Source organism: Robinsoniella sp. RHS (assembly GCF_001029355.1).
Taxonomy (GTDB): Bacteria; Bacillota; Clostridia; order Lachnospirales; family Lachnospiraceae; genus Robinsoniella; species Robinsoniella peoriensis.
Map to the genome: position 1 here is coordinate 1 of NZ_JNGB01000016.1, position 57,671 is coordinate 57,671.

Genomic DNA, 57,671 nt, shown 5'->3' on the forward strand with positions numbered 1-57,671 from the left:
TTATCAGTATATTTATAATACCTGTCAGAAAAGCTATGTTCTTAACATATGATCCATTTACATTTGCCACAGCTATCTCACTTGCAAATGCTGTATCAGTAGCTTTCTTACGAACTTCATACGAACCTGCTGCTAAACCTGTAGCTTTACCAGCCGTCATACCAGCCCAAGCACCACCCGTAATATGATACTCGTATACTGCACTTCCCGGGTTTGTTACTGTCAAAGTACCATCCTTCTTATCTTTAGCTGACGCATTTGTCGCTGTTACATTCGGTGCATCATCTTTTTTAGGAATTTTAAATTCTTTCCCGTCAGCTTCAGTTTTCAGTTTAATCCAAACAGATTTATTCAACATTTCATCCGTAATCTTCATACCCTGACCATCTGCCACACAATTTTTCCAGCTTACTTTATTATCAACACTGTACTCCATATCTGATGTAACATTCGTCAGCGTCTCATTGGCATAATCAATTTTAATATTATCAACTGCCGATGCTTTATGCGATCCATTCGTATCAGTCGTTTCTGATTCACCCGGTGTCGTCTTATTGCTGTCTGTCTGACCCGTTGTTTCAGTTGCTTTCTGGCTCTCTGTAGTAGGTGCTTCCGTATCCGGTACTTTGCTATCTTCTGTAGCCTTCGTATCCGTTACCGGCTCAGTTTCCGGGGACTTCTTTTCTGTTGATTCAGTAGGCTCTGTAGCAGCCTCTGTTCCCTTCGCTGTTTCTGTCTCAGAACTTGCAGTTGTTTTTTCAGTAGCCTTTTCGGTAGCCTTTTCGGTAGCTTTTTCTGTTGCTTTTTCTGTAGTCTTCTCAGATTCTGTCTTTGCCGGAGGTGCTGCAAATGCATTGTCATCATTCGCGTTTACGGTTCCGGAAAAACTAACGTCATTTACTGTAATAGATGTTGTCTGGCCCTTGGCATTTGCAGGAAGCTTTAAATAAAGGACTCCTTTATCATCCGTCTTCAAATCTTTGTAATCATATGTATAATCTTTTCCATTTTGTTTAACAGATAATGATTTTACACTTGTTGCCGCTGTGATACCAGGTAATGTAAGTTTTACTTTGTAAAGCGTTGATGTACTGCTTGTAGTTTTTTCTGTTGTTGCTTCGGTAGTAACTGTAGTCTGTGGCGTATTCTCTGTACCCGCTGCTGTAACCGGTAATCCCGTTCCAGCTATCATACTTATTGATAAGCAGATCGCCAACAGTTTATTTACGATCTTTCTCTTCATAACGACACCTTCTCTCCTTTATATTTTATTTTTCGATGACATTCGTCATAAAGCCTGAAAACAAATTGATGCAGCCGAATTATATCTATGAATCATATCTATATTGCCGGCCGGCTCATGATTTTAGAATTAGAGTCTTAACAAGTATCTGTCTGCATACCTATCCCTCATCACAATTGTTTCTATATTCTTATAATACCCGTTAGAATCCTGTTTGTCAACAATTCCCAGACATTATAGGAAAAATTAAGAAAAGGCTTCCCATAATTATAAAAAATTAAGAAAAGAGGGTCTGCATAGTCTGACAAAACATATTAATGTCTCAACAGACCACGCAGTACCCTCCTGCTATTAATCTTCAAAAGTTTCTTTTAATTTATCCATAAAGCCCTTTTTCTTCGGCTTTTCCGCACCCGCATTCTTCTGGTTTAAGGAATTTCCGGTTGCTGCATCAAAGCTGCGAAGCGCTTCTTTTGCATCTTCATTCAGCTTGGTTGGTACCTGTACCACCAAGGTTACATAGTGGTCTCCGCGAACAGATTTATTGCGCAGTGAAGGCACGCCTTTTCCTTTTAAACGCACTTTGGTATCTGTCTGGGTACCTGGTTTTACATCATACAGAATATCACCGTCTACGGTACTGATCCGTACTTCACCACCCAGAGCTGCCTGTGCAAAAGAGATCGGTGCTGTTGAGAAAATATTCATATCCTGTCTCTGGAAAATAGGATGTCTTGCAACTCTTACTTCCACCAGAAGGTCTCCTCTTGGACCGCCGTTTGTGCCAGGCTCACCTTTATCACGAATACGGATGCTCTGACCGTCATCAATACCTGCCGGTACACTGACAGCAATTTTCTTTCTGCTGGATGTATAGCCGCTTCCATGACAATCGGTACATTTTTCTTTTACTATCTTACCTGTTCCGCTACAGTCCGGACAGGTCTGCACATTACGAACTGTGCCAAATAAGGACTGCTGTGTAAATACAACCTGGCCTTTACCACCGCATTTCGGACAAGTCTCAGGACTTGTTCCCGGTTTTGCACCGGTTCCGTGGCAGGTTTTACACTCATCCTTTAAATTTAAATCCAATTCCTTCTCGCAGCCAAACACAGCCTCTTCGAAGGTTATACGTACACTGGCGCGAAGATTGGCCCCTTTCATAGGACCGCTGTTCGCACTTCTTCTTCCGCCGCCAAATAAATCGCCAAAGATATCTCCGAAAATATCTCCCATATCGGCGCCATTGAAATCAAATCCACCGAAGCCGCCAGCTCCGCCGCCTCCCTGGTCAAAAGCTGCATGACCAAACTGGTCGTACTGCCTCTTTTTATCAGCATCACTCAGAACTGCATATGCTTCTGAAGCCTCTTTAAATTTCTTTTCCGCCTCTTTATCTCCGGGATTCATGTCAGGATGATACTTTTTGGCTAACTGTCTGTATGCTTTTTTAATCGTAGCATCATCAGCGCCTCTGTCTACGCCGAGGACCTCGTAATAATCACGTTTGCTCTCTGCCATTTTGTTCACCTTTCCTAATACAGATTCTGCCTGATGTAGCCATCAAACAGTTTCCCTGTTAATTCCATTCATATCAATGACTTCAGCAGCCAGATGCTGCTGAAGTCATTGTTTCAAGTATCTATTCTACACTTCTTTGTAATCGCCGTCAACTACATCATCTGCCTGGTAAGCTTCGCCGCCTTCCGGAGCCGGGCCTGCACCTTCTGCTCCTGCCGCTCCCTGAGCCTGCTCATATACTTTTGCAAATAATTTCTGAGCGCTTTCCATTAATTTTTCTTTTCCAGCCTTGATTTCAGCAACCTGAGCTTCAGTCATTTCTTCCGGATTGGATTTTTCAATTAATTCTTTTAATGCTGCAAGATCAGCTTCCACAGCGGTCTTGTCATTAGCATCAATCTTATCGCCTACTTCTTCTAATGCTTTTTCTGTCTGGAATACCATAGAATCTGCATCATTGCGGGCATCAATTGCTTCTTTACGTTTTTTGTCCTGTGCTTCGTATTCAGCAGCTTCTTTTACTGCCTTATCGATTTCATTGTCAGACATATTGGAACCGGAAGTAATTGTAATATGCTGTTCTTTGCCTGTTCCAAGATCTTTTGCAGATACATTAACAATACCGTTTGCATCAATATCGAAAGTAACTTCGATCTGAGGAACACCTCTTCTTGCTGGTGGGATTCCGTCCAGTCTGAACTGTCCAAGAGATTTGTTATCTTTGGCAAACTGTCTTTCACCCTGTACTACATGGATATCAACTGCTGTCTGGTTATCTGCTGCAGTTGAGAAGATCTGGCTCTTCTTTGTAGGAATTGTTGTATTTCTCTCGATCAATCTGGTAGCAACGCCGCCCATTGTTTCGATAGAAAGTGACAATGGTGTAACATCCAATAATAAGATATCGCCTGCGCCTGCATCGCCTGCTAATTTACCACCCTGTACGGATGCACCTAATGCAACACATTCATCCGGGTTTAAAGTTTTGCTTGGCTCTTTACCTGTCAGGGATTTTACTTTGTCCTGTACAGCCGGGATACGTGTTGATCCACCAACCAATAATACTTTAGATATTTCGCTTGCTGTTAATCCTGCGTCTTTTAACGCTGTTGTAACAGGTGTAGCTGTTCTTTCTACTAAATCATGTGTCAGCTCATCAAATTTAGCTCTTGTCAGGTTCATATCAAAATGTTTTGGACCTTCTGCTGTAGCTGTGATGAATGGCAGGTTGATATTTGTTGTAGTTGCGCTGGAAAGTTCTTTCTTAGCTTTTTCAGCTGCTTCTTTTAATCTCTGAAGAGCCATCTTGTCGTTAGATAAGTCCACACCTTCATTTTTCTTGAATTCTGCTAACATATAATCTGTGATCTTCTGGTCGAAGTCATCTCCACCAAGTCTGTTATCACCTGCAGTAGATAATACTTCGATAACACCTTCACCGATTTCAATAACGGATACGTCGAATGTACCGCCACCTAAGTCATATACCATGATTTTCTGTTCTTTTTCGTTGTCAAGACCATAAGCCAGAGCTGCTGCTGTTGGCTCGTTGATAATACGTTTTACATCTAATCCTGCAATTTTACCTGCATCTTTTGTTGCCTGACGCTGAGCATCATTGAAGTAAGCAGGAACGGTAACAACTGCTTCCGTAACTTTTTCACCAAGGTATGCTTCCGCATCTGCTTTCATTTTCTGAAGGATCATAGCAGAAATTTCCTGTGGTGAATATTTTTTATCATCAATAGCTACTCTGTAATCTGTACCAATATGCCTTTTAATAGAAGAAATTGTTTTGTCTGCGTTTGTTACTGCCTGACGTTTAGCAGGTTCACCTACCAGTCTTTCTCCTGTTTTTGTGAATGCCACTACGGATGGTGTAGTTCTGGCACCTTCTGTATTGGCGATAACTACTGGTTTACCACCTTCCATAACTGCTACACAGCTATTTGTTGTTCCTAAGTCGATACCGATAATTTTTCCCATTGTTGTTTCCTCCTAATTTAATATATTATGATTTGAGATTGTTATTTACTATTTAAAAGAGGTGACTGTTACATCACACAATTTGCTTAATTTGCCACCTTAACCATGCTGTGTCTTACTACATTTTCACGGTAGGTGTAACCTTTTTGGAATTCCTCGGCAACTATATTATCACCAAGTTCTTCATCTTCAATATGCATTACCGCATTGTGGAAATTCGGATCAAATTCCTGTCCCACAGCCTCAATTGCCTTTACTTCTAATTCTTCTAAAGTTCCTATAAGCTGTTTGTAGATTTTTTCCATTCCTTCAGCAAAAGGATCATCTTTTTTATCTTCCGGAACTGCTGCCAATCCTCGTTCGAAATTATCTACAACCGGAAGCATTTTTTCAATTACACTTTTTGCTCCCACTTCAAACATTGCGCTCTTTTCTTTTTCCGTTCTCTTACGGAAGTTATCAAATTCTGCCATCTGGCGTTTCAGCCTGTCTGTCAGTTCTTCAATTTGAACGTCTTTCTTATCTTTCTTGTCTTTTTTCTTGCCAAAGAAACCTTTTTTTACTTCTTTGCCGTCTCCTGATTCTTTTTCAGCTTCTTCTTTTTCTGTATCTTCGTCAGCTTCTTCACTTTCAGGAGTTTCGTTTAAAGTTTCTGCGGCTTCCTCTTCCGCATTTTCTTCTACTGCTTCCTCTGTGGCCTCATCTACCTTGTCTTCCACAGATTCTTCCATTTCTTTTTTTAAATTTTCGTCTGCCAATTTTGTTACCGCCTTTCCCTAGCTTTTATCAAATAATTCATCCAGCTGCACCATTAATGTTTTCAATGTATTCACAACCTTCTCGTAATCCATTCGCTTTGGGCCGATAATACCTATCGTACCCTGCATTCCTTCACCTAATTCATAGGTAGCTGTTACTACACTGCAGTCTTTCATATTCTTCACCGGTGTTTCATCACCGATATAGACTTGTATGCCATTGTGCTCCCCCTCGGACATGGTTTCATGTACAAGGCTTACCAGCTGCTGCTTCTCTTCCAATGCACTGATCAGCTCGCTGGCCCTTTCACTGTCGCTAAGCTCCGGATATTTAAAAATATTAGTTGCGCCGCTGGTATAAATCTCCAGATCGTCGTCATCCAGTCTTATTGCTTCTGCTACAGCGTCCAGAACACTGTTTACTACCTGGCTGTGAATGCCTGCCTGTTCTTTTAATTTCGCAATCATCCCAAGATTGATCTGTTCTATAGTCAATCCGTTTAAGCTTGTGTTTAGTAAAATATTCAGCTTCAGGATGGTCTCATTATCCAGGCAGTGTTCTATATGAAGCATCTTATTCTTGACTACATTACCTTCTGTCACAACTACGGCCAGTATCTGGTCTTCGCTTACCATAGACAGTTGAATGAACTTAAGCTTCGTCCGGTGATACTGAGGTGCCGTTATCATGGTAGCATAGTTGGTATTTAACGCCAGAACCTTTGCCACCTGTTTTAACACCAGATCCATCTTATCCTGCTTCTGAATCATCAGTTCTTTCATTTCGGTAACTTCCCGCTCTTTTTCCTCCATCATCCGGTCAACATATAATCGGTAACCTTTATCAGAAGGAATCCTGCCAGCTGAAGTGTGTGGTTGAATGATATACCCCAATTCCTCCAGATCTGACATTTCATTGCGAATTGTTGCGGAACTCAGATTCAAATCAGCATACTTAGATATCGTTCTGGATCCTACCGGTTCTCCGGTTTCCAGATACGTTTTTATAATGGCATGAAGAATTTTCGTCTTTCTTTCATCTAGCTGCATCCTTAAATCCTCCTTCCTTTTTAGTTGTTGTTAGCACTCGTCTGAGTGGAGTGCTAACATCTATGTACATAAAATAGCACTCTGCCTTTTTTTTGTCAATAGTATTTATACTTTTTTTAGAAATTATTTTAATTTTTATATTTAACAAAGTATATCATGGATTTAAAAAAGCTTGAACTATTTGACATTTATAGGTAAAATAGTATAGTGAATTTTATCGTTCATGCAATTTCAAACTGCTTTGGTACTAAATACAACAGGATAAGACTAGGAAAGGATACTGCCCACCCGGCAGCATGAATATTATGAAAAAAGGAAATACGCTGATTGTGATCTTTGCATCATTATCAATAGCAGCTTTACTGGCGCTGTCCGCCATTCTGATGCTCTATATGATGGAAGATACAAACCCACTCAAGAAATACCTCCCTTTTTATGAAAATGCCCAAAATGGAGGAAATAATGCCTTTAAAAGTGAAAATGAACAAATGTCTGCTGATCATTTATCCAACCAGGCAAACGGCAATTCTGCAGCAGATGCGGATTCTTCTTTCGTTCTGGTAGGGGATTCCCGAACTGTCGCTATGAAAGAGGCCATGAAATCTGATTCTTCAGATTCTACTGTATATATTGCAAAAGAGGGCGAAGGATATGAATGGTTCAAGCAGACAGGCCTGACGGAGTTAAAAGGTGTCCTGGCTGAATCACCTGACGAGACAGTCGTCTTCAATCTGGGCGTCAATGATGTAGAAAATATCAGTCTTTATCTGACACTATTTAAGGAATTGATTCAGAGCTATCCCGATGCATCTTTCTATTTTATGTCTGTGAATCCTGTAAATGAAGAAAAGTGCAAGGGAATCACAAATGCTGAAATCCAAAATTTTAATGGATCTCTTCAGGAGATATTCAGTAACCGATACCTGGACTGCTACAATTATCTCATAAAGAATGGATTCGATACAGTGGACGGTCTTCATTATACTCAGGATACTTCAAAAGCCATCCATCAATATCTGACTGATCAAATATTCCACTCATAATAAAATGCCTTAGCAAAGACTATCTCGTCTCTGCTAAGGCATTCTTTTTCACTGGACTCTGTCCTAAAACTGGTACAGGCTTTCCAACTCATCCTATATTAAATATATGTATCCTAAAATTCTTCTTCCAGCACCCCACTCATACATATTTCCATAGTGGAAAGATATATTCGAAGCAGTTGGTTTTACACTAGTCATGCTGTATCCGGATTCGGAAACGTATGGCACACCATTGATAATCGCCTCAACCATTGCAATATGTGCATCTCCTGAAGAGTTGTAATCAAAGATTACTAATGAACCAACCTTTGGAGTAGAACCATATGCATAGACCTTGTCTTTCTTATTTGCGTTCCAGATACCTACCGGATCCGGTCCGAAGATAGACATATTTGGAGACTTTCCTGCCTGCAGCATAACTTCTCTTGCTCTTCCGCATGCATACCAGGTACAATTGCCTCTGTTATAGCCGCCGCTGGTCTTCTTACCCGTTGGTGCCAGATAATCAAAGTTGAAGTAAATATTATAGAGTCCTGAATAGTAACTTCCATTATTCAGATCCGGCGGAACCGTTCGCTGAACAAAATTAGCTGTCGATCCACTGGAATTTCCTCCTGAATTACTGCCTCCTGAAGAACCTCCGTTTGAACCGTTATCCGGATTGGAAGGTGTATTGCTTTTTACGGTCAGGGTTCTTTTTACCAATGTTTTGGATTTCCCTGATTTATCCTTTGCAGTTACAATATACTTATAGGTACCTGCCGGGAGTGTATTAAATGACATCGCACTGTCAATTTCAAAACCTATTTTAAAAGTCTTGGTATTTGGCTTCACTGATCTGGAGAACTTGGTTGCCCCGCCTGCATCAGTAACCTTCGCCGTTACATTCGTAATCTTATAATTGGATTTTACCGTTCCGCCTACCGTATAGAGCCCACCTGCATTTATTGCAAAATCGGAACTTGGTACCGGACTTGTAATCTTTAGGTTCGAAGTTTTAGTGACAACATTGAATGTTCTTTTCACCAAAGTTCTTGATTTCCCAGACGCATCTTTCGCCGTAACCTTGTATAAATACTTACCTTTTTTTAATCTGTCAAACTGTAAAGCATAATCAGCCGGTGAATATGCCAGATTGTATTTCTTCGTATTCGGATAAATATTACTCTTATAATACGATTTCTTACCAGAAGAATTGTATATTCCTGCGGTTATCCTTTTGATCTTATAATTTGATGAGATCCTTCCCTTTAGTGAAAAGCTGGTTCCTAACTTATGAGATACCGGATAACTATGTCCGCTAATCTTTAGTCTGGAGGCTGCCGCTGCTTCCGGCTTCATTGGTATAATCATGCCAACTACTAGACAACACATCAAAATTAAAACTTTAACCTTTTTGTTCATATAAATTCCCTTGTTTTCTTCATACTCCATTTCAAAGTTACGAGCTAATTATACACAATATATTACGACTTTTCAACCACTATTTAACATTTCTTTAAAATTTAATTAATTTCCTTCAGAAATTTGGTTATATTTTGCAGTTAAAAAACCGGATTTATTACACTTTTTATAGCTATAGCAAAAACTGCGCCAGTGTATAATTGCTTAAATCAAATCCTTTTTCTGTTAAGAAGACTCTTTCATCCTCAGTCTGCACCAGCCCTTCATTTTTCAAGCCAAGCACTGTCTTTCCATAGACAGCAGAAAATGGAGTATGGAAAGCCGTTTCGAATTCTACTGTTGAAATTCCCCCTTTCATACGCAGCCCCAGGAACATAGTTTCTTCCATTTGTTCCTGTAACGACAGCACCTCCCTTTCTTCTTTCTTGAAAATTCCCTGGTTGTACTGTGCTAAATCTACTGTATTGCGTAAACGCACATTGTCTATGAGCGATGAGGCACCTAAGCCAAATCCCAGATAATCCTGCCTCAGCCAGTAAGCCTGATTATGCCTGCATTCGTATCCCGGTTTTGCATAATTAGAAATTTCATACTGTTCCAGTCCATATTCCCCAGTCAGGCGCCGTGTCTCATAGTACATCCCGCGATCCTCTTCTTCCGAAGGAAGTATGTGACAGTCTTCACCCATATCCCGAAGTTTTGCATCATCGGCATACTTCTCATAGAACGGTGTTCCCTCTTCTATGATCAGGCTGTAAGCGGAGATATGCTCTACCTTCAGCCGCAATATCTTTAACAGGCTTTCTTTCCAGGAATCTGCTGTCTGCCCCGGGAGAGCTGACATTAAATCCACATTAATATTAGAAAATCCTGCTTCTCTTGCCAGGTGAAAGCCTTTTAGAAAATCATCATATGTGTGAATTCTTCCAAGAAGCTTTAACTCCTTGTCGTGAACAGACTGAAGCCCCAGACTGAGACGGTTAATGCCCTGTCTCCGGTAAGTGTAAAGCTTATCTTTCGTAAGCGTTCCAGGATTTGCTTCTGTCGTAATCTCTGCATCCTCGTCCATATTGAATTTATTCTGAATTGCCTCCAGAATCCTGCCGGTCTCCTCTTCCTTTAGCACGGACGGCGTACCTCCTCCAATAAATATAGAAGTAACGTGCCATCTTTTCACGTCTTCAAACTGTTGGATTTCAGATATCAGGGATTCTGCATATTTTTTTCTTGCCTCCTCTTCAGAAGTAAAAGACAGGAAATCACAATATGCGCATTTACGAATACAAAATGGTATATGAATGTAGATGCCTAAATTTTTCGTCTGTTCCATTTTATTCATCCTCTCCGGAACAGCAATGTTGACGGGTGAACCGGCAGCACTGCTGTTCCTTATTTGGCTGTTCTTTATTTGGCTGTTCTTTATTTTACTTTAATTGAATTTATTTTTGATATGGTTCCATCGCTTGTTCTGGTATGGTAAGCGCGGACTTTATAATAATATACTTTCTTAGATTTTATTTTCTTAGTATCTTTATAACTTGTTTTTGCAGTTACTGCAACCTTTTTATATTTTCCTTTCTCTTTATCTGAACGGTAAACCACATATTTTTTCGCTCCGGAAATCTTATCCCAGGATATTTTGACCTGTTTCTTTTTCACGGATTTCAGCTTTATATTGGGGACAGTAAGCGCTTTTGTTTTCAGCTTTGTAACCGCTGAATATTTGCCGGAGTTTTTATTAACCGCCTGAACCTTATAATAGTATGTTTTTTTCGGAACTACTTTTGTATCTTTGTAGCTGGTCTTCTTCGTTTCAGCCTGCAGTTCATATTTCCCATTTTTCTTCACTGCACGGTAAACTTTATAGGAAACAGCATTAGCTGCCTTTTTCCATGTCAGCTTCAGGCTGGATGCCTTAATAGATGCTGCTTTTAGCTGAACCGGTTTTGCCACTGCCGGCTCCGGCTTTGGCGCTGGTTCCGGTTTGGGTTCCGGTTTCGGTTCTGGTTTCGGTTCTGGTTTCGGTTCTGGTTTCGGTTCCGGTTTCGGCTCTGGTTTGGGCTCCGGTTTCGGTTCCGGATCGGGTTCAGGCTGTACTTGCATCTTTTGGAATTCAGCCAATAATTTCCGGTCTGCTGATGCCGTAAAATTATAAGCTGCCTCTGAAGATACTTTATTTTCGTCACTTACTTTATCTTCATACCATCCTCGAAACTCATAGCCTTCATCTGCAGCTGCCATTACCGCAACTGTACTTCCCTCCTGAACTTCAATTCCAGAAAGTTCCCCTTCTTCTGATTCGATATAAGCCCTGCCGCCTTCTGATGCCGTTACCGAGATCTGATAGCTGGGAATCACGGGTTGGGATTCCTTCGTAAAGGACTGATATTGATAGTATGTCTGGTTATTCCTATCTTTTCCACAATAAACAGCAATATTCTCTGCATTGCCGCCAATCTTCACAAAGGTATCATCAAAGCTGACCGTAACCTTGCCGTCTTTTACCTTCCCGACACCTGCATAAATTCCATTTACGGTCAGTGCTATTTCCGTGATCTCCTTTGGCACTGTAACTGTCGCTGTATTTATGTTATTTTGGGATACGTCTAATTCTCCTGTTATGCCGTCGTCCAGTCTGTTTGTATTCCAGGAATCCATCAGAGATTCTACGGTAGCGAACTGATTATCCAGCCAGAAAATTCTTGTTGTCAGAAAATTTTTCAGTTCATTAACTTGATAATCAAATCCCCCATACGGAAACCCTCCACTTCCATTCCATCTCTCTGTATTTGCCTGGGCTGCAGGGCCTAAATAACTTCTGTTTGTCTCTATGATGCCATTCGTACTGATCAGATCCCGGAGATAAGTCCCGCGTATTTCCTGATACAGTTCTCTTGCTTTTATGGCAAAGTAAGGATCCTGTATCATATATTTATACCATTGATATTTCTGCTTATCATCATTAAAATGAAGGGTTTGCCACTCTAATGGAAAATTTGTTGCACTGATATCTGATGCTGATGACCAGTCCATATCCCAGATTGGTCCCATGCTGAAAATACCATTAATGTCTTTATACATGTACGTGCTTTTCTTCATTGCATCCTCGTTCATAAATAATTCATTTACCATCCAGAATTTCACAAGGGAATCCATATCAAATAACTGCGGGTAGCTTACTTGATTCTGGCTCCAGCTACTCGAAAAGTCATAGGACTGTATCGCCCTTTCAAAAGCATTTAAATAATCACTGGCATACTGCATTAACTCTCTATTAGAATAAACATATTCTGGACTTTTGAACTTTATCAGATGCCCCAATGATGTATTGAAAGACGATTTTTCATCGTTATAAGAATCTAATTCTATTAAAAAACCACCTGACAGTTTTGGTATCTTAATTTTGTTGTAATTATCCAGATTGTAATTTTGTCCATTAAAATAAACTTGATGAGTAGTCGCCCATGTCATATCCTTAAGCATTGTATTTTCTAAATCCCCAACAAGATTTTCATCAAAATCCGACGTCTTGTCTTCTGCTATAATACCGGCAAAGTCCTCGGAAGCCTTCTCCCAATCATAAATATCCACACGGTTTCCATCCGATTTATAATCCACACGGATCTGCTCACAAAACTGATAGATTCCGTCATATCTGCCATTCATGATCAATACCACATCCGTCGACTGCATATAGGGCATACCCAGGAATCCGGACAATTCATATGCCAGTTTATTGCGCATCAGGGCACCATCCAGGTGATTAGCAAGAAGAACCCAGTGTTTGTTCTTACCAAATCCAAACATATCTGTCTTTTTATCCAGCTTGATTTTATATGGTTTTTTATCATATCCCATCGTACTGTTGCCGCGGTATCTTATTTCGATATTACCATTATAAACAGTTGCATCCTGATTCATATATTCTTCATTCCGCTTTGTGGTCAGGGTTCCCGCAACGTAATCCTCTTTGTTTTGGATCTCCGCCTCTGTAGTTACATACATAACCGGAAGCTGGCTGCAATATAAACTGCAGGAATAACTATTTTTTCCACCCTCCGTATAGACCGTCACTTCAATAAAAGATTCCAGATCTTCTTCCGATGGAATGTAGGAGTTTGTGTCATTATCGATTGCATTACCATTCACGGACCACTTATATTGGTAGTCCCCGGCTAAAGAATCCCCATACAGCTCCACTTCCAGCGCCATACCCGGCTTCGCATATTCTGTTGTAAATTCTGCATAAACTGCAGCATTCTCAGCCTTAGCTGTCAATACAGGGACCATCATCCCCAGCAGACAAACCCCCGCTGCCATAAATATGTAAACATAAACGGCGGCAGCAAACTTCCCCAATAAATACTTCCTTAATAAATACGTTTCTTCTAAACGTCTTCTTTCTAAATTCCCTCTTTCTAAATACCTTCTCTCTCCCATCTCTTTTTCTCCTCTCACATTATTTTTTTCTCATTGCTTACCCCTTTTCCCCTGCATATCCAACACTCAATTTCTGCTTGGAGTATAACATTTTTCCCTATATTTTACAACGGAATCCGGCTCTATATCAGGGAAGTATAACAATGCATAAAATATAAACCAATATTTCTAAAATTCATTTAAAATGTCTTGACTTTCAAACTATTTAGAGTTATCATAGTGATATCAATTTAATATCATTTTAATCATCTGAAGGAGGATGGGATTATGGAGATCAACAAACAGAAGATAACAGAAGAGAAAAATTTAAAAGCGGCAAACGGCATGGGGATGTTATTTCTGTGCATTATCGGTCTTTTAGGAAGTGTTGCCCTATTCATTGCAGGCATGTCAGTATTTGAAGGTGCTTTACAAGGAATTTTAGCTGTATTGTCAATTATCATTTTCATTGCTGCATGTATTGGATTCGGAGGTTTGAAAGTCATTAATCCAAATGAAGCTCTGGTTCTTGCCCTTTTTGGTAACTACTACGGAACCTTAAAAAACGATGGATTTTTCTGGGTGAACCCATTTTGCTCCGCAATTAACCCAACTGTCAAAAAGTATGTAAGCGCCTCAGCCGGAAACGGTGCAGCCGTTAACATTGGAGGCGAAGGAAGCAAAAAAATATCTCTTAAGACATTGACTTTAAACAATGAAAAGCAAAAGGTGAATGACGAACTTGGTAATCCGATCGAAATCGGAACTGTAGTAATCTGGAAAGTAGAAAATGCCACAAAAGCTGTATTAAATGTAGAAAACTACAAAAAATACCTTTCTATCCAGTGTGACGCGATCACACGAAATGCAGCCAGAAGATATCCTTATGATACCAGTGAAGGCGGGGATGAAAGATCACTTCGCGGCAGCAGCCAGGAAGTCGCTGATATTATGAAAGGCGAGCTGCAGGAAAAAGTAGAGGATGCGGGAATCAGCATTATTGAAGTTCGTATTACCCATCTCTCCTACGCTCCTGAGATCGCATCTGCAATGCTTCAGAGGCAGCAGGCAGCCGCTATTATCGATGCCCGTCAGAAAATCGTAGAAGGTGCTGTCAGCATGGTGGAAATGGCTTTACAGAAATTAAGCGAAAACGAGATCGTGGAATTAGACGAAGAAAGAAAAGCTGCTATGGTAAGCAATCTTCTGGTTGTACTCTGCGGTAACAAAGATGCCCAGCCCATTGTAAACAGCGGCTCACTTTATTAACACAAATACCATTATTTCTATAAAAAAGGGAGGATGGCAGCGTTGGAGAATAAACCAAAAGATAAAAGTAAAAAACAGGTTCCCTTAAGGCTGTCTGCCAGCCTCTGGAATGACCTGGCCCAATGGGCGGAAGATGACTTCCGCTCCATTAATGGGCAAATCGAGTATTTATTGACAGAATGTGTAAAACATCACAAAAACAAGGATTCCTGAGCCGGAATCCTTGTTTTATTTCAAATATAACATTCATTTTAAAAATTTTAATACTCAGCGAACTAACCTGAGAAGTTCTGTATATGACTGAACAAAAATTTTACTTATCATCCAGCTTCAGTACGCTCATAAAAGCTTTCTGCGGAATCTCAACATTACCAATCTGCCTCATACGTTTCTTACCTTCCTTCTGTTTCTCAAGAAGTTTTCTCTTACGGCTGATATCTCCGCCGTAACATTTTGCAAGAACGTCTTTACGCATAGCTTTTACAGTCTCCCGGGCAATGATCTTACTTCCGATTGCTGCCTGAATCGGGATTTCAAATAACTGCCTTGGAATCTCTTCTTTCAGCTTTTCACACATTTTACGCCCTCTTTCGTAAGCGGTTGCCGCATGTACGATAAAAGACAGAGCATCTACATCTTCCCGGTTAACCAGGATGTCCAGTTTCACCAGTTCCGAACGCTCATAGCCTTTCATTTCATAGTCAAATGAAGCATAGCCTCTGGAACGGGACTTCAGCGCATCGAAAAAGTCGTAGATGATTTCATTTAATGGCAGTTCATATTTTAATAATGCCCTGGTCTCTTCCATATATTCCATCCCTAAGTATACACCTCTGCGTTCCTGGCAGAGTTCCATAATCGAACCGATGAATTCCGTTGTTACCATGATCTCGGCGCTTACTACCGGTTCTTCCATATATTCGATTTCGGAAGGATCAGGAAGGTTTGACGGGTTGGTGAGTTCAATCACATCGCCATTCGTTTTATATACCTTATAGATAACACCCGGCGCCGTTGTTACCAGATCCAGGTTGTATTCCCGTTCTAAACGTTCCTGAATGATTTCCAGGTGTAATAGTCCCAAAAATCCACAGCGGAAACCAAAACCGAGAGCTATGGATGTCTCCGCTTCAAACTGCAGGGAAGCGTCATTTAACTGTAATTTCTCTAATGCATCCCGCAAATCGGGATATTTTGCTCCATCCGCAGGATACATACCGCAATATACCATAGGATTTACTTTTTTATAACCCGGAAGCGGTGCTGCACAGGGATTCTGCGCGTTGGTGATGGTATCTCCCACACGGGTGTCTTTTACATTTTTCAAGCTGGCTGTAATATAGCCAACCATTCCGGCACTTAATTCTTCACATGGTATGAATTGCCCCGCACCGAAATAACCGACCTCTACTACTTCCGCAGTTGCCTTTGTAGCCATCATAAGCATCTGGGTACCACGTTTTACCGAGCCTTCCTTGATTCTGCAAAATACGATAACTCCTTTGTAAGAATCGTAGATAGAATCAAATATCAATGCCTGCAATGATGCTTCAGGATCACCCTTAGGCGCTGGTATTTTATTTACGATCTGCTCTAAGACCTCCTCCACATTCAGCCCTGTCTTGGCTGATATCCGGGGTGCATCCTGGGCTTCAATCCCAATTACATCCTCTATCTCATTGATTACACGTTCCGGATCGGCACTTGGAAGGTCGATTTTATTGATAACCGGCATGACATCCAGGTCGTGATCCATTGCCAGATATACATTGGCAAGTGTCTGTGCCTCTATTCCCTGTGCGGCATCTACAACTAAGATTGCCCCGTCACAGGCAGCCAGGCTCCTGGAAACCTCATAGTTAAAATCCACATGCCCCGGCGTATCAATCAGGTTGAAAACATACTCTTCCCCGTCTTTCGCCTTGTAGACGGTTCTTATAGCCTGTGCTTTAATGGTAATGCCCCGTTCTCTTTCTAAATCCATATTATCCAATACCTGAGCCTGCATTTCACGGCTGGTTAACAGACCCGTTTTCTCTATAATACGGTCTGCCAATGTTGATTTACCATGGTCAATATGAGCGATAATACAAAAATTCCTTATTTTGCTCTGATCTATCCCTGCCACGTCTGTTCCTCCTCAGTGGGTCGAATCGCTATCCGTCGACTTTATTTCTGCGGGCAACGAGCCTGGCGGACATGCTCGCATGTCCATCCGGCGACTGCCGCGAGGGTCAAATACTCCGCAACTTGCGGCGGAGTATTTGACTTTCCAAGACAGTGTATCACATTTATTCCCCTCTTGTCTACTCCCCACTGAGCACCTGATGTAAAATATCTGCAAGCGGCAGCATGGCATTGCGCTCTTCCTCTACTGTGCTTAACTGGGTACCGGATTCCACAAGCAGGGTCTTGGGACGCAGATGCATGTTAAACCGGTATGCCATCAGATAATTACTTCTTGTAAAATCAGGATAATACTCCATGGCCTTTAATTTCATCTGAAATGCAAATGCCAGATTATCCGGAATATACGGATTGGGCAGATAGGTGATATCTCCATTCTGGGTTGTTCTGCTAAGTCCGTTGATAAACATGATCTGGGCAGTTTGCTTTCCGTCAATCTCGGTTACCATTTTCTTACCGTCCACTCCATCTCTATGTAAATCAATTACCACTTCGATCGACGGGTTATCCGCCAATACCTGAGATACTTCTTCAAAAGCCAGATCATATGCTTTATTCCGGTCCAGTTCTCCATCTATCAAATCATAAACCCCTGTATTATGGATAACATTATATCCATATTTATTCCGCAGGATATTGGACAGATACTCTCCAATTCCTACAATTGTGGTACTCACATCCCCCGGTATACTGTCTGCGAAAGCTTCCTGGGAATGGGTATGGTAGATTAAAATCTGTGGCTTGGAATTATCCTGTTCCAGAGTCATTTTTTCATTGATCAGATTATTTACATCCAAATGCTCCCTGTCAATCGTCGTCGTCATATCAATCGCATAGAAATTGTTTAGAACATAGTCATAATCCAGAAGTTTATCCATAGGAATCTCTGCGACGGGTGCACGCTTTATTACACCTGCATCTGCGGCAACGCTGTCGGATCCATCCTGGTTGGATTCTCCTGTCTGGCTTTGCGTCTCTCCCTGTGCACTTGCCACCTCAGACTCCATGCTGGCATTTGTTTCATTGGTATCCTCCGGTATTTCTTCTTTGGGCCTTGGCACCATATTGTCCTCTGCCGCAGCTTCCGCAGCCAGAATCATTTCGTATTCGCTTTTACTTTCAATATTCTGCTCGTATCCTTCCTGCATGTTAACATATTCATACAAAGGAAAACTTTCACTAAACAAATCAGACAACCAATGCTCCCCATTGCTTGTCTGATTTGCCGAGTAGGAAAGTCCTGGCATAAAAGTGCCCACTGACATTTCCTCAATTCCTTTGTAGATATTGGAAACTACGGATGACTTCTCAAACCATCCGTTTTCCGATGCAATCCCGATTCCTCTATATATAATGTAACCCCCCAAAACAAAAAACAGCAGCCACAATATGATTCGTATCCATTTCTCCGCATGCTTCATATTCTCACCCCATATTCTTAAATATATGAGGTGAAACTAATTTTTATGCCAACTGCAATGCAATATTTAATGCTTCTGATATGGTATATCCGATTCGTTTCACTGTTTCGTCAATATCCTTTGGTGTTACAAACATGGTATTGAGGTGGGGTGAAATCAGCTCACTGATCATCTGATGCTTCTCCATCTGATTCATTGTTCCCAGTACGCCTCCCAAATCCTGCATCTGGGGAGTGGCATCCATGGTCGCAACCAGGTTTTCCATGGTGTCATTTACAATTGTGGCCGCATCCACAACTGTTGGGACTCCAATTGCAATTACGGGAATGCCAAGAGATTCTTCGTTAATACCGCTGCGATGGTTCCCCACTCCGGAACCCGGATTAATTCCCGTATTCGTTAACTGAATTGTTCGGCTGAGCCTTTTGGTGCTCCTGGCAGCCAGGGCATCAACTACAATGGCAAGATCCGGTTTGGTTTCATCCACAACACCCCGGATAATTTCTAATGTCTCCATACCGGTCTGCGCCATAACGCCCGGAACAAGACCGCTGACCTGATTTGCTTTCTCCATATCCATAGAAGCTTTACCATATTCTTTTATTACATGGCGGGTAATTTTCACATTGTTTACAACATTAGGGCCTATTGCATCGGGTGTTACTTCCCGGTTTCCAAGGCCTACGATCAGGACAGACTTTTCCTCTTCTCCCATCAGCTCTTTTAAATGTTTGGCAAGTTCTTTGCTGATCTCCCGATGATAATCCTCATCCGGCACTGACATATTAGGCGCTTCCAGCGTAATATACGTACCTACCGGTTTACCCATGGATTTTGCACCATTTTCTGTCTCAATTACCACTGTAGTCGTTTTGATCTCCAGTTTCTCGTCTTCCTCCTCCTCAATCCTGACACCTCTGATTTTGACGTCATCCTCTTCAAAACTCTCTTTTGCCTCTAACGCAAGGTCTGTTCGGATATTAAATTTACCCAGCATATGTTCCTCCTTCTATAGGGTGCGCTGTTATAATAGAAAAAAATCCATCGACAGACACACCGTCTCTTGTTTTTACTATTTTTTACATAATTTTGCGAATTATGTATTGACAAGTAAGATATCTTAGACTAGAATATATGAGTATGTTTACATTAGATCGTCCGTGTCCGGCTTTAATGTAACAATAGAAAATAATCATTTCAAATTAAAATATTTTGGAGGTGTACGGATTGGCTAACATTAAATCTGCAAAAAAAAGAATTTTAGTAAACAGGACAAAGGCTGAGCGCAACAAAGCAATCAAGTCTGGCGTTAAAACAGCTATTAAAAAAGTAGATGCTGCTGTTGTAGCACAGGATAAAGAAGCTGCTAAAGCTGCTTTATTATCAGCTACTGCTATCATTGATAAAGCTACTTCAAAGGGTGTTTATCATAAGAATACTTCTGCTAGAAAAGTTTCTCGTTTAGCAAAAGCAGTTAACAGTATCGCATAATTTTATACATGTTATAAGAACCTTCGGCACCGTCAACCGAAGGTTCTTTTTTTATTCTTTTTTCTTTTCACTTTACAGCCAAGTATCACCGCATATGTCATAATTTATACGCTGTGTGGCATGATCATGTCTGAAAATGATTATGTTCTTGATTTTCAAACACGTTCAAACACTACTTCAATCTACAAAGCGTCCCCCTTACTCAGCAAAACCCCAATTTAAACTAAACTAGTGCACAGCAGTTCTAATGGCTGTATTTCACAATCAGCAGTTCTACACTCATAACATCATTCATCTGCCCTGTCTTAACCGCCTCTTCCGCCTCCACACAATCATTTACTGCCTCTTTCAGCCGATCCAGTGTAAAGGATTCAGCCTGCCGCACATAATTTCTGGCAATAAAACTCTGAAGCCCTATCTTAGGTGCTAATGCCTGGGTATCAAATCCCTGATTTCGCAGTTCTTTCACCTGCATCAGCAAATTAAACTGTCTTGTAATCAGAAATAATATTCTCATAGGCGGCTCTTTTAAAGCCAACAGGTCATAATATAAATCCAGAGCCTTTTTCTGTCTCTTTTCCGCAATGGCATTAATCATGTCAAATATCTTGTTAACCGTCCTTGTAGTACATATCGTCTCAACATCCTCTGCCGTAATCACATCACGCCCCATGGTATAACAGACCAGCTTTTCCAGTTCCCTTTGAATATTCTCCATGTCTGTCCCGGTTTTCTCCATAAACAAATGCATGGTAGCCTCTGTAATATTTCTATGCTCTTTTTTCAGTGCACCAAGGATCCATCTGGTCAATGTCTTCTCGTCCTGTCTTCCAAGCTCTACTACTCTTCCTGCACTCTTAACAGCCTTATAGACCTTTCCCCGCTTATCAACCTCATTTTCCACAAATACCATACAGGTAGACTCCGGAATCTGAGGAATATACTCCGCCATCTGAACATTTGCATTTTTAAAGAAACCGCTGTTTTCAATTAATATAAACCGCTTGTCTGCAAAAAAAGGCATGGTCTCAGCCTGATCTATCACTGACCGCACATCAATGCTCTTTCCTTCATAAGAAGTAACATTCATCGTATCCCCTTCCGGTATCAGGGCATCCTTCAGTTTATTCTTATAGAGATTCTTTAAGTATGACTCTTCACCAAAGAGAAGGTAAGCCTTCTTAAATTCTCCTTTATTTAAATCTTCCAGTAAACTTTTCATAGATATGTAACCATCCTAACTTTCATCATTTTCTTATTATAAAAGAAATGAAGATAGAATTCAACTATTCTTTCTGTTCTGACAACAGGGAATGTCTTTCCCTTACAGCTCATAGATTGCTTCCCGAATATAAATCTCATGATCTGAATAGTCACTACAATTCTGTTTCTCTTCTCCTTAAAAGCTCCGCACGGCACGTATCCATCGTTGCATCATCTAATTTATATTTTTTCAATAATACGATACAAATCAGTAATGGAATAACCGGAAACGCAAATCGCATAATATTGATTCCCATTAGTGTTGCTGCTGACTGTGTTTCCGCCTGTGGCACATAGCCGATACATGATAAGAATAACCCGGCAAATCCACTGGCGATTGCCATACCCAGTTTTGTTACAAAAGAATTCAACGAGAAAATGACACCATCAATTCTCACATTCGTCTTCCATTCTGTATAATCACCGGCATCTGCAATCATGCTTGTCAATGTTACAGTTGGTATACTGATTACAATACCGTAAACAACCAATAAAATCATTAAAATAATTAAATTTTTTCCTAATAACAGCATTAAGACGCTTGCTACAACACCAATAATAATACTAGCAACTGTTGCTTTCATTCTGCCAAAATGTTTTGCAAATCCAACTGCGAAGAACATACCTACAACCGTTGCTCCCATCGATACGAACATCAATACTGAAATTAGATTCGGTTTTCCCAGATAATACGTCAAATAATATACATTTACAGAACTGATGATGTATGTTGTTAAGTAAGTGCAGAAACTTGCTACGAGCAATAATTGTACATGCTTATTAGCCTTCAGTATTTGAAACATTTCTTTGATTGAAGTCTTTTCCTTTGAAATATTTGTCGTTTCTTTATTTGTTGCAAATGTAATCCAAGCAAATATAATTCCTATTATCCCAAAAATTAAAGCAAGTCTTGAATATCCTAATCTTGTATTTGCAAGTTCAACACCACCACCAAGTTTTGCCACTAACGGATAGGTAAATGTACCTACCAGCAGATAAGCGATAAATGTAAATGTTCTCTGTGATGTTATCAATTTGTTTCGTTCGTTTGGATCATTCGAAATAGCAGGAATCATTCCCCATAAAGGAACATCATATGCCGTGAATGCCATCCCTGCCAATGTATATGTAACAGTGGCCCATACAATCTTCCCAGTCATACTGTCAAATGACGGGGTTGTAAATGTAAGCCAATAAAAAATGCACATAAAAACTGGAACAATCAACAGATAAGGTCTATAACGACCCAATTTCGTATTGGTCCGATCAACGATTGTTCCCATCATCGGATCATTTACTGCATCCCAAACTCGTGTCAACATCAATATCGTTCCGGCAACGCCTGCTGAAATTCCAAACACATCCGTGAAGAACACAAGTAGAAATGTTGAAATCAATCCTCCTGCCAAATCTTTTCCCAAACTGCCCATACCATAAGTTAAAACCTGATACTTTTTTATCTTATTGTTCATTGTCTTTTCCTTCCTTAATATAACTTATTTACTTTTACCTTTTTCTTTATTTCAATGGGTGTGAGATAAATTTTCCAAGGTCTAGTATTCTTTATTTCTTTACTTTATGAGCTTTTTGGATTACTATAACTATAACATGTTCCCAAAATATAATTATCGAAAATGCTTCATTTTATATAACATTTGTGCTATGGAGGATATTATGTACGATTATTCATCTTTAGAATCTCATCAAACACAGACTGTCTATCGCTGTGCCAAAGATTTTTATACCGCATCAAACACAGCAGAAGATTCCGGCACGCTGTATTTAGAAGACTTCTGTAGTGCCGATTTTGCTATTTCCGGTTCATTTCATGTTCATCCACCTTTTTTATGTAGCCAGAATGCACGGACAAATTTATTTTACCCTGAATTCTTTGCCATTTTTGACATGGATGAAAACTATTACACCAAAAGAAAAAATGTAAATTCATACGAAATCTGCTACACGTTAGATGGCGAAGGATTTCTCGAATATAAAAACAGAAAATACATATTAAAAAAGGGGGAGGGATTTTTTATAGACTGTACTCTTCCACATCATTACAAAACACATGGGAAAATCTGGAAAACTACTGTATTTCATTTTAACGGACCACAGGCAAATAACTTCTTTGAACACTTTATACAGAACGATAATGTGAAGTTTTCATCTGTCTCCTGTCCAAACTTTGAATTGTATCAGTCAAATATTTTAAAATCTATAAATAAAATTGTACCCTACGCTGAATATCAGACCTCCTGTCTTTTTACACTTTTGCTCACGGATCTTTTGAATTCAGATCTGTCTTTTATGGAACAGAAAAAGGTGCAGTCTGATATTATGAAAAATATTGTAGAATATATTAAAGAAAACTATGACGAAAATATTCAATTTGAACAGCTTAGTTCTGATTTTGGTTTCAGTCGATCGCATTTTTCCAGAGAATTCAAAAGATATATGGGATTTTCACCAAAAGAATATCTGCTGCAATATAGAATTCATCAGGCAAAAATTCTATTAAACGGAACGAATCTGGCAATCAGTGAAATCGGTTATCGTGTTGGTTTTCATGACGAATCACATTTTATTCAGATTTTCAAACAAAAAGAGGGGATAACCCCTCTTAAATTCAGAAATAACTATTTGATATAAAAACTAATTGATATAATAACTATTGGTATGAGCAGGAAAAATCATGCTTTCCTGCTGACACTCCACAAACGCTGCCATCCGGCATATAAATCTGCGCAGTTTCCGGTACTTCTACATGAAGAAGAAATCTATCCGATTCAATTTTCCATGAAGATACCACTTTTCCCTTGCATGTCTGGATACTGGCATTTGCAAACTGCAGACTGCCTCCCGGAAGTGGCTTAATTTTAATTAGTTCAAATCCCGGCTTTAATGGTCTAATTCCTGCTACTGTATTAAATAACCACGCTACGACACTACCCGGTGCATAATGATTCATGGAATCTCTCGGTACATTTTTTTCATCTTTTCCGATCCAGTTTTCCCATATCGTTGTTGCGCCTTTTGTAACTGCGTACAGCCAACCCGGTTGTTTTGTATTTTCCAGCATTTTGTATGCAGTCTCTATATACCCGTATTCTGTCAAAATAGGAAGTATGCTTGCCGTCGTCAGAAAGCCTGTTCCGATTTTGTATTCATTTGCAATTATTTTTTTATTTAGATCTTTTACGATGGTTCTTTTTTCACTTTCTGTCACAAGATCCAATGCAACCGGTCTTACAAAACGGCACTGTCTATCAGAAACTACATGCCCATTCTTCAGAAATTCTTTTTGATAAGCCTCACATATATTTCTATATAGCTCATCATATTTTCTCTCGTCATCTTCTTTATGAATTATGCCTGCAATCTTCGACAATATTTTCGCTGAATATCCAAAATATGCCGTTGCAACCTCTTCATTCGGATGTTCAATTGCAGTCTTCACATCCTCAATCATAACACTTCCCGGTTCAAGCCATTCTCCAAAATGAAATCCTGTGTCGATGATAAATTTGCGATGTCTTTCGGTTCTATTTTTATTAGCATCATGAATTTCAAGCGCTCTCTTTTGGTTAAAGTCCACTAAGCATCTGATGGAATCATAATACTTTTCCAAAATCTCTTTTTCACCATAAAACTGATATAAAGTCCAAGGTAATGTGTAGATGACATCCTGCCAGCCTGCTGAGCCATACGCCTCATCCATTAATCCAAAGTCCGGAACCATATATGAGACAGCGCCATCTTCTCTTTGCTCCAGCCTCACGTCTTCTAGCCATTTCAGTATAAATTTCTTCGGATCAGATAAATAACACGCACTTTCTCCAAATATAGAAATGTCTCCGGTCCATCCGGTTCTCTCTCTCGTAGGACAATCTGTTGGAATATCAACAAAATTGCTCCTTTGACTCCATTTTACATTTTCTACCAGTCTATTAATCCATTCATTTGAACATTCAAATTCACCATTCACACGAATATCTGAATAAACTGCAATCGCTTCAAAATTTTCGGCCTTTACTTCTTCCGGCCAATTTTCAAGCTTTACGTATTGAAAACCACAATGTGCAAATGTAGGCTTATATTCCTGATATCCTTCTTTTAATTTATAATCAATCATTTGTCCAAAAGGCTGGTCCATTTCATCTGACCCTTCCGGCTCAAGATTTTTTAATGTGAAATTGCCATTTTCATCAAGCGTCTCTCCATGAACCAAACGTACCTTATGATTTTCAGGTCCTTTCACCTTGAATTTTACATATCCTGAAAGATTTTGTCCAAAGTCCAAAATCGTATTTCCATCCGGTGTCTGAATAACTGTCGGCCAAAAATGTTCCTGTTCCAACACAGGTTCACCTTCGGACGGAACTAATTCTCCGGTGTATTCTCCACAACAGACTCCATGCCATAAGCTGTCATCATAATCTATATCTTTCCAATTATGCATTTCCCGTGTTGCATCATATTCCTCACCTGTTTTCAGATCGTTTTTACGAATCGGACCATCCTGCGTTGCTTTCCAACTACAGTCTGACTTTATTTCCTGTTTTGTTCCATCCTTATACTCAATCTGCAGAAAACAGAAAAATTTAATTTTTTTGCCATAATAGTAGATCTTCTCTGCCAAACCCACGCGACCTCGATACCAGCCATCTCCTATTTCTGCACAAATCACATTTTTACCTAATTGTAGCTGCTCCGTCACATCATACTTTTGATATTGCAATCTTTTTGAGTAATCTGTCAGTCCGGGCAGCAATATCTGATCGTCTACTTCTTTTCCGTTCAAGAATGCCTTATACACTCCACAAGCGGTTGTATACAGCACTGCTTTTTGCACACTCTTCTCTAACATAAAACATTTTCGTACATAAGAAGCATTTTGCCGCTCTTCTGTAGAAATCAACAGTTCTGGTTCCAGAAACATCTTATTCCATGATTTCATAAATATTTTCCCTTCATTTTTATTTCAATCCTGAAGGCTCATTTTGTAAATTTATCCACCCATTTGATTGCATTATACAATATATTCACGGAGCATACTGTTTCATTTTCGCCTATTTTTATAACTTTTGTGCTTTTATTTTGGACCATTCCCTCCTTATCTGCCTGTTCCTTTCTGGCAGGGATGTCGTCCTGCGCATGGTTTTCACACTTAACATGTCCGAAAGCTTTACTACTGGCTATATTTGCGTCCTCCATACCTTTGGGCGGGATTTGGAACGTGAAAAAGAGCAGGGGAATTTCCCCTACCCTTGCAATGCTTCCTTTTTCAGTTCCCTTTTCCGCTTCGTCATTAATCCTCCGATGCGTCCGGTTTCTTTTGCTGATAAGGTCTTCCACCCGGATTCTAATACCTTATCCAATAATCCAAGTTCCTCTGCAATTTCATATTTTAATTCTTCCTCTGGCGTCAAGTTATCTAACTCAATTGGTTTTTCTTTTTTCTTTGACATAAATTAAGCCATACCCCTTTCTGTTTTATCAGGAGTATGGCCTGTTTCATTACTTTTATTCAATTCTTTTCATTAACTTTTTAATATTCATCCGGTATAATAATGGCTGCAACAATGTAAATTATAATTCCTGTAGTTGTACATCCAAGCAATACCATCAGCAAACGGATGATTGTAGGATCTACTTTAAAATATTCTCCGATTCCGCCACATACGCCGCAAATCCAACGATTACCTTTTGATTTATATAATTTTCTGGGTTCCATACTGAATTCCTCCTTATATTAACAATATTTATTATTATGCGCTAATCTGTTCTTTCATATATTAATAATTAACCTCTATGCTTCCAACACCACATTCAATCTTCATTTCTTTATCTGCGCCATTGTCAATCTTTTTATCATTGTCTAATGTGGAATAGCTTTCACCATCTATATTGACATTACCAATGCCACAGTCAATATCATAATCAAAATCTTCTGCTTTTCCGGTCAGGTTCATACTGATTCTGCCTACACCGCAATTCAGATCGGCATCACCTGTTATTGTCCCGTCTAATGACATACTGCCAACTCCACAGTCAATGGAAACTTTTTTACCTTCAAAATCAGATACCTCTAAACGTCCAACTCCCACTTCAAAATCCGCTTCCTTGAATACACTCTTATTGGGAATCCGAAGCGTCACTTCTGCCGTCTCGAAATTTGCCCCTATGTTAAAGGAATGATTACTTTCTTCCTTAATTACCAGCGTGCTTCCTTCTTTTTTACACTGAAACCCTTCCGGCACGTTTCTGGCTTCTAACTGGAATTCATCTCCATCATATGATTCTACTACCATATCCACAACGCCGATGTCAATCTTAAGTTTATCGATATCCCGAAAAGTTTCGTCCATATCCTTTACTTTCTGATTGCCTTTATCGCCCCAGAAAAAGTTATGATTTGAAGAATTCCATCCCCATCCGTATTTAGAAGGAAAAGATACATTGCTCAGATCACTGAAACTTACTCCCAGGCTTACTGCCACAATGCAAAATGCCAGGCCCAGTGCTGCTAATACTCCGCTGATAATTAAGCAGACCTTTGTAAATGTTTTCATAATTATCCTCTCCTCCTTCTAAATAATCTGCCGCAGAGACTTGTTATCCCACGAAGCATCCAGGGTACCACTCTTCCAACTACCCAGAAAGCCAGCAGCAGTAAAAGCAATCCAACTGCCAGAGCAAGTAATCCGAGTCCGCCAAGCAGAAAACCGATAGGCGGCGCTACAAACATTTTTGCAATACCAACTCCCACTAATACCACACCGGTTACAAAACATGCGAAAGTTCCAGCAATTACTGCTACACCTACACCAAACAGAACTCCTAAAATTCCCATTACCAGTCCAAAACCTGCTGCCAGAATTGGTATCCCAACCGGCACTGCAAATATACAAAGCAGCACAATCAATATAATCTTACCTGTACCAAATCCTTTTTGCTCTTTTCCCCGTTCATCCTCATATCCGTAGCCCTGTGTACTTCCACCATAGGACTGGCGGTCATAACTCTGTCTGTTATATCCTGTTCCATTCTGAGAATTGCTGCTCTGATATCCGCCGCTGTTCTGATAACTGCTGCCACTCTGATATCCGTTACTGCTCTGATATCCGCTATCTCCGGACTGGGTTTCCTGCTCATCTTTTTGATATCCGCCTCTGGGTTCCGGCACCTTATTATTTTCACGAAAACGGTCATCCTGATAGCCGCTTTCCGTGTATTCACCTGCTTCATCATCTGATCCGTTTAACCCGTCTTTAATCATTGCCGCTACCTTTTCCGGACTGCCCAGAGTAGCAATTACATTTACTTCTTCCGACTCTCCTGCATCCTCAAAATAATCCTGGTAATACGCAAGAGCCTCTTCTCTCTCACTGTCAGGTACATCCTGCAGCAAGTATTCTAATTGTTTCATATACTCTTCGCGATTCATTCCTATGCCCTCCCTGTAAATATCTTCGTAATATTTGAAGAATATTGCTTCCATTCTGTCTTATACAGATTCAGCTGTACGGTACCTTTTTCTGTGATTTTGTAATACCGTCTGTTTCTTCCTCCGCATTCCATATCATATACTTCCAGACAATCATCTTTTTGCAGTCGTCTAAGTACCGGGTATAAAGTTGATTCCGAAACATCCAGAGCACTTCGCACATCCTGGGTAATTCGGTATCCATATGTTCCTTCCGGTTCCTTTGATACAACAGCAAGTACGATTGCATCCAGCAGGGCCGCGCCTGTGTTAAATACCATGCCATCAACTCCTTCGTTGTTATTTGATAAACAATACTATTTAAGTTCTTATATTATTTTTATCTCAATACTATATGGTGTATAGTATTGCTTTGTGACTATATTATATGACATATAATATTGGTTTGTCAATAACTATTTTTAAAAAAATAAAAAAATCCACAAATGCCCAAAACGCGGTACATTCGTGGATATTTTACCTCTATTTACTTGTAATACTCCCAATATTCTTAATCAAAACCGAAATACTCCCATCCTGATTTGTAATAAACTCAACAGCATTTTTATTATTATACTCTTCCATTGGAATCTTAATTTCAATCCCGGTATCGGTCATGAGATGCTGCTTTCCAAATTTTTTAGTAGTATTTGGATTTTGGGGAGCAACCGGTTCGCTGGTTAGATTATACTTCTCCATCTTTTCCTGCACTTCTTCTTTTAATTCGGCTTTCTCCTTAAAAATCTTATCCATTACCACCGGAATATCCAGGCTGCCTTTTTCCGCCAGTTCCTGGTTGATGATACTCTTTGTCTCCATCTGGACTTCAAATTGTTCGGATTCATTGTAATATTTCTTCTGAACATCCTCAACCACCCTTGCCACTATCGCCAGCTTAGTTTTGGAAGATAATGTTCCTTTACACCCCAGAAACAAAGAAGAAAAATAATTGGTTTTCACTCCATTAACGTCGTATTTCTTTTCAATTAAAGAAATAGCAAAGTCCTCCATATTGATGACTGCTGCTTCTGTGAGCTTTTGTGTTTCGCCCGGAAGAATTGCCTTTTGTTTGATAATATCATTATTATTACCCCAGGGATCTTCGTTTGTCATATGGGTATAAGAGGTTTTATAATTCATTTTCAACAGCGCCAGATATGGGTGCTGCTCTATTGTATATGTAACCACCATCAAGTCTGCTGGTGGAATTTCAATATTCTGATTCATAATCGTATATAAAAGCTTTCCGATCTCCTGGGAGATTAAGACGAATTTCTCGTCGTCCCATTCTTTTAAAAGTTCATATACTTTTGATTCATCTTTCATAAAACTACAGTTTTTAATTTCATCTCCGGTTATAATACGATGGATATGGCTTCTCAAAAAATCACCCAGATCGGATCCATGATCCAGTACTGCATCTGATAAAACCGGCATTCCAATGGTAGAATCCATAATATGAACAATCGCATTCGTTATCCGGATATCTTCTTTTTCCATAATACACTCCTGTTTTTTATTTCGATAATAGCTTTATGACTTACGGGATTTACGATAGCAGAAAGCGCTGATTAAGGCACCAAGTACCACACCCCCGAGAATCATAACTGCACAATGAAGGAAAAAAGTATCCGGTAAAATTGTAATTACCGGATCTTTAACCGGATCGAATATCCAATAGTCATTGTTAAAAAAGATGTGGTGAAACGTCACAAATGCCTTATCCCAATTTGCTGCAATAAATATTCCAAGTACAGCCGGCACCGCAACTGTAAGGATTCCGGCAATTTTCAGGAAACCGAATTCTTTTCTTTTACGTTTCCATATAGTGCCGGCAATTCCCAAAATCAGGGCTACGATCCCGATAACTTCAAAAGCTACGAAGATTCGTTTTACTTCTACAAAATGAATCCTTCCGGGTTCAGACATTGCCAGGGTTGGGAAATTCAGCTCACTTTTTCCAGGCAGGACATTATAATCGATCAATGCATCGTAATTTTCCTTTATTTCCTCTTTTGGTAAGCCTGACATCTCGCTGATATTCAGATGGTCAATGTCAAAATAATACAATGGCCTGAAATTCAATGTCAGTATTACCGAACAAGAGATAATAAATAACATATAAATCAATGCCAGCACCCAGTTGCTTACGGTTTTTTTCATATTATCTTCTTTCCTCCAGCACGCGTTTTTCTATATCAAATCGCGTCTGAAAATGCAGCACTATCCTGCAAAATAAGCTTTGATAATCTCCAGTGTCTGTTCTAACTCAGGCTTTGTATGAGCCGCTGATAAAAACATTGCTTCAAACTGTGAAGGTGCAAGATAAATCCCATGCCCCATCATATATTTACAATAACGGGCAAATTCTGCCGTATCCGATGTTTTAGCAGAAGCATAATTATCTACCGGATTCTCTGTAAAAAATACACATCCAAGCGAACCTACGTGATTGATCGTACAGTTTGCATTGGTTTCTTTTAATATATTGTCAATTTCTGCATAGAACCAATCACCCATGGCATTTAAATTCGTATAAATTTCCGGATGATCCTTTAAGATGTGAAGCTGTGCCAGTCCTGCTGCCATTGCCACCGGATTTCCGCTCAATGTTCCCGCCTGATAGACAGCTCCTACAGGTGAAACCATTTCCATAATTTCTTTTCTTCCGCCATATGCTCCAACCGGCATACCGGCTCCTATGATTTTTCCAAATGTTGTCAGATCCGGCTTTACCCCGAAGAATCCCTGTGCCCCATCCAGCGCAAGACGGAAACCGGTGATGACTTCATCAAAAATCAAAAGGCTGCCATATTTATCACACAGTTCGCGAAGGCCCTTAAGAAATCCTTCTGATGGTGGTACAACGCCCATATTGGCTCCTACCGGTTCCACAATGATAGCAGCAATATCTTTACCCATCTCCTGGAATAAAGCATTTACGCTTTCCAAATCATTATAAATTGCAGAAAGAGTATCTTCCGTGCATCCTGCCGGAACACCCGCACTGTCCGGAACACCGCTTGTCATGACCCCGGATCCTGCTTTTACCAGCATAGCATCAGAATGTCCATGATAGCATCCCATAAACTTTACAATTTTATTTCGGCCGGTGTATCCTCTTGCTGTACGAACTGCACTCATTACGGCTTCTGTCCCCGAGTTTACCATACGCACCATTTCAATCGAAGGCACAATCTCGCAGATCAGTTCTGCCATTTCTACTTCCTTGCGGGTTGCAGCACCAAAACTCAAACCATCCTTACAGGCATCCAGAACACTTTTCAGAATTTCCGGGTGATTATGTCCCAGGATCATTGGTCCCCAGGAACATACGTAATCCAGATACTTGTTGCCATCTACATCTGTCATATATGCACCGTCTGCACGCTCAATAAATCGTGGTGCCTCCCCGATAGAACCGAATGCCCGCACAGGGCTGTTCACTCCGCCCGGAATAAAATTTACGGCTTCATTAAAAAGAGATTCTGATTTTGTCATTAGCCTATTCTCCCTTCATCCATCATTTTCGCCAGTTCCTTAGCAAAATATGTAATATAAATATCACTTCCTGCACGATACGCGCTGACTGCCATCTCCTGGATAATCTTTTCTTCATCGATAAATCCCATTTTAGCAGCAGCCTTTACCATTGCATACTCCCCGCTGACACTGTAACTTGCTACCGGTACATTCACTATTTTAGAAACTTCCGATATCATGTCCAGATAAGACATTGCAGGTTTTACCATAATAATATCCGCACCTTCCTCTATATCCAGAAGCGCTTCCTTGATTCCTTCTTTCCGGTTATGGAAATCCATCTGGTATGTTTTGCGGTCACCAAAAGATGGAGCAGAACCGGCTGCATCCCGGAACGGCCCATAAAATGCAGAGGCATACTTTACCGCATATGACATTATGGGGGTATTCAGGTGCCCGGCACGATCCAGCATTTCACGTATGGCACGCACCCTTCCATCCATCATGTCTGAAGGCGCTACCATATCGGCTCCTGCTTCAACATGGGACAGCGCTGTATCTGCCAAAAGCTTAAGCGTTGCATCGTTATCCACATCCTGCCCCCGGAGAACACCGCAGTGGCCATGGGAAGTATATTCACACATACAGACATCTGTGATCAGATACATATCCGGAAAGTTTTTCCTGGCTTCCCGCAGCGCCCTCTGCACAATCCCATTTTCATCATAGGCTCCACTTCCCACTTCATCTTTTTCATCCGGGATGCCAAAGAACATCACACTTTTTACCCCGGCATTATTCAATCGTTCCAGTTGAAAATTCATACGGTCCACACTATAGCGATACTGTCCTTCCATGGAGGGAATTTCTTCTTCTATCTGTTCCCCTTCCCGTATAAAGATCGGATAAACCAAGGATGATTTATCCATCCTGGTTTCGCGCACCATCTTTCTTAATACTTCATTTCCTCTGATTCTTCTTGGCCTGATTAACATATCCATTTTATAATCTCTTCTTTCTGATTTATAAATATTGATGCAATACGGTATTTTTTAAACACGCTCTGTCGAACAAAGCTCTTCCAGACACTCCACTACACTGTCCATTGTTGCCATTCTGGCTACTGCAGTCTGCATCCCAAGTTCAGCTGCAGCTGCCGCGGTCTGCTTTCCAATACATACTGCCTTTACCTTGGTGTAATCGATATTTTTGACCGCCTGAGAAAATCCTCTGACCGTTGACGCACTGGTGAAGACTGCATAGTCTATATTACCCTGCTTAAATTCTTTTTGTTCATCGATCAGTTCCTGGGTTTCATAAACCGTGTCATAGGTTGCCACATCCTGAATCTGAACTCCTTTTACCGTTTTTAACTCAGCCAGTAATTCCTGACTGCCCATTCTGGCTCTTGGTATCAGAATTTTCTCTGTTCCGGTACATTCTTTTGCCAAGGCAGCTCCCAGCGTTTTTCCATCATAGATTTCCGGCATGAGGTCTGCATAAAAGCCCCGGTCTTCAAGTGCTTTTCCGGTTCCCTGCCCGATAACTGCAATTTTCGTCTCTGCCAGACTTCGGATATCTATCTTTTCTTCCTTTAATTTGTCAAAAAACACCTGTACTCCGGTAGGACTGGTAAAAACCACCCATTGATACTGCTTCATGTCCCGAAGACATTTTTTCAGTTTCTCATTTGTACGGACAGGTTCCGTGCGTATAGCAGGAAGTTCTAATACCTCTGCTCCTTTTTTACGAAGTTTCTCGCTCATAACAGACATTAGCTGCTTTGGCCTCGTTACCAGAATCTTATTGCCTGCCAGCGGAAGATCTTCGAACCAGGAAAATTCGTCTGCCAATGCACATACTTTGCCTACTACTATAATTGCAGGCGTTTCGATTCCCTGAAGCTCTACTTCTTTCTCCAGATCAGCTACCGTAGCTACAATCCGTTTTTGTCTGGCAGTAGTTCCCTTTTGTAAAATAGCCGCCGGCATATCCCCATTCATTCCGGCATCCATAAGCCCCCGGCAAATATCTCCCAGAGAACTTACTCCCATGAGAAATACCAAAGTTCCCCTGGTTCTTACCAGTGCTTCAAAGTCTATATCATATGGCTGCCCCTGTCGTTTATGACCTGTAATAATATGTAACGAGGAACAAAAATCTCTATGGGTTACTGGAATTCCATTATATGCAGGAACCGACAATGCACTTGTAACACCAGGAACCACTTCATATGGAATGCCATTCTTTTTCAGCAATTCCAGTTCTTCTCCGCCCCGTCCAAATAAAAAGGGATCTCCCCCCTTCAGTCTTACAACCTTTTTTCCGCCTAATGCCTCTTTTACCAAAACCTGATTTATTTCTTCCTGAGGCATGGTATGACGATTTGCACGTTTACCAACGTCGATCAGTTTTGCAGATGAGGGTATCATCCCCAGCACACCCTGTCCAACCAGTGCATCGTATACGACTACCTCCGCCTCTTCTAATACCCGTTTTCCTTTTATTGTAAATAATCCCGGGTCGGATGGCCCTGCGCCAACCAGCCAAACTTTTCCTGCCATATCAGTTGCCTTCCTTTCTGTATTGCTCCCGCAATTCCCTTGCCAAAGCTGCTCCCGCTTTCGCGGCATTTGAGACAGTCTCTACTTTGCTGCCCTTGAGATAAGTATTTGATTCTTCATCATAATAAAGCCCTGTCAGGGTAATTTTTCCTTCTTTTACAACTGCATGTGCTGCTACCGGAGAACTGCATCCCCCGTTTAATTCTCTTACAAAAGCCCGTTCTGCCTCTGCTGCGTAACCGGCTTGTTCATCTGCATAATCTTTTAAAAATCCGTAGTCTTCTCCGGCTCTTCCCTGAATTGCCAGGATCCCCTGACCTGCTGCAGGCATCATCTCCTCCGGCTCAAAATACCGGCTGATACGCTCTTCCAATCCCAGCCTCTTAAGACCGGCTGCTGCCAGAAGAAGTGCACTGTATTCTCCATCATCCAGTTTTTTCAGGCGCGTCAGAACATTCCCACGTACGGTCTTAAACTGCGCATTTGGAAATATTTCTTTCATCTGCAGGATTCTGCGCAGGCTGGAACATCCTATCGGAAGAGAAGAATCCCACTGCGCAGCGCCTTTTGGCAGTACCAGCACATCTCTTGGATCTTCCCTTTTCGAATAAGCTACGATTGGCAGTTCATCCGGCACTTCCATCGGCATGTCTTTTAAACTGTGAACAGACATATCACTTCTTCGATCCAAAAGCGCTTTGTCCAGTTCTTTTACGAATAAACCTTTGCCGCCGATTTTATCCAGGGTTTTATCCAGAATAATATCCCCCGTGGTCTTCATCGTCAGCATTTCCACTTCTATTTCCGGATGGTTATTTTTGATATGCTCCATAACCATCTCCGTCTGTATTACAGCAAGCCTGCTCTCCCTGCTGCCGATACATATACTTCTGCCCATATTACTTTCCCCTCTAGCTTTCATATACTTTATTTAATCCTTCCACACATTCCCGGAAGGTTTCTTTACTTACTTCATCCCGCAGTCCGAACATCATTTTATTCACCACTTTCCCTGCCGCAGACTCAATGCTTTCCTGTAAACTAGTCTGAATATCCCGCTCCACCGGCAGATCTTTTAAAATCTTCTGGATGCGTAGCTTCAAATCAATTACGGCACTGTTCCTGATATCCTGAATTTTGGGAATCATGTCCCTGCATTCATACCATTCAAAAAATTCATTGATCTGACCCTGCAGAATCATTCTGGCATCTTCGATATTCTTTTTTAATTTATCATTCTGCATATCTATATGAAAATAATCAATATCATATAACTTTATATGGGGAAGCTCTCTGGCCGACGGCTCAATATCCCTTGGTACTGCCAGATCAATCAGCACCATATCATGACAGACGTCCGCCTCCCTGACACAATGTTCTTTTAGTGTATAGTTAGGACTTGCTGTTGCGCTGACGACATAGTCACACTCTCCAAACAGGGACATACGTTCTCCGTAATCAATTCTCCTGCAGCCATGTGGAATTTCTACGATACCGCTGCGATACTGCCTTACGGTAACCGTTACATCAGCACCTTCCTGACACATTACCGTGGCCGTCAGCTTTCCCATCTCGCCATTCCCAATGACCATGCATTTCTTACCACGAAATGTATATCCTTCCTTTTTCAATACTTCTATCGCCTGATGAATCACGGATTGGTTAGCAGTAGACATCGTCACATTGGTTTTCACCTTTTTTGCTGCTGTAACCGCCATGCGGAACAATATTTCAAGGACATTATCGGTGGCATAGTGTTCTCTGGCAAAAGAAAGCGCATCCTTTACCTGGGTTATGATCTGGTCTTCGCCTAAAATTTTGGATTTCAGCCCGCAGGATACCTCGAACAAATGCCGTACCGCCTCCTCTTCCCGACGCTCCACAAAGTATTCCCGGTACAACTCCTTAGGCACCTGGCGTATCTCACACAAAATCTCATACAAAGAACCTTTAAAATCTTCCAGGCAGCTCACCCATAATTCCATTCGGTTACAGGTAGAAATAATAATACTCCCCTGTATGCCTTCAATTTTTTTCAGTTCCCCGAAAGCCTGGGCGGTACTCTTTTTTGTAAAAGAAAAAATTGTCCGTACATCCAATACTGCCCTGCTGTGGTCAATACCTATCATCTGAATCCCCATAAAACATTCCTCAACATTCTTTTTCTTAAGTCTTTCATACTAATTTTCTAACAATTTGTAATTGAATAGTAACAATCTTTAATCATCATAGCACAACATTTTACAAAATCAAACAATAAATTTAAAAATATACAATCCTTTTCGTACCTTTTTCTATATAAAACAGGATACAAAATCCCGTAAAATTCCTCATGGATAAATAGCCGTACAGGAAAACCGGTACGGCCACTTTTTCTTAACCGCCTATCATAAAAATGATAAGCATTTGATTCATCGCTTGTCCCTCCCTTCTGACTTTCAAAATACAGCGGTTATATTTAAGAAAAGCACATCCTGATTTATGAATTAACATACATGCATACAAATATTGTTTTAGAATTGAATTCAATTTTGGCAAATTGGAAATATTCGTAGAGAAATCTACTTGATTTATGATCTTTGACTGCCCTGTGGGCAGGTGATTCGTGGTGTAGGATATGGTTTCTTTCCGCTTGTGGTTTATTATATCACATATTTTTCATAATTGCAATAGTTTTATTTTTATACATCTCATATTGCATATTTATTGTTTATTCTGCGGTATGTTGCTTTTAAGCAGACATATATCGGTGCATAACCATACAACAAAAAGTGGCAGACATTTACTGCGCAGCTTCATCGTATTTTTTCTTCATTTTACTGGCTTTATCTGCCGGAAAAGTCAAGATATTTTATTGACTTTTATAACTGTACATGGTAAAATTTTGTCATAATTGAATATCGACAGGTGCTGCTTTATAAGCAGAGAATAGGAAAGTCGGGTGAAATGCCCGCACGGTCGCGCCGCTGTATAGGAATAGTATTCGTTCATAATGTCACTGTTAGAGAATGGGAAGACGAACTGATATGTTAACGCCTGAGTCAGAAGACCTGCCTGCGATAAGAGATTTACACATAGTTACGAACGATGGCTAGGTGTGCCCAGATTATTTTGTCGATGTCCATAGATATCTATGCCCGTCTTCAAGATTTTCTGACCATACGCCTATCTTCTAAACTAATTTGAAGATCAGGCGATTTTTTTATGTAGGAGGAAAGAAGAATGAGTTTGAAACAAAGAAAACTGGTTGTTTTAGCCGGCGCATTTGCATTAGCTTTTGGTATTGCTCCTGTTGCTAATGCAATGCACATTATGGAGGGGTACCTCGCACCTACATACTGTATTATCTGGGGTGTGTTATGTGTTCCTTTTTTAGTAGCAGGATTTTTTTCCATTAAAAAAACCCTTGCTGAACACCGCAAAGTGTTAGTAATCCTTGCGATTGCAGGCGCATTTGCATTTGTATTATCATCTTTAAAGATTCCATCCGTAACAGGAAGCAGTTCTCATCCAACCGGAACAGGACTGGGAGCTATCTTATTTGGACCAAGCGCTATGAGTATCATTGGTATCATCGTCTTATTATTCCAGGCGATTCTGCTGGCACATGGCGGCCTTACCACATTAGGCGCCAATACTTTTTCTATGGCAATCGCAGGTCCTTTCCTGGCATTTGGTATCTACAAACTGTGCCGGAAGTTTAACGTAAATAAATTGGTATCCGTATTCCTGGCAGCATGCCTTGGAGATTTATTTACTTATATGATTACATCCTTCCAGCTGGCAATTGCGTACCCTTCGGAGGTTGGCGGATTTATGGCTTCCCTTACGAAGTTCATGGGTATTTTCGCTGTTACTCAGGTTCCACTTGCTATTATCGAAGGTATTATTACAGCTGTCGTTATGATTGGTCTGGAATCTTATGCCAAATCTGAATTAACAGATCTTGGTTATTTCAAAGGAGGTGTGGTTAATGGGCGGTAAAGGAAAAACAGTCATTATCCTGCTTTTAATCTGTGTATTGATCGCCGTAGTACCTCTGGCATTAAATAAGGACTCAGAATTCGGCGGTGCTGATGGCGCTGCTGAAGAAGCAATCACTCAGATTGACCCTAATTATCAGCCTTGGGCATCTCCTCTTTTAGAGCCACCGGGCGGAGAAACAGAAAGTCTTCTCTTCTGTCTGCAGGCTGCTCTTGGCGCGGGTGTATTCGGTTATTGCATCGGTATGCTGCGTGAACGCACAAAGCATGCAAAAAAAAGAGAAGAGAGAAAAGGAACTTTGAGTAAAGCAAAAAAGGCCAAAGCTTAAATTACTGGGTTCTCCTAAATACTACATATTGGGAAGGTTAATAAAATGATTATCATCGATAAGCTATGTTATACTTCAAAATTAAGGTACACAAATGCTTCAGTTAAAACAGCTCTTGCAATAATTACACTTCTGTTTTGTGTAATAGATCGTTCGATTGCACTTTCTGTCTGCATTTTATTTGCAATGGGATATCTCACCATACACGTTGGCGGGATATCCCCTTCCCATTATATCAGGCTGATGCGAATACCGCTTATCTTTTTATTTTTAAGCACCATCGCCATTATTATCAACTTTTCAAAAACCCCACTCTCAGCATTTGCTATTCCGGTGGGGAATATCTTTATCACAAGCAGCCGGTCTTCCCTGCTATTTGCGGCACAGTTGATTCTTACTGCTTTGGCAAGTGTTTCCTGTTTGTATTTTTTATCCCTTTCCACACCCATTACAGACATTCTGACGGTTTTTCGTAAAATCCATTGTCCTGAACTATTAATAGAGCTGATGCTGCTCATTTACCGGTTTATTTTCGTATTATTAGATATTGCCGATTCCCTGACCTGTGCACAGCGCTCCCGTCTTGGAAATGTAAATTTAAAAACATCCTGCAGATCTATGGGCAACCTGATCTCAGCATTATTTATCCGTGCTTTCAAAAAATCTTCCTTTTTATTTGATGCAATGGAGTCCCGCTGTTATGACGGTACAATCCATGTACTGGAAGAAAATTATCCTGCAAAGAAAAAACATATTATTTATTTGATCGTATTTGAACTGACTTTGATTATCATATCCGTGATACTGCGTATCTGCGGATTACATATATAGAGGAGAAAACTTATGAATGATATTATCCTTAAAGCTGAAAACGTATGTTATGCCTATGAAGATGGCAATCAGGCATTGAAAGGAATCAACCTTGAAATTCGAAAAGGAAGAAAAATCGCATTTATGGGGGCAAATGGTTCCGGTAAATCCACTTTTTTTCTGTGTCTGAACGGCATACACCGCCCGCAAAGCGGAACAATGTACTTCTATGGATCGCCCTATGACTACAGCCGCAAAGGCCTGTTAAGTCTTCGAAGTAAGGTAGGCATCGTATTTCAGGATCCGGATAATCAGCTGTTCTCCGCCAGCGTATACCAGGAAATATCTTTTGGCATCCTGAATCTAGGTGTTGATGAGCAAACCGCTAAAAAAGAAGTGGAAGAAGTTATTGACCACCTTGAGATCACCCCTTTTCGCAGCAAGCCTACCCATGCGTTAAGCGGCGGTCAGAAAAAACAGGTTTCGATTGCAGACATTCTGGTTATGCACCCGGATGTTATTATATTTGACGAACCGGCTGCTGCACTTGACCCCAAACATACGACTCTGGTTAACCAGATCATCGATAAATTAACCAATCAGGGAATTACGGTCATTATTTCCACCCACGATGTGGATTTTGCACTAAAATGGGCTGATGACGTGGTGTTGTTTAAAGATGGTACTGTTTATATGGAAGGCGCTCCGGAAGAAGTCTTCGTCAATAAATCCATCCTTCACCAGACGAATCTGGAACAGCCGGCTGCAATTCAGCTATTTGAAAGCCTATGTAAGAAGGGAGTTCTTCTCCCCTCTCTCCCACTGCCAAAAAGCCTATCCACACTGGAAGGCTATATTGAAAAAATAAGTACAAAACCACACTATGGAGGAACGAAATTGGAAGACACGAACAAAAAACAAGCAATTCTGGTAGTTAGCTTCGGAACCAGCTATGATGAAACCAGGAAAGTAACCATTGATGCTATTGAAAATTCTATCCAGGCTGCTTTTCCGGAATTTAAAATTTACCGTGCCTGGACAAGTAAAATGATTTTAGCGAAGATTAAAAAAAGGGATGGCATCCACATCAACAATGTAAAAGAAGCCATGGAACAGATGAAAGCAGACGGGATTACCGATGTTGTCGTTCAGCCCACTCATGTAATCAACGGAATTGAAAATGATCTGATGCAGGAAGATGCTCTGTCTTACCAGGAATCATTTCATTCCATACGGTTTGGGAATCCGCTTCTTACTACGGAAGAAGATAATCAGACTGTGATACAGGCGATTGCAGGTGAATTCTCTTCTCTTTCCGAAGATGAAGTACTGGTTATGATGGGACACGGAACAACACATTATGCCAATGCTATCTATGCCGCTCTGGATTATGCATTTAAGGATTATGGACATCAAAATATATACCTGGGTACTGTGGAAGCCTATCCTTCCATGTCTTCTATCTTAAAAATGATTGCGGCAAAGAGACCGAAAAAAGTTGTTTTGGCACCATTCATGATCGTGGCAGGTGATCATGCCAGAAATGATATGGCAGGTGATGATCCTGAATCCTGGTACTGCCAGTTAAAAGAAGCCGGCTATACCGTTGAATGTGTATTAAAAGGCCTGGGCGAATATGCAAGTATCCGGGATTTATTTATCAATCATATTATGATGACTTTAAATGAAAAATAGACAAGGTACAATTTGGGTTTAGCTGATTAAGACGCTTTGTAGATGTAGGTAGTGTACGGAAAGATGGGTTTGGGAGGCGTATAGCAGAGCTGAGCATTTACTTACCTTCCCGGTGTGCTTTTTGGCGGATACAATTCGACTAGTACTGCATTGCAAAATGCAGTACTTCTCCCATCGGATTGTAAGCGGGCAGTGAGCTGCGAAATGCATCAGGATTTCGGAGCGAATGCCCGCGTGCCGCCAAAAAGTGCTCCGGGAAGGTTAGGAAATGCCAGTTCTGCGGTAAGCCTTCCAAACCAATGTCCTGGTCCGTCCCCTTCTCTTTCCGTACACTACCTACATCTACAAAGCGTCCCCTTCTCACCTAAACCCCAACATTGCTTCCTTATCTAAAGGATGTTTTAATTCCCCAGAATTCAGGAGAATTAAAACATCCTTTGTTTATCATTTAGATAGGTACAAATAATAGGGTGGATGCTAAAATTTATATTCCAGACCCTTGTATTCATTGTGCTGCGGTGCTATAATATACATATCCCCCCATAGGGGATATGTATAGAAAGGATGTGCCGATTATGAAAATAAAAATTAAAAAACATATTGCTGTATTAAGCGCAATTGCTGCGGCTGTTCTTTATTCCATAAGTTCTCCGATTTCTAAACTTCTGTTATCGGAAATACCGCCTGCACTCATGGCATCCCTGCTCTATCTGGGCGCCGGGATTGGTATGGCATCCATTAACCTGATTCAGAAAAAGGTTGTTCCCATATCGAAAGACACGCCCTTTATAAAACGGGATTTTCCTTATATTGCAGGTATGATTTTATTAGATATTGCGGCTCCATTTTTATTAATGACGGGGTTGTCGAAAGCCTCCGCCGCCAATGTATCTCTTTTAAATAATTTTGAGATTGTAGCCACTTCCCTGATCGCTTTTACCTTATTCCGGGAAAAAATCACAGGTCGCCTCTGGTTCGGTATCGGATTGATTACTCTCTCCAGCCTGATTTTATCTCTTCCTGAACCGGGAAGCCTTTCTTTCTCCTATAGCTCTCTTTTTGTACTGGGAGCGTGTGTATGCTGGGGATTTGAAAATAATTGTACCCGTATGCTTTCGAAAAACAGCCCGCTGAAAGTTGTAATCCTCAAAGGTTTTGGTTCCGGTACAGGTTCGTTACTGCTTTCTTTTCTGCTTCATGAAAATGGTATCCCTGCCCTTTATATTTTCTTCACCCTAATTTTAGGTTTTGTGTCATATGGCTTAAGTATATTCTGCTATGTATATGCCCAAAGAAGCCTGGGAGCGGCAAAAACCAGCGCCTATTACTCTATTTCGCCATTTATCGGAGTATTCCTTTCATTGATCATTTTCCGGGAAGTTCCCCATCTGAGCTTTGTATTGGCTTTCCTGGTTATGGCTGCCGGTACATACTATACTTCTACCGATGCAAAAGAAAGCCGTTTCCGGAAGTTCTCGCTCCACAGCATTTCTGTGAAGTAAGAACTTCGATCTGTTTTTATTCCTGTTTACCTAATACTTTATCTACTATTCCATCTAACATCAGATCCTGTCCCCTGGTATCTAAGACGTAGCTTGCCAGGTACTGGTTGTCGGTTATAATACCATCCACTCCCATATCTACATATTTTCGAATAGATTTTTCGTTATTTAGCGTCCATACATAGATTGGCTTTCCAGAGTCTTTTAAACGGTTGATCAGACTTCTTGTTACAAACGTTGCTTCCAGACTGAATACATCTGCTTCCTTTATATTTTCAATTTTTCCATAAGCAACTGCAGATATGGAACCTGTTTTTATTTCCGGTGCAATCTCTTTTACTTTTTTCAGTATTTTTCGGTCCATGGAGACTATCATACATTGCTCCTGATACTGGTATTGCCGGATGAGGTTAACCGTACTCTGTTCCAGATTTTGTTCATGTCCCGAACTTTTCAGTTCAATCATTAACTTAATTTTGGTTCCCGCCTCCTGTATCATCTCTTCTAGAGTGGGGATTTTTTCTCCTTTATAGCGGTAGGCAGTACGGATTCCTGCATCATACTGCCTGACTTCATCCAGATTGACTTCCCATACATTTTTCTTAACGCCGGTTGTACGTTCAAAATTAGAATCATGCATAATTACTAACTCTCCGTCTTTCGTTTCCTGGACATCAATCTCAGCATAATCTGCCTTACTATCGATGGATTCTCTCAGAGCAGCAAGGGTATTTTCAGGAGCAAACATAGCCCCCCCACGATGGGCAACTATGTCAACATGTGCCTTATCATCCCGGAGCATGGCAACGCTTACCGCATATGGTGTGTTATCAATGTACATTCCCAGAATCAGAAATACCATGACAAGAATGACTACCTTTTTTAACAGCCTCTGTAAAATATGTTTGTCATCTTTACTGCGCTCAACAGGCTCGCACTCACTTAGCTCATAATAATACACGGATATAAAGCCCAGATTGCAGACAGCCAGGCCAATGGTGCTAAGAACAATTCCAAGTCCGCTCCAAACGGTTAAATTAAACCAGAAATAATCTCTTGCTTCTAACCCGGTGTGGAAGAACCTGGCAGCCGCCAAAAGGATTGCAATTACAGCTGCCGCTACAATAATTTCGAAGGCAATGTAAAGTATATTCCAAATAATAAACGAAAAGATTGGGAATATAAATTTTTTCCTTGTTTTTCGAACGCTTTCTTTGCATCCGCCAAAGAAACTTTTATTTTCAAGTACAACCTCGTGCAGGCTGAATATCAGCCTAAATACAATTATCACCACAATCAGCATGACGATCAGAAATACAACATTTAATACTTTATTTTCCAAAATGAAATCCAGAATAAACCCCGGTATCTCAAATCCCTGAAAAGGCCCCGATGTAAAAGGGATTCCCGCAAGGGGCATAAACAATATTACAAATACCAGCAATGGAAGGTTGAAAGGTTTAAAGACTACAAACGCCTTTTTCATTGACTGAAAAAGCAGTCCCCGCACTTTGACCGGATCATCTCTTCTGCTGTGATCAAAATAAATGATAATTCCTGTTATTTCCATATATATAAAGAATGCAAGTAAAAACAGCAAAAACAGAAGTCCTAATATAAGGATTGGAGCTGAAAACAGACGTCCTACATTATCCATGGTAATATAATATAAATTCGCCCGGGACATGAGTTCTTCTAACCCATCCTGGAGAATAACCAGCCCTGTCATCCAAATCATTTTATAAATCGCCTCAAATAGCAGCAATGTTGTCCAATCCCAGCGTATTAGTTGTATTATTTTTTTAAACTTTTGAATCATAAGAGCTCCTATCCACCAGAACGTTTTTTAAATATGTTTCCCATAATATCATAATTTGTCATTTTTGCAAAGGACATAAAAATAACTGGCATACCCGATAATCAAAGTACACCAGTTAGTATTCCATTTTTATGGACATAAACACCTGCTAAATGAAAGTTATTATATATTTTTACGCTTCACCTGATCTGTTAAACTGTATTGCATTTACTAATACTGCACCTAAGATTAAACCGCCTCTTACAATATACTGGATATATTCACTTACGTTCATAAGAGTCATTCCATTTAATAAGATTCCAAGAAAAATGATACCCACAAAGGTTCCTCTTACCTTGCCGATTCCTCCATTCATGCTGGCTCCGCCAATGATTACGGATGCAATGACATCCATCTCCCATCCTTTTCCAAAGTTATGTGCCGCTGACATTACCTGGGAAGAACACATAATTCCGCCCAGAGCCGCCAATACCTGTACTCCGACCATTACGAGAATTTTCACTTTTTTTACATTGATGCCTGAAAGTCTTGCTGATTCCGGATTCCCGCCAACCGCATATACAGACCTACCAAATGTGGTATAAGACATAATGATATGTACAACAATAAATATGAAAATCAAAATAATTGCCGGTACCGGCACAGGACCTATTGATCCGGCTCCTAAAACATTATACCACGCCGGAAGAGACGTTAATGGAAAACCTTTTGACAGAAGCGCTGCAGCTCCGTACAGGACGTTCATCATCGCCAGTGTAATGATGAATGTAGGTATGTTAAATCTGGTTCTCAAATAGCCATTAAACACCCCTACCAGAGCAGCTATAATAATTGCCACAATCATCCCTGCGATGACTCCATATGCCAGCGGCATGATCCCGAGTGCTTCCAGTTTTCCTGCAGTCAGTGCCGTTATAATTCCCGACAGCGCCACCGTAGATGAAATGGACAGATCTATTTCCCCGCAGATTATAACCATCGTCATTCCAAATGCAATTACACCTTTTAAAGCTGAACTTCTCAGAATTCCAAGTAAGTTAGAACTGGTAAAAAAGCCTGTCGCTGTGAATGCAATGATGATCGTAATAATTAACAGTACTACTTCCATCACATTGGACTTTAAGATTTTTTTAATATCAACACTTTTTGTTTTCATATTGACCTCCTAGCCCATACACAACGCATATAATTCTTCCGCAGTCACGTTTTCTGGGTATACTTCATTTATGATTTTTCCCTCATACATAATTAAAATTCTGTGACAGACCTCCAGTAGTTCTTCCAGTTCTGAAGATACCATAATACTGGATACGCCTTTTCGTGACTGTTCCCAGATAATCTGGAAGATCTGCTGTTTTGCATTTACGTCAATTCCTCTGGAGGGCTCATCGAAAAACATAATCTTAGGATTTGTATTCAGCCAGTTTCCCACAACAACTTTTTGCTGGTTTCCTCCGGACAGAGACAATACCGGAAGCTGTACATCGGGAACTTTAATCTGTAATCCTTCAATCTGCCTGCTGACATATTCCTTTTCTTTGTTTCTCTGGATAAATTTGTGTTTGCCCAGATAATCAATGCTGGCTACACACAGATTTCCATAAACGGACATGATCTGAACCAGTCCTTCCTTTTTCCTGTCTTCCGGAGTTAATGCAAATCCTTTATTTCTCATCTTTACCGGATTTGGATTTTTGATTTCTTCTCCATAAAACTCAATTCTGCCGGAGTCAAAAGGATCTGCCCCAAAGATTGATTTTAACAGTTCTGTCCTGCCTGCTCCCAACATCCCGGCTATTCCCAGAATTTCATTTTCTTTGACGGAAAAGGATATATCGGAAAACACATTCTTTCTTGTTAGTCCCTGGATTTTCAGAATATCTTTTTCCCCCGCTACCAGATCCTGCGGCCTTGTCTTGATTTCTACATTTCCGAACATCATCTTTACCAGTTCTTTATGGCTGGTATCTTTCATGACTGTTTTTCCGATAAATATACCATCCCGCAGAACGGTACAGGTGTCGGCTATCTGCCACAGCTCCTGGAGTCTGTGCGATATGTAAATGATAATGACATCTTTCTCTTTGAGTCTCCGTATCATATCAAATAACAGCGTGATTTCATGATTTGCCAGTGATGATGTAGGCTCGTCCAACATTAGCACTTTGGGACTCGAGCTCATTGCTTTTACAATTTCAACCATCTGGCACTGCCACAAACTCAGGTTTGCCACCATTTCTTTTGGGGATATATCTACTTTTAAATCTTCCAAAACTGCCTGGGCACGCTTATACGTTTCTTTCCAGTCGATAAACTTCCCTTTCATAGGAAGCCTTCCCATTAAAATATTCTCGGCTACCGAGAGCCCCGGGATCAGACTTAATTCCTGATAAACAGTCGCAATTCCCTTGCTGAAGGCTTCCTGCGGAGAACTGAGCTTTAGCTTCTCATCATCTAAATAAAAATTTCCCTTTGTGGGTTCTACCGCTCCTGAGAAAACTTTTACTAACGTAGACTTTCCGGATCCGTTTTTACCTATAAATGCATGAACCTTTCCGCTTTCAAAAGATACTGTCACATCGTTAAGTGCCACTGTTCCAGGGTAAACCTTTGTTATATTTTCTGCTTTCAAAACACTCATGGTTTCACCTCTCATTTTCCAGGGCTGCCATAGAGCATATCTTACAATATGCTCCAACGGCAGCCCCAAAGCCTATTTACCTGTCTTCTCAGCCAAATCTTTTTCAAAAGCCTGTACAGCAGGAATATCATCCCTGGTTAAAACAATACCCGGTACTACAACTTCTTTTCCGTAAGAAGCCTCTTCGCCCATAATGGCCTTAATCAAAACCTCCATTGTATTATATCCGATGGTATACGGATCCTGACCCGTAACACACTGCAGAATGTTATCGTCAGACTGAATAAATGCTGCCTGCTGTTCTGCCGCATCGGTACCAAAGACAACGGTAGTTCCTGCTTTTCCAGCATTTTTCACAGCCATAGTGGCCCCGATTGTGCCTCCGTCATTTGCAGCCCAGATCATATCAATTCCGCCTTTTGATTCGTTTGCAGTCAGAATATCCCCCACTACCTGGATTGCCGTGTCCTGAAGCCATGCATCCTGATCCGCTACAATTTCCACATCCAGTCCTTCTAACTGGTCAACAAATCCGGTTCTTCTAGCCGTGGACTGTTCCGGAAGTAATGATTTGTATTCTACGATGGCAATCTTGGCTTTTCCGCCCAGTTTTTCTTCAATATATTTTCTTGCTTCTTTTCCCGTTAATTCTCCTAAGTTATAATTATCCGATGTAAACCCGCCGCATACAAAGGGAGCATCTTTAAGCTGAGTATTTCCTACTGCAATTTCCAGACCTTTTTCATTTGCCATTTTAAGAGTCTGAATGGATGAAGTTTCATTCAGCGGCGAGATTGCAATACCGTCAATTCCCTGGGTTACATAGGTATTAATTAATTCTGCCTCTTTTGCCTGGTCGTTATTGGTATTACTAAGCATACAGGTTACTCCATAATGATCTGCCGCTGCCTGATACCCCATTTGCATCAGCATCATAAACTGGTCTTCCTGAAATACAACCCCCGCTACTTTAATATCTTTTGGATCTTTCTTTGCTTCTTTTGCTGCTGACTGGTCTGTTTCTTTTGCCGCTGTTTCAGCTTCATTCGCTTCTGTCCCGTCTGCCTTTGATTCTGTTTTTGTTTCTGTTTTTGTTTCTGTTTTCGCTTCTGTTTCCTTAACGGATTCCTTTTGAGTTGCTGTGGTTCCAGCTGCCCCGCTTCCACATGCTGCTAATGATAATGTCATCCCCAATGCCATCATAACTGCTAATAATTTTTTTACCTTCATCCCGTATTCCTCCGCAATTTAATTTTTAATTGAATACATTTCCGTGTTCTTTCCGGTATTCCTGTGCCGCATCATATATTGCAAGTATTTTTTCAGGCGGTACATTTGCCTGCAGATTGTGCACCTGGTTAAAAACGTAGCCGTTCTTTCTTGAAAATATCTGTATTAACTTTTTCACTTCTGCCTGTATCTCTTCCACCGTTCCATAATTACACGTTACCTGGGTATTCGCTCCTCCGCCCCAAAATACCAGATCGTCGCCAAACCGGTCCACCAGAGTCTCGGGATCCATTCCTTTTGCCGCAATCTGAATAGGATTGAGTATCTGCACACCGGCATCGATTAAGTCCGGTATCAATTCTAAAATTGCACCGCAGCTATGTAGAAATACCTTAACTTCAGGATAATTCTCTCTAATATAACTAAATATTTTCTTGTGATAAGGTTTAATCATTTCCCTATAAACTTCTTTGGAAATCAAAGTGGATTCCTGTGAACCGAGATCATCCCCAAACTGTATGATCTGAATATATTTATGAACTCTGGGCATGAGTTTCTTCAGGCTCTCAATGTAAGAGTCAGATAACCTCTCTAAGTATGTATGTACTAATTCCGGTTCTGCTAAGAGATTCATAAAGAAATTTTCAAATCCAAAATCTGTTTCTCCGGCCTCTAAGATATTTCCTCCGAATTCCATTAAAACGGCTCTGTCCGTATTCTCGAAAGCTTCTTTTGCCTTTTGTTCCATATAGCAGATCTCTTCTTCCGTGATGACTGGAAATGTATAATTTTCCAAATCTTCTACATCTTCAGCAGACTCTAACGGATGACAGGTCTGATCGAAATAAAATCCTTCTCTTGGCATTTTTGCCAATACTTTTCCTTCCCTTTGTATCGTTAGTTCTCCGTTTTCCATTGGTATCGGATGATAGTCTTCCGGTACCATACATTTGATCCCCCTTCCATTATCTCCTTCTTTCCACCTGTCAATTTTCACCCCAAATGCTGAAGCCAGGCGGTGTACCTGAACCACATCTGCTCCCAGCCTGTCCAGGATCTCTTTCTCCGGTTCCGCCAACTGTTGAAAGACATCATATAATTTTGTAGTGGTTGTATCCAGGCCCAGATGCTCTTTTAGACTTTGATATGCCCATATACTGATACCGGTAGATCTCATGGCACCAAAATCAATTGGAATAACATCTGCTTTTTGGTGGTTCAGTGCCGCAATTATTCTTTCCCGCGAATTCATTATTTTAACCTCCCTGCTTTTTCTTAATAGTATCACCGTTGTACTAATTAATCAAGTCATTTTTCTTTTATGTAATCATTTTGTATGTATTTTACAATATTATAAATCATATTATATGCAATTATCACAAATATAATTTGATGATAATATATTGATTTTACATATATTCGAATATCTGTTAAACTCATTTTATATTAAAACAATTTTTATAGATTATGATTATTGTGAAATTTGAAAAGATTGAGGATAAACTGATGAAATTCCCCATGCTTCATTGTGAATTCTATCTTTATGGACTACGAGAGCGTGTTTTAAAATTTCTTTCTGACAGCTGCGCTCACACTTTGCGGGAGATTCGTTCCAAAGGAAGAGCTCATAGGCGGGCTATTGAATTGAAGCTAATATACCGGGAAGTGGGGCGTAGAAATGACAGGAATGAATTTTAAAACAGGCACTAATAAAAGGTATATACTGATTTACATCTTTCAGTTATAATTAGATTTATATAAATTGATTATGACCATATTAATTTTTAAGAAGGAGAATTTTATGGATACCATAGGATCTAATGCACAAGATTTGAAAGCAAGTAACCGTATGTTGGTTTTAAAAATAATAGCGACTCATTATGGACTCTCCAGAACCCAGCTTGCTTCTATCACTGGACTGTCTAAAATGTCCATCAGCAATATCGTATCGGAATTAATCTCTTCAGATTATATATCAGAATTTGAAAATCAAAAAGAGGCTACCTCTTCCGGCCGAAAACCTCTTTCCCTGAAGCTGTCCGAGCATTCCCCCTGTATCTGCGGAATGCTGATCGAGCGGGATTTTCTTCAGATCGCACTGGGGGATTTAAGCGGAACCCTTATCCTGCCTCCTGTTAATGTCCCTCTGGACAGTAATGTCCTTAGCAGCGATGAGGTTATCCAATATCTCTATCAGGCATTTGTAACGTTAAAAGACAGTACCAGTCGCAATATCATTGCTATTGGCATCTCCTCTATCGGCCCTCTGGATAGTAAAAATGGCTTAATTCTAAGACCGCCGTTTTTTCACAATATTGAGATTATGCCGATTATCTCTGAGATGACTAAATTAACAGAGATCCCGACTTATCTGATGAATGAATCCAATGCAGGCGCCCTGGCTGAAAAATTATATGGAGATGCCTCCTCCGTTGCCAATTTTTTATACCTGCATATTACCAATGGAATTGGGGCGGGAGTTGTGCTGGACAATAAATTATATGATGGAGAATTTGGGCAGAATGGGGGGCTTGGACATACTTCCATTAACTTTGCAGGCCCCAGATGTGAATGCGGAAATGCCGGCTGCTTAGAGCTTTATGCTAATATAAAGCAGCTTCGTTATCGAATACAGGAGTTAAAATACTTATATCCCGGATCTCCCCTTACACCTTTAAGTGCTCCCTCCTGGATACAAATACTGGATGCAGCGAACACGAAAGATACACTTGCCATCCTGGCATTAGATCAATTCAGCACCTACATTGCCCAGGCAATCACCAATACTTTGAATATTTTAGATCTTTCTACCATTATCATCGACTATCCGTTTAACGTACCCGGCAGTATAATGGAAGACCTGTTAGCACAAAAGCTTGCTATTTTAAGACCCCAGCCTTTTTATCACAGCATAAAGGTACAAAAATCAACTTTTATTGGAAAAGCGTCTCTGATTGGGTCTATCTCAATCGTAGCAGATAAAATTTTTCATTTTGAACTGCCTCTCTGCTTTTCCTAGTACTACAGCGAACAGATTCATCTTAAATTGGGGGTTAGCTGATTATGACGCTTTATAAATGATAGGTAGTGTACAGAAAGATGGGGGTGGGAAACTGGCATGGGCTCCGTCAGCTGGCCGCAGAACTGGTATTTTCTAACCTTTCCGAAGCGCTTTTTGGCGGCACGCGGGCATTCGCTCCGAAATCCTGATGCATTTCGCAGCTCACTGCCCGCTTAGTATCCGATGGGAGAAGTACTGCATTGTGCTATGCAGTACTAGTCGAATACTATCCGCCAAAAAACACTTCGAAATTCCGTTCTCAAGTTACCTTCCCCTTTCGGCAGCACGATCATCTAACCCATTAAAAAACTGCCGGTTTTATATATTCCGGCAGTTCTTTCCTTTTCTATCGAAATTTGACCTTTTCAACTTATTCTATCCTATTGCGAATTATTCTTTCTCATGCCGGCATAAGCATTGTTAATCCCGGTTATCATCAATCATGTACAACAGCGCATTACAGATACAGGCTGCTATATTGCTTCCGCCTTTTCTTCCCCGGGCAACAATATAAGGGACTTCTGTCTGCATAATCAATTCTTTGGACTGTACTACATTGACAAATCCAACCGGAACACCGATGATTAATTCGGGATCTAACTTTTTCTCTTCGATCAGTTCATAGATCCGTACTAATGCCGTAGGTGCATTTCCAATGGCAAAGATCAGCTTTTTTCCCATTGCAGCTGCTTTGTCCATGCTTGCGGTGGCCCTGGTACTTCCGTTATCTCTGGCAGTCTGTGCCACATCTTCATCCGCCATAAAGCAGTATACCTCTCCGCCATATTTAGACAGGGCCTTTTTATTAATGCCTGCTTTTACCATCTGGGTATCGGTTACGATACATGCACCCTCTTTAATAGCCTCAATTGCCTTGGTAACTGCCTCTGTACTGAAACACAGATTGTCGGCATATTCAAAATCTGCACTGGTATGGATGCAGCGTTTGATGATCAGCTCCTGTTCTTTAGGAAGCTGTCTTGTTCCCAGCTCTTCTGTAATTATCTCAAAACTTCTTTTTTCTATATCCCTGGGTTTTACATTTTCTAATTCTACTTTCATGATGTCCTCCCATTACGCGGTCTGCGGTTTTCCAACGAGTTTCATGCTTAAATGTCTGCTGATACAGGCGATCAAAAATATTTAAATACCTGCTTCTAAAATGCGGTATATTTCCTTCATATCAAAATGCTTTCTCAGTTCGGAAGCCAGAATATCATACTGGGTCTCTTTAAATTCCTGGAAGTCTACACTGGTAATCTCTGTTGCATCAATACCTTTCATTCTTCCAAGAGACATAATTACTTCCTTAGCAACCTCTTCTTTATCGAATATGCCGTGTACATAGGAGCCATATACATGATCTCTGTACGCTCCGTCCGGTTTCTCCTTTGAATGGGTTACTCCATCGGATATGGATGTTAAAGGTACACAGCCTTCTTTTAAAGTACTGCTTCCCATATGAATCTCATAGCCTTCCAGTCTTACACCGGACAGGCTGCTTAGTGCTCCGTCTATCTCGCCAAAGGTACCGGATACCCTGGTTCTTGTCTTTTCTTTTTCAAATACAGTATCCATAGGCAAAAGTCCCATACCTTTGATCTCTCCGCCTGCTTCTACTCCACTTGGATCTGACAGCGTCTCACCCAGCATCTGGTATCCGCCGCAGACCCCAAAAATAATCTTTCCTGCAGCTGCCTGCTTAAGCACCGCTGCCTCCAGACCATTCTGACGCATCCACAGCAGATCTTCCATGGTATTTTTAGTGCCCGGTAAGATAATCATATCCGGATTCTTCAGCTCGGAAACTGAATGTACATAGCGCAGCGAAACACCCTCCATGCTTTCGAACGGATTAAAATCTGTAAAATTGGATATTCTCGGCAAGCGGATCACTGCTATGTCAATTAATCCGACTTCCTGATTCCCGGAGAAACGCTCCGTCAGGCTGTCTTCATCTTCCACTTCAATCTGCAGATAGGGCGCTACTCCTACTACAGGAATACCTGCCCTTTCTTCCAGCATTGCAACTCCCGGTTCCAGAATTGTCTTGTCTCCCCGGAATTTATTGATAATCAGGCCCTTTATCATTGCCTTTTCATCTTCTTCCAAAAGCATCACTGTACCAACCAGCTGTGCAAATACACCGCCTCTGTCAATATCTCCTACAAGAAGAACAGGCGCTTTTGCCATTTTCGCCATGCCCATATTTACAATATCTTCCTGCTTCAGATTAATTTCAGCAGGACTTCCTGCACCTTCGATTACAATAATATCGTAATCTTCTTCCAGTTTATGATATGCGCGCAGCACATCCGGAACCAGATTCTTTTTATATGCAAAATACTCTCTTGCGCTCATATTCCCCACAACTTCCCCATTTACAATCACCTGAGAACCAATATCGTTTGTGGGTTTTAAGAGAATGGGATTCATGTATACAGATGGCTTGATACCGGCAGCTTCTGCCTGCATCACCTGGGCACGGCCCATCTCAAGGCCTTCCTCCGTTATAAATGAATTTAAAGCCATATTTTGTGATTTAAAAGGTGCTACTTTGTATCCATCCTGCTTAAAAATTCTGCAAAGCCCCGCCGCTAACAGACTCTTGCCTGCATTAGACATGGTCCCTTGCACCATAATTGCTTTTGCCATATTTATACCCATTGCATATTGCAGTCCTCCCTGCAATACTGCCACAATAAAACAGGTTGAAAGAATCACACTGTGGCTTCCTTTCTATATCATAATTTTCTTTCAACCTTAACCTCCCGCATATCGCAGATCCAGCCTGCAATACTGCATTAATTTTGTGTATTTACAATCTCCTGCATGATCCCGATTAACTCTTCATTTTCCTTATGCGTTCTAACGGCAATGCGGAAATAACCCGCTTTCAGACCATAATAATTACTGCAGTCCCGAATTAAAATACCCAGCTTTTTACATTCCTGTGCCAGATTCTCCTGACCATAGAAAAACAGGAAATTGGCGCTTGAATCATAAACCTTAAATCCCAGCTCCTTCAATTTCAATGATAAATACTGACGTTCCTCCCGGATCAGCGCCTTGCTGTTTTCTACAAAACCAACTTCACGAAGTGCTGCTGTCCCCGCCATCTGCGCCGGTATGGATACATTCCAGGGCTGTACCGTTTCCGTCATTTTCTCTAATAAAGCCTGATTGCTGCAGAATCCATACCCCAGGCGTAATCCCGCCATAGCATAGAGTTTTGTAAATGCCTTTAATATAAACAAATGATCATTGGAAACAATTTCCTTCTTCATGGTATAAGCCGCAGCATCATCTAAAAAGTCATTAAAACATTCATCTACAATCATCCAGACTCCGCATATCCGGCATTTTTCCAGGATCTGATCCAAAAAATTCTTAGGGCAGGTCAGACCTGTGGGGTTATTTGGAACACATAAGAATAACAAATCCAAATCCGGTGTAATGGCTTCCAGGTAATCCTCCTGAAGTTCAAATCCCTGCTCCTCACTTAACAGATAATAAACCACCTCACAGCCATTGACACGAAGTGCCTGCTCATACTCAGCAAATCCCGGTGCTGCCAGTAATGCTTTTTTCGGTTTGATTGCTGCCGACAGGGAAAAAATCAACTCCGCCGCGCCATTTCCACAGATGATATGATCCTTCTCAATTCCTTCCTGTGAAGATAATGCCTCCCGAAGCTTTCCACAGTGGATATCCGGATAATTTGCCGAATTTAAAATTCCTTCGTATGCCGCCTGAACCACTGCTTTTGGCATTCCCAGGGGATTGATATTCGCAGAATAATCCATTTTTACTTCCTGAGAATAGATGTCTCCACCATGTTTGTGTTTATTGATAACCATTTCCGAGGAATAGATGTCTCCACCATATTTGTGTTTATTGATAACCATTTCCGAGGAATAGATGTCTCCGACATGTTTGTGTTTATTGATAACCATTTCCTTGTCCTCTCGGGAGCCTGTACACGCTCCACTCTTCCTGATTCTTTTCTTTATCTGATTACATAAAGATAAATCCCCATACTGCCAGTTTTACCACAGCGAATGCAAATAAAGATAGTATAGCAGTAGCATAAAGCAAAACGTTTGCACGTTTAATATCTTCAGGCTCTACCGCCCGGATCGGATCTCCAATCGTTGGCTTTTTATACAATTTTCCAAAATAACAGGCATCACCTGCCAGCTGTATCTGCAGTGCTCCTGCCATTACCGCCTCTGTCTGTGCGGAATTGGGACTTGCGTGATTATAACGGTCCCGTTTATAGATCCGGAAGGCATCTTTACTCGAAAGCCCCGCAAGAAAGGATGCCCCTATCATGAGATATGCACAAAGCCTTGCCGGAATATAATTGACCACATCATCTAACTTTGCCGCAAATCTGCCAAAGTAAAGATATTTATCATTTTTATATCCTACCATAGAATCCATAGTATTGACCGCTTTATAAAAATATCCAAATACAACACCGCCGATTGCCATAAAAAGCATTGGGGCGATGATTCCATCTGAAGTGTTCTCTGCAACTGTTTCTACCGCTGCTTTCGTTACTCCGGTTTCATCCAGACTTTTGGTATCACGACCCACGATCATAGACACTGCATACCGGCCGCCTTCCAGATCTTTCTCTTTTAGCTTGTCATAGACCTTCATACTCTCTGATTTTAAAGATTTCGTTGCCAAAAGCTGATAGCACATAATTGTTTGTAAAATAAAAACCAATGTACTGTTTACCAAACCTGCCAGATACAAGATCAGCCATGGTACCGCTGTCGTTACTCCTGCAACGATCACAACCAGTACAACGCCTGCTGTAAGTTCTCCTTTTTCTGTTTTCGGAAAAAGTTTTCTAAGCCCTTTTTCCGTAACTGAAATAAGATTTCCCACCAGCCGGATGGGATGATAGATAAAATGCGGATCTCCAATAAGCAGATCCAGCAGAAAACCTAATATTAATGCTAATATGGATGATAGCATCCTTCTCTTCCTCCACTCTCGCTTCGTTACTTACCGCTGTTTACCGGCTTATGACACAACCGGTGGATCATAACGGATCTTCCTGTAATGCTCTGTACGATACACACTCTTTCAAGAACCGGTATGGCACCCCGGGATTGGAATAATAATACAAATGTGGAAAACCTGCAATCATATGATCTGTTTTGCAGATACATTCCCACTCCCGTTTGCCCACAGGCTTTCTGGCATAAAAACTGCCGCCCGTATTTGTACTGTCAAAATAATGGAACTCATGCGCCTTTATAGTACCGATATCCATCCCCAGTAATTGATCCTCCCGTGGTGTTAAATCGATATATCCAAACCTTCCAAGCTTTTCGGTACGGTATGCCCTGCCGGAAATCACCCCTGCCATTTCATAGGTATTCCCATTCATATCTTCCATCTCTTCATGCAGATACATATATCCGCCGCATTCCGCCATACAGGGAAGTCCGGACTCTATTTTCTCCTTAATATCCTGCCGCATAATTTTATTTTGATACAGCTCATTTGCATACAGCTCCGGATAACCTCCATATAACAGCAATCCATCTGCCTGATCCGGAATCTTCGAGTCTGCCAGCGGAGAGAAATATACCAGTTTAGCTCCCATTTCTTCCAGAATACGAAGGTTGTCCTGATATATAAAACAAAAAGCTTCATCTAAAGCTACTGCAATAACCGGATTTCCCTCCACCTTTTCCATTTTCGGTGGATTGCCGCTGATGGACGGTGCCGTACCTGCCAGCTCAATCAGACCGTCTATATCCAGGCTCTTTTCCAACACGGAAGCAAGGTTTTTCAGCTTGGCTTCCAGATCTTTGACTTCATCCGGCAAAACCAGCCCCAAATGCCTGCTTTCAATGAGACAATCTGTTATCTTAGGTACATAACCGTACACCCGGATTCCAATTTCTTCCTCAATGGCTGCCTTTATTTTTGGATAGAGCATTGGCGACATCTGGTTCAGGATCACTCCTTTTAGATGGCTGTC

47 protein-coding genes, 3 pseudogenes and 1 riboswitch (1 of these 51 running past the window's edge) are annotated in these 57,671 nt (G+C 40.8%); of the genes and pseudogenes, 14 read left to right on the forward strand and 36 right to left on the reverse strand.

Translation table 11 applies throughout. From position 1 onward, the window contains the following. The 5 genes and pseudogenes from RHS_RS08435 to hrcA form a co-directional block, all read right to left on the reverse strand. Nucleotides 1–1,243, reverse strand: a pseudogene (locus RHS_RS08435) (hypothetical protein); the annotation flags it as partial. Nucleotides 1,244–1,594: 351 nt separating this feature from the next. Next, a complete protein-coding gene (gene dnaJ, locus RHS_RS08440; RefSeq protein ID WP_027296978.1) occupies nucleotides 1,595–2,767 on the reverse strand; it encodes a molecular chaperone DnaJ in 1,173 nt (390 codons plus the stop codon). 126 nt (nucleotides 2,768–2,893) lie between these two features. Continuing rightward, nucleotides 2,894–4,753, reverse strand: a complete 1,860-nt coding sequence (dnaK, locus tag RHS_RS08445; RefSeq protein ID WP_027296977.1) for a molecular chaperone DnaK — start codon at nucleotides 4,751–4,753, stop codon at nucleotides 2,894–2,896. A gap of 86 nt (nucleotides 4,754–4,839) precedes the next feature. Further along, a complete protein-coding gene (gene grpE / locus RHS_RS08450) occupies nucleotides 4,840–5,484 on the reverse strand; it encodes a nucleotide exchange factor GrpE (RefSeq protein ID WP_081820514.1) in 645 nt (214 codons plus the stop codon). 45 nt (nucleotides 5,485–5,529) lie between these two features. Beyond that, nucleotides 5,530–6,561, reverse strand: coding sequence for a heat-inducible transcriptional repressor HrcA (hrcA, locus tag RHS_RS08455; RefSeq protein WP_027296975.1), 1,032 nt, complete (start codon nucleotides 6,559–6,561; stop codon nucleotides 5,530–5,532). 305 nt (nucleotides 6,562–6,866) lie between these two features. Between hrcA and RHS_RS08460 the strand changes: the two genes are divergently transcribed. After that, on the forward strand, nucleotides 6,867–7,604 hold the full coding sequence (locus RHS_RS08460; protein ID WP_027296974.1) for a hypothetical protein: 738 nt from the start codon (nucleotides 6,867–6,869) through the stop codon (nucleotides 7,602–7,604). A gap of 93 nt (nucleotides 7,605–7,697) precedes the next feature. On the opposite strand, the gene RHS_RS08465 is transcribed toward RHS_RS08460, so the two are convergent. The 3 genes from RHS_RS08465 to RHS_RS08475 form a co-directional block, all read right to left on the reverse strand. After that, complete coding sequence (locus RHS_RS08465) at nucleotides 7,698–9,008, reverse strand: CHAP domain-containing protein (RefSeq protein WP_395021825.1); 1,311 nt, start codon at nucleotides 9,006–9,008, stop codon at nucleotides 7,698–7,700. 172 nt (nucleotides 9,009–9,180) lie between these two features. After that, nucleotides 9,181–10,338, reverse strand: coding sequence for a radical SAM family heme chaperone HemW (gene hemW, locus RHS_RS08470; protein ID WP_047832940.1), 1,158 nt, complete (start codon nucleotides 10,336–10,338; stop codon nucleotides 9,181–9,183). Nucleotides 10,339–10,427: 89 nt separating this feature from the next. Further along, nucleotides 10,428–13,448: a CotH kinase family protein gene (locus RHS_RS08475; protein ID WP_047832941.1), complete on the reverse strand. Its 3,021-nt coding sequence runs from the start codon at nucleotides 13,446–13,448 to the stop codon at nucleotides 10,428–10,430. A gap of 267 nt (nucleotides 13,449–13,715) precedes the next feature. Here RHS_RS08475 and RHS_RS08480 point away from each other — a divergent pair, with 267 nt between their 5' ends. Both RHS_RS08480 and RHS_RS08485 read left to right on the forward strand, forming a co-directional pair. Continuing rightward, nucleotides 13,716–14,696, forward strand: a complete 981-nt coding sequence (locus tag RHS_RS08480) for an SPFH domain-containing protein (protein WP_027296971.1) — start codon at nucleotides 13,716–13,718, stop codon at nucleotides 14,694–14,696. Nucleotides 14,697–14,729: 33 nt separating this feature from the next. Next, nucleotides 14,730–14,909: a hypothetical protein gene (locus RHS_RS08485; RefSeq protein WP_044289791.1), complete on the forward strand. Its 180-nt coding sequence runs from the start codon at nucleotides 14,730–14,732 to the stop codon at nucleotides 14,907–14,909. Nucleotides 14,910–15,009: 100 nt separating this feature from the next. Here the strand turns inward: RHS_RS08485 and lepA are convergent, their stop codons facing one another. From lepA to gpr, 3 genes are all read right to left on the reverse strand, one after another. After that, entirely contained in the window at nucleotides 15,010–16,824 is a 1,815-nt protein-coding gene (gene lepA / locus RHS_RS08490; RefSeq protein WP_047832942.1) for a translation elongation factor 4, read from the reverse strand. A 178-nt stretch (nucleotides 16,825–17,002) separates the two neighbouring features. Further along, complete coding sequence (locus tag RHS_RS08495; protein WP_047832943.1) at nucleotides 17,003–18,304, reverse strand: stage II sporulation protein P; 1,302 nt, start codon at nucleotides 18,302–18,304, stop codon at nucleotides 17,003–17,005. Nucleotides 18,305–18,347: 43 nt separating this feature from the next. Further along, nucleotides 18,348–19,301 (reverse strand): GPR endopeptidase, encoded by a 954-nt coding sequence (gene gpr / locus RHS_RS08500; protein ID WP_027296968.1) that lies wholly within the window; start codon nucleotides 19,299–19,301, stop codon nucleotides 18,348–18,350. 230 nt (nucleotides 19,302–19,531) lie between these two features. On the opposite strand from gpr, the gene rpsT reads away from it, so the two are divergent. Then, complete coding sequence (gene rpsT / locus RHS_RS08505) at nucleotides 19,532–19,795, forward strand: 30S ribosomal protein S20 (protein ID WP_027296967.1); 264 nt, start codon at nucleotides 19,532–19,534, stop codon at nucleotides 19,793–19,795. A 244-nt stretch (nucleotides 19,796–20,039) separates the two neighbouring features. Here rpsT and holA read toward each other — a convergent pair whose 3' ends face one another. Both holA and RHS_RS08515 read right to left on the reverse strand, forming a co-directional pair. Then, entirely contained in the window at nucleotides 20,040–21,017 is a 978-nt protein-coding gene (holA, locus tag RHS_RS08510; RefSeq protein WP_047832944.1) for a DNA polymerase III subunit delta, read from the reverse strand. Nucleotides 21,018–21,171: 154 nt separating this feature from the next. Then, nucleotides 21,172–22,530, reverse strand: coding sequence for an MFS transporter (locus tag RHS_RS08515; RefSeq protein WP_047832945.1), 1,359 nt, complete (start codon nucleotides 22,528–22,530; stop codon nucleotides 21,172–21,174). Between the two features lie 202 nt (nucleotides 22,531–22,732). On the opposite strand from RHS_RS08515, the gene RHS_RS08520 reads away from it, so the two are divergent. After that, a complete protein-coding gene (locus RHS_RS08520) occupies nucleotides 22,733–23,707 on the forward strand; it encodes an AraC family transcriptional regulator (protein WP_047832946.1) in 975 nt (324 codons plus the stop codon). A gap of 19 nt (nucleotides 23,708–23,726) precedes the next feature. Here RHS_RS08520 and RHS_RS08525 read toward each other — a convergent pair whose 3' ends face one another. From RHS_RS08525 to hemA, 13 genes are all read right to left on the reverse strand, one after another. Further along, nucleotides 23,727–26,015 (reverse strand): family 78 glycoside hydrolase catalytic domain, encoded by a 2,289-nt coding sequence (locus RHS_RS08525; RefSeq protein ID WP_395021832.1) that lies wholly within the window; start codon nucleotides 26,013–26,015, stop codon nucleotides 23,727–23,729. 304 nt (nucleotides 26,016–26,319) lie between these two features. Next, nucleotides 26,320–26,526: a small, acid-soluble spore protein, alpha/beta type gene (locus RHS_RS08535; protein ID WP_044296589.1), complete on the reverse strand. Its 207-nt coding sequence runs from the start codon at nucleotides 26,524–26,526 to the stop codon at nucleotides 26,320–26,322. 80 nt (nucleotides 26,527–26,606) lie between these two features. Then, nucleotides 26,607–26,792 carry a PspC domain-containing protein gene (locus RHS_RS08540; protein ID WP_027296962.1) on the reverse strand — a complete coding sequence of 62 codons (186 nt, stop codon included), beginning with the start codon at nucleotides 26,790–26,792 and terminating at the stop codon, nucleotides 26,607–26,609. 61 nt (nucleotides 26,793–26,853) lie between these two features. Beyond that, nucleotides 26,854–27,630, reverse strand: a complete 777-nt coding sequence (locus RHS_RS30630; RefSeq protein ID WP_027296961.1) for a DUF4097 family beta strand repeat-containing protein — start codon at nucleotides 27,628–27,630, stop codon at nucleotides 26,854–26,856. Nucleotides 27,631–27,632: 2 nt separating this feature from the next. Next, a complete protein-coding gene (locus RHS_RS08550) occupies nucleotides 27,633–28,505 on the reverse strand; it encodes a DUF1700 domain-containing protein (RefSeq protein ID WP_027296960.1) in 873 nt (290 codons plus the stop codon). Nucleotides 28,506–28,507: 2 nt separating this feature from the next. Continuing rightward, on the reverse strand, nucleotides 28,508–28,825 hold the full coding sequence (locus tag RHS_RS08555; protein WP_027296959.1) for a PadR family transcriptional regulator: 318 nt from the start codon (nucleotides 28,823–28,825) through the stop codon (nucleotides 28,508–28,510). Between the two features lie 202 nt (nucleotides 28,826–29,027). Beyond that, nucleotides 29,028–30,044 (reverse strand): nucleoid-associated protein, encoded by a 1,017-nt coding sequence (locus tag RHS_RS08560; protein WP_047832948.1) that lies wholly within the window; start codon nucleotides 30,042–30,044, stop codon nucleotides 29,028–29,030. A gap of 33 nt (nucleotides 30,045–30,077) precedes the next feature. Beyond that, nucleotides 30,078–30,707, reverse strand: a complete 630-nt coding sequence (locus RHS_RS08565) for a TIGR01906 family membrane protein (RefSeq protein ID WP_047832949.1) — start codon at nucleotides 30,705–30,707, stop codon at nucleotides 30,078–30,080. Nucleotides 30,708–30,767: 60 nt separating this feature from the next. Then, complete coding sequence (gene hemL, locus RHS_RS08570; protein ID WP_047832950.1) at nucleotides 30,768–32,045, reverse strand: glutamate-1-semialdehyde 2,1-aminomutase; 1,278 nt, start codon at nucleotides 32,043–32,045, stop codon at nucleotides 30,768–30,770. Further along, nucleotides 32,045–33,028 (reverse strand): porphobilinogen synthase, encoded by a 984-nt coding sequence (gene hemB, locus RHS_RS08575; RefSeq protein ID WP_081999002.1) that lies wholly within the window; start codon nucleotides 33,026–33,028, stop codon nucleotides 32,045–32,047. The genes hemL and hemB overlap by 1 nt, the downstream gene beginning before the upstream one ends. A gap of 51 nt (nucleotides 33,029–33,079) precedes the next feature. Further along, nucleotides 33,080–34,591, reverse strand: a complete 1,512-nt coding sequence (cobA, locus tag RHS_RS08580; protein WP_044296593.1) for a uroporphyrinogen-III C-methyltransferase — start codon at nucleotides 34,589–34,591, stop codon at nucleotides 33,080–33,082. A 1-nt stretch (nucleotide 34,592) separates the two neighbouring features. Continuing rightward, nucleotides 34,593–35,489 (reverse strand): hydroxymethylbilane synthase, encoded by an 897-nt coding sequence (gene hemC / locus RHS_RS08585; RefSeq protein WP_047832951.1) that lies wholly within the window; start codon nucleotides 35,487–35,489, stop codon nucleotides 34,593–34,595. A 13-nt stretch (nucleotides 35,490–35,502) separates the two neighbouring features. Then, on the reverse strand, nucleotides 35,503–36,732 hold the full coding sequence (hemA, locus tag RHS_RS08590; protein WP_047832952.1) for a glutamyl-tRNA reductase: 1,230 nt from the start codon (nucleotides 36,730–36,732) through the stop codon (nucleotides 35,503–35,505). Between the two features lie 747 nt (nucleotides 36,733–37,479). Then, nucleotides 37,480–37,664: riboswitch (cobalamin riboswitch) on the forward strand. Between the two features lie 149 nt (nucleotides 37,665–37,813). Between hemA and RHS_RS08595 the strand changes: the two genes are divergently transcribed. From RHS_RS08595 to RHS_RS08625, 6 genes and pseudogenes are all read left to right on the forward strand, one after another. After that, complete coding sequence (locus RHS_RS08595; RefSeq protein ID WP_027296940.1) at nucleotides 37,814–38,575, forward strand: energy-coupling factor ABC transporter permease; 762 nt, start codon at nucleotides 37,814–37,816, stop codon at nucleotides 38,573–38,575. Further along, nucleotides 38,565–38,903 (forward strand): energy-coupling factor ABC transporter substrate-binding protein, encoded by a 339-nt coding sequence (locus tag RHS_RS08600; protein ID WP_047832953.1) that lies wholly within the window; start codon nucleotides 38,565–38,567, stop codon nucleotides 38,901–38,903. Before RHS_RS08595 ends, RHS_RS08600 begins: the two co-directional genes overlap by 11 nt. A 45-nt stretch (nucleotides 38,904–38,948) precedes the next feature. After that, nucleotides 38,949–39,734, forward strand: a complete 786-nt coding sequence (gene cbiQ, locus RHS_RS08605; protein WP_044296595.1) for a cobalt ECF transporter T component CbiQ — start codon at nucleotides 38,949–38,951, stop codon at nucleotides 39,732–39,734. A gap of 12 nt (nucleotides 39,735–39,746) precedes the next feature. Continuing rightward, nucleotides 39,747–40,346: pseudogene (locus RHS_RS08610) on the forward strand (energy-coupling factor ABC transporter ATP-binding protein); the annotation flags it as partial. Between the two features lie 264 nt (nucleotides 40,347–40,610). Then, on the forward strand, nucleotides 40,611–41,408 hold the full coding sequence (locus RHS_RS08615) for a sirohydrochlorin cobaltochelatase (RefSeq protein ID WP_044290518.1): 798 nt from the start codon (nucleotides 40,611–40,613) through the stop codon (nucleotides 41,406–41,408). Between the two features lie 575 nt (nucleotides 41,409–41,983). Next, a complete protein-coding gene (locus tag RHS_RS08625) occupies nucleotides 41,984–42,910 on the forward strand; it encodes an EamA family transporter (RefSeq protein WP_047832955.1) in 927 nt (308 codons plus the stop codon). 16 nt (nucleotides 42,911–42,926) lie between these two features. On the opposite strand, the gene RHS_RS08630 is transcribed toward RHS_RS08625, so the two are convergent. The 5 genes from RHS_RS08630 to RHS_RS08650 form a co-directional block, all read right to left on the reverse strand. Further along, on the reverse strand, nucleotides 42,927–44,729 hold the full coding sequence (locus tag RHS_RS08630; RefSeq protein ID WP_047832956.1) for a glycerophosphodiester phosphodiesterase family protein: 1,803 nt from the start codon (nucleotides 44,727–44,729) through the stop codon (nucleotides 42,927–42,929). 172 nt (nucleotides 44,730–44,901) lie between these two features. Further along, complete coding sequence (locus RHS_RS08635) at nucleotides 44,902–45,885, reverse strand: ABC transporter permease (RefSeq protein ID WP_047832957.1); 984 nt, start codon at nucleotides 45,883–45,885, stop codon at nucleotides 44,902–44,904. 9 nt (nucleotides 45,886–45,894) lie between these two features. Beyond that, on the reverse strand, nucleotides 45,895–47,370 hold the full coding sequence (locus tag RHS_RS08640) for an ATP-binding cassette domain-containing protein (RefSeq protein WP_047832958.1): 1,476 nt from the start codon (nucleotides 47,368–47,370) through the stop codon (nucleotides 45,895–45,897). A gap of 72 nt (nucleotides 47,371–47,442) precedes the next feature. Next, the gene (locus RHS_RS08645) at nucleotides 47,443–48,600 is read right to left on the reverse strand and encodes a substrate-binding domain-containing protein (protein ID WP_047832959.1); all 1,158 of its coding nucleotides are present in this window, start codon (nucleotides 48,598–48,600) and stop codon (nucleotides 47,443–47,445) included. Nucleotides 48,601–48,625: 25 nt separating this feature from the next. Beyond that, on the reverse strand, nucleotides 48,626–49,852 hold the full coding sequence (locus RHS_RS08650; protein ID WP_200889764.1) for a uroporphyrinogen decarboxylase family protein: 1,227 nt from the start codon (nucleotides 49,850–49,852) through the stop codon (nucleotides 48,626–48,628). Between the two features lie 402 nt (nucleotides 49,853–50,254). Here RHS_RS08650 and RHS_RS30635 point away from each other — a divergent pair. From RHS_RS30635 to RHS_RS30640, 3 genes and pseudogenes are all read left to right on the forward strand, one after another. Then, nucleotides 50,255–50,347, forward strand: a pseudogene (locus RHS_RS30635) (DUF6783 domain-containing protein); the annotation flags it as partial. Nucleotides 50,348–50,401: 54 nt separating this feature from the next. After that, nucleotides 50,402–51,619 (forward strand): ROK family protein, encoded by a 1,218-nt coding sequence (locus RHS_RS08655; protein WP_044296600.1) that lies wholly within the window; start codon nucleotides 50,402–50,404, stop codon nucleotides 51,617–51,619. 68 nt (nucleotides 51,620–51,687) lie between these two features. Next, nucleotides 51,688–51,810 carry a hypothetical protein gene (locus RHS_RS30640; protein ID WP_255348053.1) on the forward strand — a complete coding sequence of 41 codons (123 nt, stop codon included), beginning with the start codon at nucleotides 51,688–51,690 and terminating at the stop codon, nucleotides 51,808–51,810. A 271-nt stretch (nucleotides 51,811–52,081) separates the two neighbouring features. Here RHS_RS30640 and RHS_RS08660 read toward each other — a convergent pair whose 3' ends face one another. The 5 genes from RHS_RS08660 to RHS_RS08680 all read right to left on the reverse strand — a co-directional run. Beyond that, nucleotides 52,082–52,723 carry a precorrin-8X methylmutase gene (locus RHS_RS08660; protein ID WP_044296601.1) on the reverse strand — a complete coding sequence of 214 codons (642 nt, stop codon included), beginning with the start codon at nucleotides 52,721–52,723 and terminating at the stop codon, nucleotides 52,082–52,084. Nucleotides 52,724–52,804: 81 nt separating this feature from the next. Continuing rightward, nucleotides 52,805–54,316, reverse strand: coding sequence for a cobyric acid synthase (locus tag RHS_RS08665; RefSeq protein ID WP_047833028.1), 1,512 nt, complete (start codon nucleotides 54,314–54,316; stop codon nucleotides 52,805–52,807). Nucleotides 54,317–54,465: 149 nt separating this feature from the next. Further along, nucleotides 54,466–55,617 (reverse strand): pyridoxal phosphate-dependent aminotransferase, encoded by a 1,152-nt coding sequence (locus RHS_RS08670; RefSeq protein ID WP_395021842.1) that lies wholly within the window; start codon nucleotides 55,615–55,617, stop codon nucleotides 54,466–54,468. A 61-nt stretch (nucleotides 55,618–55,678) separates the two neighbouring features. Further along, nucleotides 55,679–56,653: an adenosylcobinamide-phosphate synthase CbiB gene (gene cbiB / locus RHS_RS08675; RefSeq protein ID WP_047832960.1), complete on the reverse strand. Its 975-nt coding sequence runs from the start codon at nucleotides 56,651–56,653 to the stop codon at nucleotides 55,679–55,681. A gap of 67 nt (nucleotides 56,654–56,720) precedes the next feature. Further along, nucleotides 56,721–57,671 carry the 3' portion of a cobyrinate a,c-diamide synthase gene (locus tag RHS_RS08680; RefSeq protein WP_027296926.1) on the reverse strand. The gene runs 426 nt beyond the window's last position, so only the last 951 of its 1,377 coding nucleotides appear in the window; the start codon falls outside the window, past its right edge; it ends in the stop codon at nucleotides 56,721–56,723.

Coding starts and splice junctions, on each gene's coding strand:
- dnaJ (WP_027296978.1), bottom strand. CDS start 2,767: ATGGCAGAGAGCAAACGTGATTATTACGAGGTCCTCGGCGTAGACAGA.
- dnaK (WP_027296977.1), bottom strand. CDS start 4,753: ATGGGAAAAATTATCGGTATCGACTTAGGAACAACAAATAGCTGTGTA.
- grpE (WP_081820514.1), bottom strand. CDS start 5,484: ATGGAAGAATCTGTGGAAGACAAGGTAGATGAGGCCACAGAGGAAGCA.
- hrcA (WP_027296975.1), bottom strand. CDS start 6,561: ATGCAGCTAGATGAAAGAAAGACGAAAATTCTTCATGCCATTATAAAA.
- RHS_RS08460 (WP_027296974.1), top strand. CDS start 6,867: ATGAAAAAAGGAAATACGCTGATTGTGATCTTTGCATCATTATCAATA.
- RHS_RS08465 (WP_395021825.1), bottom strand. CDS start 9,008: ATGAACAAAAAGGTTAAAGTTTTAATTTTGATGTGTTGTCTAGTAGTT.
- hemW (WP_047832940.1), bottom strand. CDS start 10,338: ATGGAACAGACGAAAAATTTAGGCATCTACATTCATATACCATTTTGT.
- RHS_RS08475 (WP_047832941.1), bottom strand. CDS start 13,448: ATGGGAGAGAGAAGGTATTTAGAAAGAGGGAATTTAGAAAGAAGACGT.
- RHS_RS08480 (WP_027296971.1), top strand. CDS start 13,716: ATGGAGATCAACAAACAGAAGATAACAGAAGAGAAAAATTTAAAAGCG.
- RHS_RS08485 (WP_044289791.1), top strand. CDS start 14,730: ATGGCAGCGTTGGAGAATAAACCAAAAGATAAAAGTAAAAAACAGGTT.
- RHS_RS08495 (WP_047832943.1), bottom strand. CDS start 18,304: ATGAAGCATGCGGAGAAATGGATACGAATCATATTGTGGCTGCTGTTT.
- gpr (WP_027296968.1), bottom strand. CDS start 19,301: ATGCTGGGTAAATTTAATATCCGAACAGACCTTGCGTTAGAGGCAAAA.
- holA (WP_047832944.1), bottom strand. CDS start 21,017: ATGAAAAGTTTACTGGAAGATTTAAATAAAGGAGAATTTAAGAAGGCT.
- RHS_RS08515 (WP_047832945.1), bottom strand. CDS start 22,530: ATGAACAATAAGATAAAAAAGTATCAGGTTTTAACTTATGGTATGGGC.
- RHS_RS08520 (WP_047832946.1), top strand. CDS start 22,733: ATGTACGATTATTCATCTTTAGAATCTCATCAAACACAGACTGTCTAT.
- RHS_RS08525 (WP_395021832.1), bottom strand. CDS start 26,015: ATGAAATCATGGAATAAGATGTTTCTGGAACCAGAACTGTTGATTTCT.
- RHS_RS08535 (WP_044296589.1), bottom strand. CDS start 26,526: ATGTCAAAGAAAAAAGAAAAACCAATTGAGTTAGATAACTTGACGCCA.
- RHS_RS08540 (WP_027296962.1), bottom strand. CDS start 26,792: ATGGAACCCAGAAAATTATATAAATCAAAAGGTAATCGTTGGATTTGC.
- RHS_RS30630 (WP_027296961.1), bottom strand. CDS start 27,630: ATGAAAACATTTACAAAGGTCTGCTTAATTATCAGCGGAGTATTAGCA.
- RHS_RS08550 (WP_027296960.1), bottom strand. CDS start 28,505: ATGAATCGCGAAGAGTATATGAAACAATTAGAATACTTGCTGCAGGAT.
- RHS_RS08555 (WP_027296959.1), bottom strand. CDS start 28,825: ATGGTATTTAACACAGGCGCGGCCCTGCTGGATGCAATCGTACTTGCT.
- RHS_RS08560 (WP_047832948.1), bottom strand. CDS start 30,044: ATGGAAAAAGAAGATATCCGGATAACGAATGCGATTGTTCATATTATG.
- RHS_RS08565 (WP_047832949.1), bottom strand. CDS start 30,707: ATGAAAAAAACCGTAAGCAACTGGGTGCTGGCATTGATTTATATGTTA.
- hemL (WP_047832950.1), bottom strand. CDS start 32,045: ATGACAAAATCAGAATCTCTTTTTAATGAAGCCGTAAATTTTATTCCG.
- hemB (WP_081999002.1), bottom strand. CDS start 33,028: ATGGATATGTTAATCAGGCCAAGAAGAATCAGAGGAAATGAAGTATTA.
- cobA (WP_044296593.1), bottom strand. CDS start 34,591: ATGGCAGGAAAAGTTTGGCTGGTTGGCGCAGGGCCATCCGACCCGGGA.
- hemC (WP_047832951.1), bottom strand. CDS start 35,489: ATGGGCAGAAGTATATGTATCGGCAGCAGGGAGAGCAGGCTTGCTGTA.
- hemA (WP_047832952.1), bottom strand. CDS start 36,732: ATGGGGATTCAGATGATAGGTATTGACCACAGCAGGGCAGTATTGGAT.
- RHS_RS08595 (WP_027296940.1), top strand. CDS start 37,814: ATGAGTTTGAAACAAAGAAAACTGGTTGTTTTAGCCGGCGCATTTGCA.
- RHS_RS08600 (WP_047832953.1), top strand. CDS start 38,565: ATGGGCGGTAAAGGAAAAACAGTCATTATCCTGCTTTTAATCTGTGTA.
- cbiQ (WP_044296595.1), top strand. CDS start 38,949: ATGATTATCATCGATAAGCTATGTTATACTTCAAAATTAAGGTACACA.
- RHS_RS08625 (WP_047832955.1), top strand. CDS start 41,984: ATGAAAATAAAAATTAAAAAACATATTGCTGTATTAAGCGCAATTGCT.
- RHS_RS08630 (WP_047832956.1), bottom strand. CDS start 44,729: ATGATTCAAAAGTTTAAAAAAATAATACAACTAATACGCTGGGATTGG.
- RHS_RS08635 (WP_047832957.1), bottom strand. CDS start 45,885: ATGAAAACAAAAAGTGTTGATATTAAAAAAATCTTAAAGTCCAATGTG.
- RHS_RS08640 (WP_047832958.1), bottom strand. CDS start 47,370: ATGAGTGTTTTGAAAGCAGAAAATATAACAAAGGTTTACCCTGGAACA.
- RHS_RS08645 (WP_047832959.1), bottom strand. CDS start 48,600: ATGAAGGTAAAAAAATTATTAGCAGTTATGATGGCATTGGGGATGACA.
- RHS_RS08650 (WP_200889764.1), bottom strand. CDS start 49,852: ATGAATTCGCGGGAAAGAATAATTGCGGCACTGAACCACCAAAAAGCA.
- RHS_RS08655 (WP_044296600.1), top strand. CDS start 50,402: ATGGATACCATAGGATCTAATGCACAAGATTTGAAAGCAAGTAACCGT.
- RHS_RS08660 (WP_044296601.1), bottom strand. CDS start 52,723: ATGAAAGTAGAATTAGAAAATGTAAAACCCAGGGATATAGAAAAAAGA.
- RHS_RS08665 (WP_047833028.1), bottom strand. CDS start 54,316: ATGGCAAAAGCAATTATGGTGCAAGGGACCATGTCTAATGCAGGCAAG.
- RHS_RS08670 (WP_395021842.1), bottom strand. CDS start 55,617: ATGGTTATCAATAAACACAAACATGTCGGAGACATCTATTCCTCGGAA.
- cbiB (WP_047832960.1), bottom strand. CDS start 56,653: ATGCTATCATCCATATTAGCATTAATATTAGGTTTTCTGCTGGATCTG.